Here is a 55,350-nt window from a genome sequence, read left to right on the forward strand (position 1 = left end):
ATCACCCCCCCATCCCCCCTCCCGAACTCGCGGCGTCCGTGTCTGTTCTTCTGCCGGGCGCTCTCCCCCCCGGCCCGGGCCGCCCCCCCCCCCCCCCCACGTGCCCGCCGTGCCGGTCGAGGAGATCGTGGACACCAACGGCGCCGGTGACGCCTTCTTCTCCGGCTTCCTGGTCGCCCACCTCGCGGGGGCCGACGTCGCCGAGGCGATGGCCGCCGGAACCCGGCAGGCCGCCCTCTGCCTCGGTTCAGCGGGGTTGGCGCCCGAACTGTGACTGTCAAGGGCTTGCTGAAAGCCTTTGCAAGGACTTTCCTTCGGGTGCGCGTGTCGCCGCGACGGAAAGGACCCACATGGACGGCGTGACCGCCCGGTTGAGCGACATCGCCGCGCAGGCCGGGGTCAGCGAGGCGACCGTCAGCCGGGTCTTCAACGGCAAGTCCGGCGTGTCGTCGGCCACCCGCCAGGCGGTGGTGGCCGCGATGGACCTGCTCGGCTACGAACGACCACCCCGGTTGCGGCAGCGCAGCGCCGGGCTCATCGGGCTGATCACGCCCGAGCTGGGCAACCCGATCTTCCCCGCCCTCGCGCAGGTCGTGGAACAGGTGCTGACCAGCGCGGGCTACACGCCGCTGCTGTGCACGCAGACACCGGGCGGGTCGACCGAGGACCAGCTCACCGAGATGCTGGTGGACCGGGGCGTGGCCGGGATCGTGTTCGTCTCCGGCCTGCACGCCGACTCCACCGCCGACACGGGCCGCTACACCAAGCTGGCCGGCCGCGGCATCCCGTTCGTCATGATCAACGGCTACACGGAGAAGATCTCCGCGCCGTTCATGTCGACCGACGACCGCGCGGCCATGCGGCTGGCGGTGTCGCACCTGGTGGAGCTGGGGCACGAGCGCATCGGCCTGGCCGTCGGGCCGCGGCGGTTCGTGCCCGTGCTGCGCAAGATCGAGGGATTCGTGCAGCACATGCGCACCGCGCTCCCCTACACCGCCGAGCAGGCCGAGGCGCTGGTGCAGCACTCGCTGTTCACCGTCGAGGGCGGCCAGTCCGCAGCGACGGCGCTGCTGGACAAGGGGTGCACGGCGATCATCTGCGGCAGCGACCTGATGGCGTTCGGCGCGATCCGGGCCGCCCGGCAGCGCGGGCTGGGCGTGCCGCAGGACGTGTCCGTGGTGGGGTTCGACGACTCCCCGCTGATCGTGTTCGCCGACCCGCCGCTGACCACGTTGCGCCAGCCCGTCGAGGCGATGGGCCAGGCCGCGGTCAACGCGCTGCTGGAGGAGATCGGCGGCACGCCGGCGCCGCACGCCGAGTTCGTGTTCCTGCCGGAACTCGTGGTGCGCGGCTCGACGGGCGCGGGGCCGAAGTGACCGCCGGTCGGGCGAGGGCGCTGCGCATGCGGGCGCAACGCCTGACGACCCCCGCCCGTTCGCTGCCCGAGCTGCTGCACGACGTGCTCGCGGTGCAGGCGCAGGACACCACGGCGGCGGGTCTCGCCGTGCGGGCCCGCACCACCGGCGTCTCCCCCGCCGACCTGCGCGCCGCGCTGGAGGCCGGTGACGTGGTGCGGACGTGCGCGATGCGTGGCGCGGTGCACCTGCTGCGCCGGGAGGACGTCGGCTGGCTGGTGGGGTTGCTGGGCCCGGTGAACGTGGCCCGGTCGAGGCGTCGGCGGCTGGAACTCGGCCTGACCGACGAGGTGTGCGCGCGGGCGTCGGACGCCCTGCGGGAGGTGCTGACCGAACCGCTGACCAGGCCGCAGGTCGTGGCCCGGCTCGCGGACGTGGGCGTGGCGCTCGACCCGGCCACCCCCGCGCCCGCCTACCTGCTGGCCTACGCCGCCAACAAGGGCGTGGTCGTCGCGGGCGAGTCGACCTACCGGCTGCTCCCCCGCGTCGACGCCGAGCCGCGCGGCGTCGCCGAGCTGGTCCGCCGCTACCTGCGCGCCTACGGCCCCGCGACGGTCGAGGACTTCACCGCGTGGAGCGGCCTGCCGGAGGTCGAGGTGCGCGCCGCGTTCCCGTTCGACGAGCTGGTGGAGGGCAAGCACGGCTGGCAGCTGCCGACGACCGACGCCGCCGACCTCGACGGCACGGTCCGGCTCCTCGGCCCCTTCGACACGTTCCTGCTCGGCTACGCCGACCGCACCCTGCTGCTGGATCCCCTGCACGCACCCTTGGTGCAGACCGTGGGTCCGCACGTCGTCGTGGACGGTCAGGTGCGCGGCACGTGGCGGCGGCGTGACGGCCGGGTCGTGGTGGAGCAGTTCGGCCACGTCCCGGTGTCCGAGCTCGACGTCGAGGTGGAGTCGGTGCTGGCCTGGGTCTGACCCGGTCTGCGGATCCGGCGGGCCCGGCGCTCGGGCGGGAGGTCCAGGCCCGGCGGCGTGGGGTCCGAGCGCGAGCGCACCGGACGCGGCGGCCAGGACCAGCACCGCCGACGACGTCACCCGAAGGTGTGGGGTCCGGCGGGCGGGCGGTGGGAGAGGGCACGCCCGCCCGCCGGAGGTCACTTCAGGTACGGGCCGTCGGCGCCGACCTTGCCCGGCGCCGGGTTGCCCGGCAGGTCCAGCACGTAGACCCGCGCGTTGCCCTGGCCGCCGGGGTTCGCGGTGAGGCTGCCGCCGGTGACGGTCTTCGTGTCACCCGTGACGGCGTCGCGGTAGGTGCCGTCGGGCACGCCGGTGAACGTCGCCGAACCCGAGATCGCGACCAGCGCGAAGCTGTCCACCGAGCCGGAGGTGTAGCGGCGCTTGAACGCCATCCCGCCGGACACGCCCTCCGTCGAGTACTGGCCCTTCTGCAGCGCGGGCACCGCACGGCGGATCTGGTTGAGCCGCTGCACGTGCTTGACCAGCGGTTTCTGCAACGTGGTCGCGACCTGACCGGACGCGGACGACACGACGCCGTAGTCCGACGCCGTCACCTGGCCCGCGAGGTGGTCGCCGTAGTACGCCCGACCCGTCGTCGCCAGCGGGCACGTGGGGCCGCAGTCGATCGGCTTGCCCGCCTGGAACTCGATCTCCGAGCCGTAGTAGAGCGTCGGGATGCCCCGGAACGTCCACATCAGGCTCATGTTCTCCGCCCACGCGCCCGTCCCGCCCGCGTACCGCACGCTGGACTTGTTCGGCCCGAAGTCGTGCGAGTCCACGTACGTCACGTTGTAGGTGGCGTCGTTGGTGGAGTCGTCGGAGTCCTTCGCGTTCCAGAACGCGTTGTTCGCGTCGCCGAAGTTCATGTGCATGCGCATGTCGATGATGTTCATGCCCGAGAACTTCGAGTGGTCCGGCGCGTGGTAGGCGTTGCCGTCGAGGAACGCGTTGCGGCTCGTCGGCTGCCCGCCCGTGCCCATCCCCTGCTCGTAGGAGTACTGCTCCAGCGACGCGGTGGCGTCGTCGGCGCTGTACTCGCGGCGCTCCTTCCAGGTGAAGAACTGCGCCGAGTGGTTGACCGAGCCGCGGTTCCACTTGTCGTTGACGAACGCCGCGACCTCGCCGAAGACGAAGAAGTCCCGGCCCTTCTCGCCGAACTTCGCGGTGGCGTGCTGCTGGATGGCGGGCAGGAACCGGCGGTTCCACGTCACGCGGGGGATGTGCACGGCGGTGTCCACCCGGAAGCCGTCCACGCCCATGTCGATGAACCGGTTGTAGGCGTCGATCAGGTACTTCTGCACGATCGGGTTCTCGGTGTTGAAGTCGGCCAGGTCCTCGTGCAGCCAGCACGACCGGGAGTCCTCGCCCTCCCAGTTGCCGATCCAGCACCGGTGGTAGAGCTGGGCGGGGAACATGCCCGAGGTGGGGCTCGGCCACTGGCAGCTGTAGATCCGGTAGCCCTCGGGGCTGGAGTGCTGCGTCGGCTTGCCCCAGTCGACGCACGTGTTGCCGGCGGGCTCGGTGGTCGACCACAGGTCGCCGTTGTAGTACGACTTGCCGGTGTTCGGGTCGATGGTCAGGCCGTCGTACTCGAAGCCCTGCACCGGCTGGTCGTAGTACCAGGACCACTGGTTGTCGCGGACGCCGAAGACCTTCGCCTGGAACAGGCCCTTGGCGCCCCAGCGGGAGCTGTGGTTGTAGACGACGTCCTGGTAGATCTTCAGGCCCTTGGCGTGCGCGGAGTTGATCAGATCCTGGTACGTCGCGCCGGGCGTCTCCAGGCGCGGGTCGACGCGGTGGAAGTCCCAGCCGTGGTAGCCGTGGAAGTCGTAGTCCGAGCGGTTGAGCACGACCGGCGTGATCCAGACCGCGGAGAAGCCCAGGCCCTTGATGTAGTCGAGCTTGTCGACCAGGCCCTGGAAGTCGCCGCGGAACATCGGGTCGTTGTTCGCCGCGTTGCCGGAGCGCACGTGCTGGCTGCCGCCCCGGTTGTTGGCCGCGACGCCGTCGTTGAAGCGGGCGGTCATCACGAAGTAGATGGAGTCCTCGCGCGGGTCGCCGCCCAGCGGTGTGCCGCCCGGTGGCGCGGGCGGCGCGTCGCCCGTGGTCACCGCGACCGACGCGGTGGAGCCGGACTTGTTGCCCGCCGCGTCGTAGGCCTTGAGCGCGTAGGTGTAGGTCGTGTTCGCGGTGAGCGGGCCGTCGGCGAAGCCCACCGCGCCGCTGTTGCGCACTACGGTGCCCAGCGCGCCGCCCGTGCGGGTGATCTCGTAGCCCGCGACCGCGACGTTGTCGGTGGACGCCGTCCACGTCAGCGAGACGGTGAGCGCGGACGCGGTGGCCCGCAGGCCGGTGGGCACGCTCGGCGCGACGGTGTCCTGCGGGGCAGGGGGTCCGCAGGGATCGGTCGCGTCCGGCGTGACCACGCCGTCCTTCACGGTGCTGCGCCCGGTCCGCAGCGCGTAGTCGGCGCCGTTGTTGTTGTCCCACTGGCCGGAGCCGTTGTTGAACGCGGCCTTGAGGCCGGTGGCCTGGCCGAGGTCGACCGAGGCGCGCGCCCAGTCCGGGCACACCTGCTCCATCGGCACGCCCGGCACGGCCGTCCACGTGCCGCCGGTGGGCTGGTAGTGGATCCGGGTCGCGGTCCAGTTCCGGGCCTTGGTGGAGTAGTAGACCTCCGCGTGGTTCGTCGGACCGGGGTCCGGGCCGGGGTCGGTCCCGCACGGGTTCCCGACGCCCACCACGCCGCCGGCCACGGTCACGTCGCCCGTGCCCAGGCTGTAGTTCCGCCCGTTGTTGTTGTCCCAGGTGCCCGAGCCGTTGTTGAACACCGCGACCAGGCCGGTGGCCTCGCCCAGCGACACCGTCCGGCGCACCCAGCCCGCGCACGCCGCCGGTTCCATGCGCTCGCCCGGCACGGCGGTCCACGGGCCGTTGCGCGGTTGGTAGTGCACGTTGGCGACCGGCCACCCCGAAGGCAGGCGGTAGAAGACCGTAGTGCTGTTCGCCGCCGCGGCGGCGGCCGGTGTCGTCGTCCCGGTCTGGGCGGAACTGCCCGGCGCGGTCCACGCCGCCCCGGTCAGGCCGAGGGCCACCAGTAAAGCGGTCAGTCGTCGCGATCTCGCTCGCATCACTGCTCCCGTCACGCTTCGTTGCGCAAGCTAGTGCAATTGTTTGCAGGCTAGACCTGGCCTCACACGGGTGTAAACGGCTTGACGAGCCTGAACGAGGAGCGATCTTTGCAAGGGTTTGCAAGGTGGTTCGCCCACGCGTCGCTTTGTCGATCTCACCGCACGCGCACGGCCCGATGTCGTACGGTGTCCGGATGACCGAGCGGGCAGCGGGAGGCGGTGTGGTGCCGCGGGCGCTGAGTTCGTTCGTCGGCCGCAAGGATCTGCTGGCCGAGCTGCGCCGGCGGATGGGTGTCGCGCCGCTCATCACGCTCACCGGCGTGGGCGGCGGCGGCAAGACCCGGCTGGCGCTGGAACTCGCCGCGCAGGTGCACCGCGCCTACGACGACGGCGTGCGGGTGGTCGAGCTGGCGTCCGCGCGCGGCGGCGACCCGGAATTGTTGGCACAGGTCGTGTTGAGCGCCGTCGGCGTGCCCGACCAGGCGACCACGACGCCGTTGGAGACGCTCGTCGACTACCTGCGACCGCGGCAGGTGCTGCTGGTCCTGGACAACTGCGAGCACCTCGTGGAACCGGTGGCGCGGCTGGTGCGCGCGGTGCTCGGCGCCGCGCCCGGCGTGCGGGTCCTGGCCACCAGCCGGGCCCGGCTGCGGGTACCCGGCGAGGTGCTGGTGATGGTGCCGCCGCTGGACGTCCCCGCCGAGGACGCCCCGCTGGACCTCGACTACGAGTCCGTGGCGCTGCTGGTGGACCGGGCCGAGGCGAGCGTGCCGGGCTGGCGTGTCACCCCGGAGAACTGGCCGCACGTGGTGCGCGTGCTGCGCCGCGTGTCGGGCATCCCGCTGGCCATCGAGCAGGCCGTGGTGCGGATGCGGTCCATGCCGGTGTCGTTGCTGGCCGACCGGCTCGACGACGTGATGCGCGTGCTCACCGCCAACGACACCACCGCGGTCGAGCACCACCAGACCATGGCCGCGCTCATCGACTGGAGCCACGCGCACTGCACGCCCGCCGAACGCCTGCTGTGGGCGCGGTTGTCGGTGTTCGAGGGCGGGTTCAGCCTGACCGCCGCGGAGGACGTGTGCGCGGGCGACGGGCTGGCCGCAGACCAGGTCGCCGACGCGCTGGCCGGCCTGCTGGACAAGTCGATCGCGCTGCCCTCCGCCGACCGCACCCGCTACCACCTGCTCGAACCGATCCGGCAGCACGGCGCGGCCGAGCTGCGGTCCGCCGGCGAGGTCGAGCACGTGCGGCAGCGGCACCAGGACTACTTCCGGCGCGAGGCCGCCCGGCTGGCCGCGTCGTTCGCCGGGCACAACGAGGCCGCCCTGCTCGCGGCGGTCGACGCGGACATGGCCAACCACCGCGTGGTGCTCAACGACCTGATCCGCAACCCCGACACCGCGCACGCCGGCCTGCTGATGAGCGTCGACCTGGCCCGCACCCGCTGGTACACCTACGCCGGTCGATTACCGGAAGAACGGCTGTGGCTGGGACGCGCGCTCGCCGCCACACCGCCGACCGCGGACCCGTTGCGGGCCAGCGCCATCGCCCTCGACGCGTGGATCGCGCTGTGCCTGGGCGTGGAGCGGGAACTCGTCGCGCGGCGGGTGGACGAGGCCGACGCCATGGCCCGCGAGGTGGGCGGGCCGGTGCCCGCGGTGACGTTCGTGCGCGGCGCGTACGCCGTGCTGGCGCTGGGCGCGGTCGACGGCGTCGAGCTGCTGCGGCAGGCGCACGAGGAGTTCGGCGCGCTCGGTCCCGCGTTCGCGGTGGACCACCACCTGGCGCACATCATGCTGACCGTGTCGCTGGTGCTGCTCGGTTCCCGTGAGCAGGCGGAGCCCGCGGCGGAGGAGTTCTACGCCGAGTGCGAGCGGCTCGGCGCGCTGTGGGGCATCAGCTGGGCGCACTGGTGCCGCGGTGTGGTGCAGACGCGGTGGGGCGACCCGGTCGGCGCGCTGGACGTGCTGATGGAAGGCCTGCGGGTGCAGCGGGAGATCCGCGACAAGTGGGGTCCGCTGTGGTCGATCGAGGCGTTGGGGTGGGCGCACTCCCGGGCCGGTGACGGCTCCGCCGCCGCCCGGATGCTGGGGCTGGCGCACGGGTTGCACCGGGTGACCGGTGTCCGGGTGGACGGCCTGGTGCCGTTCGCGTGGGTCACCGCGCAGGCCGTGGCCAGGGCCAAGGCGGTGCTCGGCGAGGACGAGTACGCGCGGGCGTACGCGGGACCGGCGGAGTCGGTGGAACAGGCGCTGGCGATCGTGCTCGACGAGGTGCCGACGCCGGAGCCGGACCGCCGTCCGGGCGGCCTGACCCCGGCCGAGTGGAACGTGGCCAAGCTGGTCGGCGACGGGCTGTCCAACCCGGAGGTGGCCACCAGGCTGGTGATCTCCCCCGCGACCGTCCACACGCACCTGACCCGGATCTACCGCAAGCTCGAGATCAGCAGCCGCCACCAGCTGATCTCGCTGCTGGCGAGCATGGCCGACTAGGCGGGGACGAGCCCGTCGTCGCGCCGCTCCGGCGGCGTCCGCGGGTCGGGCACGGGCGGTCAGCGGGAGTCCGTCCGTGGGATGTGGACGCCCGCGGCGCGGAGCTTGGTCTCGAAGAGCGCGGCCAGCCGTGCCGCGGCCGGCGTCCGCTCCTGGCCGTGGTGGGCGATCAGCGCGTACCGGGTCGTGGCGTCGGTGCGGGCTTGCAGGCCGGTCACGGTCTTCAGCAGCGCGGGGTCGGCGAGGTAGTGGTCGGCCGCGGCGGTGGCGAGCGCGTCGAGGCGGGGATCGTCCGGGTGCCAGGCCGCGGCCTCGGCCGCGCGCCGGGCCAGGGCGACGAGGCGGGTGTCCTCGACGGCGTGCTCGAACTGGGTGAGGTAGTCGTCGAAGCCTTCCGGGACCAGCGCCCGGGCCAGCACCCAGCCCTCCCTGGTGGCCGCCACCTCCGCCGCCGGGAACCCGAGGTCGCGCATCCGCCCCAGCAGCGCGACCGCGCGGTCGGGCAGCAGCGCCCGGTCGCCGTCGGCGAGCCGGTGCAGCGTGTCGCGCCTCGCGGTCAACTCCTCGATCCGCTCGGTGAGCTGCCGCTCCACGTCGGCGAGCGAGGCGGTGAACCTCGCGGCGTCGGCGTCGAGCAGGGGCCCGACCGCGGCCAGCGGCACACCGGCGTCGGCCAGCGTCCGGGCCTGCACCAGTCGCAACAACTCGGCCGAGGTGTACCTGCGGTAGCCGGAGCCGTCGCGCGCCGGCTCCTCGACCAGGCCGAGCTTGTGGTAGTGCCGCACCGTCTTCACCGTGACGCCGACGAAGGCCGCCGCCTGCCCGATCGTGACCCCGTTCCGCATCCGCTCAGCCTGCCTTGTGGTCCGCCGCGGCCCGCACGCCGCCGAACACCTCGTCGACGAGCCGTCGCTGGGCGTCCCGGAACGCCGTGGCGATGGACAGGCCGGCGTCGTCGACGCAGTTGAGCGCGGCGGTCAGGGTCGTGCTGCCGTCCGGGGTGCCGTACATCAGCGCCGCGTGGCCGATGGCGGCGCCGTTGTGGCAGATGACGGTGCCGTCGCCGGTGCTCAGCACGAACACCCCCAGGCCGTAGTCCATGCCCGGGATGCCCGTCGGGTGCGGCGCGCACATCTCGGCCACCAGCGACGCCGGCAGGAGCCGCCCGCCCAGCAGAGCGGAGAAGAACGCGTGCAGGTCCCGGGTCGTCGAGATCATGTCGCCTCCGCTGGAGATCCAAGACGGGTTCTGGCGGGTGACGTCGACCGTCCTGCGCTCCCCCGCGTCCTCGTACCGGTAGTACGCGCGGGCGTGCGGCTCGGGGATCTCCGGCGAGGCGTCCGGCACCACGGTGCCCGACAGCCCCAGCGGGCCGAGGACGTGCCGGCGCATCTCCTCGGCGACCGGGCGGCCGGTGACGTTCTCGACCAGCAGCCGGGCCAGCACGTAGTTGGTGTTGGAGTAGCTCCAGGCCGTGCCCGGTTCGAACCGCGCGGGCTCGGCCAGCGCCAGGGCCGCCAGGTCACGCGGCCGGTAGGTCTTGAACCGGTTGGCCGGCCACTCGTGGCCGGTGGGGCCGTACGCGATGGGGATGCCCGACGTGATCGTCCCGTCGGGATCGACCTCGCCGGTGAAGTTGAACAGCCCGCTGGTGTGCCGCAACAACATCCGCACCGTGATCCGCCGGTCCAGCCCGAACCCCGGCAGGTAGTCCGCCGCCGGGGTGTCCAGCCCGACCACGCTCTCGGCCACCAACCGCAGCACCAGGGTCGCGATGAAGGTCTTGGTGTTGCTGCCGATCCGGACGTGCCCGTTCGTCGGCGGCGCCACGGCGCCGCCCAGCTCGGCCGACCCGGCACTGCCGACCCACTCCCCGTGCTCGTCGTTCACGCGCACCGACACCCCGACGAAACCGGAATCGACGATCTCCTCGAGCGCCTTCCGCAGTTCCGGGCGGTCGTGCCCGGCGGTGCTCTCGTCCTGGCCGGAAAGGGTGATGTGCATGGTCGTCCGCTCCTGTGGTCCCGCTGTTCCCGGTCGGCGTCGTGCCGCTGCGGCGAGCCTGCACCCTGACCCTGGGTCAACCTCCGCCATGATCCAGCTCACAGCGGCGCGCGCCTTGTCCCCCGTGCGAGCTACCCGCGGATGTCCACCGCACGGTGATGATCCGACGACGCCGGATCCGTAGCGTCCGTCCGGTCCTCGGCCGAGCGGTCGCGGACCGGACGGAGGAGTCTTCATGCGCTTGCTTCTGCAGTTCTTGGCCGTCGCCGCAGTCGCCCTGGTCGGCAGCCAGGCCGCTGCCGCCGCGGGGGGCAACCCCTGGCTCATGCTGACGATCGGCGTCGCGACCGCCGTGCTCGCCGTCGTCGTCTACGCCTGGGTGGTGCGGCGCACGGAGCGCCGCGTGCCCGTGGAGCTGGCCCGGAGCGGCGCGATCGGCGCGACCGGTCGAGGGCTGCTGATCGGGGTCGCGATGTGCGGGGCCGTCATCGCCACCATCGCGTGGTTCGGCGGCTACTCGGTCGACGGCCTGGGTTCGGTGACGGGCATGGTCGCGTTGTTCGGCTTCATGGCCGCCGCCGCGGTGACCGAGGAACTGCTCTTCCGCGGCGTGCTGTTCCGGATCGTCGAAGAGCGCACCGGCACGTGGATCGCGCTGCTGCTGACCGGGGTGGTCTTCGGCCTGGCCCACATCCCCAACCCGAACGCGACCCTCTGGGGCGCGACCGCGATCGCCGTCGAAGCGGGCTTCATGCTCGCCGCCGCCTACGCCGCCACCCGCACCCTGTGGCTGCCGATCGGGCTGCACTTCGGCTGGAACTTCGCCCTCGCGGGCATCTTCGCCGCCGAGGTCTCGGGCAACGACACGACGAAGGGTCTGCTGGACTCGACGCTCTCGGGCCCGACCCTGCTCACCGGCGGCGACTTCGGCCCCGAGGCGAGCGGGTACGCCGTGGCGTCCGGCGCGCTGCTGACGGTCGCGTTCCTGTGGCTGGCCCACCGTCGCGGCCACATCGTCCCGCGCCGCCGCCGCGCGGACCGCGACCTCGCGCCCGCTACGCTCGCCGGGTGATCGACGTCCGCGCGGCGGGTGACCGGTGGCGGCGGTGCGACGTCGTGGTGCGGGACCTCCCGTTCGCCCTGCTGATCGGCGCCATGGCGTTCCTGCCAGGGCTGAACGACTACGGGACGCAGCTCGGCGCCCTGCCGCACCGCCCGTTCGACGCCCTGACCGTCGTGGTGATCGCGCTCGAATCGCTCCCGCTGGCCGTGCGGCGGCGGTGGCCGGCCGTCAGCCTCGTCCTGGTGGTGCTCGGCTTCGCCGTCGACCAACTCCGCGGTTACCACACCGTCGCGGGCACCGCGCTGCCCATCGCGCTGATCAGCGCGGGCGCCCACCTGGCCCACCACCGGTGGACCACCGCCGCGCTGCTGTCCGCGGCGTACGTGCCGCTGGCGGTCGCGATCGAGCGGCTCGCACCGGGCGAGGGGGTGGTCGGGCTCTCGACGTTCTACCTCACGCTGGCCATCGCGTGGGGCATCGGGTCGTGGCTGCGGTTGTCCCGCGCGGCCGAGGCCGAACGCCGCCGCCACGTCGCCGAGACCACCCGCGTCGCCGAACGCACGCGCATCGCCCGCGAGCTGCACGACGTCGTGACCCACCACGTGACGGCCATGGTCGTGCAGGCCGAGTCCGCGCGCTACCTGACCGCCGCACCCGAACGCCTCGACCAGGCGCTGACCGCCGTGACCGACACCGGCCGCCGCGCCATCGGCGACCTGCGGCACCTGCTCGACCTGCTGAACCCGGGCTACGAGGCGGACCCGGGCACGCAGCCCGTCGGCGAACTTCGCGCTCTCGTCGAGCAGACCCGGCTGGCGGGTCAGCCGGTCGAGTTCAGCCAGGAGGGCAGTCCGCCCGAGACCACCGGCAGCGCCGAGGTCGCGGCCTACCGGGTCGTGCAGGAGGCGCTGACGAACGCGCTCAAGCACGCGCACGGCAGCCGCACCGTGGTCCACGTCCTGCACGGCGAGGAGGAGATCACCGTGGAGGTGACGACCGAAGGTCCGGGCACCGCGTCACCGGGCGGGAGCGGGCGCGGGCTGACCGGGCTCCGCGACCGGGTCGGCGTGCTCGGCGGCCGGTTCGACGCGGGCAGGCGACCCGGTGGCGGCTTCGTCGTGCGGGCCGACATCCCCGCGGGCAGGCCGTCGTGACCGCCCCGATCCGGGTCCTGGTCTGCGACGACCAGGCGCTCATCCGCACCGGCTTCGCGACGATCATCGACGCCCAGCCCGACCTCGAAGTGGTCGGCGAGTGCGGTGACGGGCAGGCCGCGGTCGACCTCGCCGCCCACCTGCGCCCGGACGTGGTGGTGATGGACGTGCGGATGCCCGTCCTCGACGGCATCAAGGCCACCCGCCTGCTGGCCGGCGCGGGCGTCGCGGATCCCGTCAAGGTGCTCGTGGTGACGACGTTCAACCTGGACGAGTACGTGTACGAGGCGCTGCGCGCCGGCGCGGCCGGGTTCCTGCTGAAGGACGCGCCGCCCGCCCAGCTGCTGCACGGGATCCGCACCGTCGCCGCCGGCGCGGCACTGCTGGACCCGGAGGTGACGCGACAGCTCGTCGGCCGGTACGCCACGCGGATCCGGCCCGCCGAGGGCTCCCGCGACGACGTGCCGCTGGCGCCGCGCGAGCTGGAGGTGCTCCGCCTGATCGCCGACGGCCTGTCCAACAGCGAGATCGCCGCCACGCTGGTGATCAGCCACGAGACCGTCAAGACCTACGTGTCGCGCATCCTCACCAAGCTCGACCTGCGCGACCGCGTGCAGGCCGTGGTCTACGCCTACCGCCGGGGCCTGGTGACCTGAGCGGTCACGGCTCCAGCAGCGCGGGCACCGAGGCGAACGTGTTGGGCACGACCTTGTCGCCGCGCTCCAGCTCGGACGGGTCCACCGCCAGCCGGGCCCGCGGCGCCCGGGCCCGCAGAGCGGTCAGCGCGGCCCGTGCCTCGATCCGCGCCAGGTGGTGGCCCAGGCAGTAGTGCACGCCGTGCCCGAACGCCGCGTGCCCCAGCGCCGCGTTGCCGCCCACCGGCACGCGCGTCGGGTCGAACCGGTCCGCGGACGGGCCGTGCACCCGCGGGTCGCGACCGGCCGTGCCGAGGCCGATCATCACCACCGACCCCTCCGGGATCACACCGCCGGACAGCTCGATGTCGGCGGTGGCGCGGTAGTGCGGCGTGACGCGGACCGGCGGGTCCCAGCGGGCCGCCTCCTCGACCGCGGCGCCGACGGTGTCGTCGTTCACCGCGTCCCACGCGCCCGGCGTGGCCAGCAGCGCGACGGCGGCGTTGCCGATGAGGCCGGTCGTGGTCTCGTGCCCCGCCACCACGAGCAGGATCGCCGTGGTCAGCAGTTCCTCGGGCGTCAGCCGCTCGCCGTCGACCTGCGCCTGCACCAGGCCGCTGAGCAACGCGTCGTCGGGCTGGTCCCGCTTGTACTCGATCAGGCCGGCCAGGTAGCCGAACATGGCGTCGGAGGCGGGCACGACGAGCTCGGGCCGTTCGGTCATCATCGCCGCGGTCCAGTGGTGCAGCTGGTCGCGGTCCTCGACGGGCACGCCGAGCAGGTCGCAGATGACCGCGAGCGGCAGCGGGAACGCCAGGCCCTCGATCAGGTCCACGTCGTCCGGCAGCGCCGCGACCATCTCCCGCGCGGTCTGCTCCACGGCCGGTTGCAGGGCGTTGATGCGGCGGACCGTGAACGCCTGCGACACCAGCGCGCGCAGCCTGCGGTGGTGCGGCGGGTCGCTGTTGAGCATCGACGGGCCGATGATCCGCGACAGGTCGGTCGGCCTGCCCTTGCGCGCCAACTGGTCCTGCATCGCGGCGCGCAGCCCGGCGGCGTCCTTGGCCAGCCGGTCGTCGCCGAGCAGCGTCCGGGTCGCCTCCAGGCCCATGGTCGTGACCAGGACTTCCAGGCCGTTGGGCAGCTCCGCCGGGTGCACGGGGCCGCGGCGGGCCAGCGCGTCCTCGTGGGCGTGGTGTTGCCATCCGCGCAGTGGGCCGCCGACGAGGGCCTGTCGGTCCGGGGCGAACTCCGCGGTCAGCTGCACGTCGTCTCCTTGTGGTGCGATCGGGTTCTGCGGCGTCCACTTTCGTGTGAGCGCCACACGCCGCGCATCCACCGCTCTCCGTATTCCGGGTGACAGCGTACGGAGATCGGTGGACATGATCGGGCAATCGTGGATACGGAGGTGCATACGGAGGATTGCCGATGCGGACTCCCGCACGAGTGCGCGACGCTGAGGGGTGTTCGGCGACCCCGACAGCCGGACACCCGCCGGGCGGGTCAGCGGGTTGGCCGCCGTCCGGCATCCCGGGGGGCCGGGGAGGGGCCGCACCCGCGCGGCCCCTCTTCTTCTCACGCCGGGTTCCTCGGGCCTCCGCCCCCACTCGGCCGCCCACGCCCGGCCACCCAGCCCGACCATCAGCGCCCAGCCGCCCCCGCCCGACCGGCGACGTTCAGCCGCCCAGCGTTCAGCGTTCAGCCGTCAGCCGCGATCCGGTCCAGCACGCGGTGGAACACCCGGTCCAGCACCTCGGCCTCCTCCGCCGACAGCCCGTCGAACACGTACCTCCGGACGGTCTCCACGTGCCCCGGAGCGGCGGACTCGATCGCGGCACGGCCGGCGGGCGTGAGCCGCACCATCGAGCCGCGCGCGTCCTCGACGCACTCCTCCCGCGTCACCAGCCCGCGCTTCTCCATCCGCGCGACCTGGTGGGACAGCCTGCTGCGCTCCCAGCCGACCAGCGCGCCCAGCTCACGTGACCGCACGACGCCGTCCTCGGCCTCCGACAGCGGCACGAGCAGGGCGTAGTCGGCGTTGGACAGCCCCGAGTCGCGCACCAGCTGCCGCTCCAACGCGCTGTGCAGCTCGCGGTCGACCGCCAGGTACGCCTGCCACACCCGCGCCTCCCGCTCGTCCAGCCACCGCGGTTCGCCCATGGACCTCACGCTAGCAACAACATGTTGACGTGTCACCAATGTCGGGCTAGATTGTTGACGTGTCCACAAAGGGAATGCAGCTCGGCGTCTACAGCTTCGGCGACCGGCACCGCGACCCGATCACCGGTGAGCAGGTCTCGGTCGCGGACAAGCTGGCGCAGACGTTGGAGCGGATCAAGCTGGCCGACGAGCTGAGGCTCGGCTTCTACGGGCTGGGCGAGCACCACCTGGCCGACTACTCGATCTCCAGCCCCGGCACGGTGCTCGCCGCCGCCGCGAGCGTCACGTCGCGGATCACGCTGAGCAGCGCCGTCACCGTCCTCAGCACCGAGGACCCGGTGCGGGTGTACCAGCAGTTCACGACGCTCGACCAGCTCAGCCGGGGCCGGGCGGAGCTGCTGGCCGGGCGCGGGTCGTTCACCGAGTCGTTCCCGCTGTTCGGCGCGAGCCTGGAGGACTACGACGAGCTGTTCGAGGAGAAGCTGGCGCTGCTGCTGAAGCTGGACCGGGAGGACCCGATCACCTGGTCGGGGAAGTTCCGCGCACCGCTCGCGGACGCGCACGTCTTCCCGAGGCCCTACGGGTCGCGGCTGCGGATCTCGGTGGGCACCGGCGGCAACCCCGAGTCGTCGATCCGGGCGGGGCTGCTGGGGCTGCCGGTGGTGTACGCGGTCATCGGCGGTGAGCCGGAGCGGTTCGCGCCGCTGGTCGACCTGTACCGGCGCGCGGGCGAGGCCGGCGAGCAGGAACCCGGACGGCTCGACGTCACCATGAGCGCGATCGGCCTCATCGCACGCCGCTCCCAGGACGCCAAGGAGGCGTTCCACCCGTACTGGCTCGAGACGATGAAGTACGGCTCGCGGGCGCGCGGCTGGCCCGTGCCGTCGCGCGCGGAGTACGACTCGTGGACGCGGGGCGCGCGGTCGATCTTCGCTGGCAGCCCGGCGGAGGTGGCCGAACGCCTCATCTCGGTGGGCAGGCTCGTGAACGCCGACCGCTACGCGATGCAGATGGACTGGTCCGGCGTGCCGCACAAGCTCGTGATGGACGCGATCGAACTGCTCGGCACCGAGGTGATGCCGTTGGTGCACAAGGAACTGGGAACGTCCACTGTGGAGTGATCGCGCCCGACCTGGTGCCGTTACACGATGTGACACCACCCACTCGTGGTCACGACGGCGCGACGCACCCGTGAATCCCCGGTAAAGTCGCAGGTCGGCGTTTTCTTGGAGGACTTCACAGTGCGACTTCGCCCCATCGGTGCCCGTCGGTGACCATCGCCCCCGACACCGCTTTCCCCACCTCGGTCGACGCGCCCGCGCTGTTCCGCGCCGGCGCACCCGCTCCCGAGCGCACGTTGGTCGACGTGCTGGCCGACACCGCGCGTCGGCACCCGCACTCCCCCGCGCTGGACGACGGCACGACCTCGTTGACCTACCGGGAACTCCTCGACGAGGTCGACGCGCGGAGCCGCGAGCTGGCGGCGGCCGGCATCGGCGCCGGCGACCGGGTCGGCGTCCGCGTCCCGTCCGGGACCGTCGACCTGTACGTGGCGGTGCTGGCGATCCTCACCGCCGGCGCCGCGTACGTGCCCGTCGACGCCGACGACCCGGACGAGCGCGCCGAACTCGTGTTCACCGAGGCCGACGTGTGCGCGGTCATCACCGGGGAGCTGGCGCTGCGTGGCACGCCCATGGGCCTCGTCGGCGCTCCCGGTCCGGACGACGACGCGTGGATCATCTTCACGTCCGGCTCCACGGGCAAGCCGAAGGGCGTCGCGGTCTCGCACCGGGCCGCCGCCGCGTTCGTGGACGCCGAGGCCCGCCTGTTCCTCACCGACGACCCGATCGGTCCGGACGACCGCGTGCTCGCGGGTCTGTCCGTCGCCTTCGACGCCTCCTGCGAGGAGATGTGGCTCGCCTGGCGGCACGGCGCGTGCCTGGTCCCCGCGCCGCGCGCCCTGGTCCGCACGGGGTTCGACCTGGGACCGTGGCTGGTCGAGCGCGAGGTCACGGTCGTGTCCACGGTGCCGACGCTGGCCGCGCTGTGGCCGGTGGACGCGCTGGAGGACGTCCGCCTGCTCATCTTCGGCGGCGAGGCGTGCCCGCCGGAGCTGGCCGAGCGGCTCGCCGTCGACGGCCGCGAGGTGTGGAACACCTACGGCCCGACCGAGGCGACCGTCGTGGCGTGCGCGGCGCGGCTGACCGGTGACGGCCCGGTGCGGATCGGGCTGCCGCTGGACGGCTGGGAACTGGCCGTGGTGGACGCCGGCGGCACGCCGGTCCCCATGGGCGGCTCCGGTGAGCTGGTCATCGGCGGCGTCGGCCTGGCCCGCTACCTCGACCCGGCCAAGGACGCCGAGAAGTTCGCGCCGATGCCGGGGCTGGCTCCTTTCGGGCCGGGCTGGGACCGCGCCTACCGCAGCGGCGACCTCGTCCGCGCCGAGCCCGAGGGCCTGCTGTTCCTCGGTCGGGCGGACGAGCAGGTCAAGCTGGGCGGGCGGCGGATCGAGCTCGGCGAGGTGGACGCGGCGCTCCAGGCGCTGCCGTCGGTCGCGGGCGCCGCCGCGGCCGTGCGCACCACCAAGGCGGGCAACCAGGTGCTGGTCGGCTACGTGGTCGCGGGAGAGGACTTCGCCCAGGCCGACGCGCTGGCCCGGTTGCGGACCGCGCTGCCCGCCGCGCTCGTGCCGCTGCTGGCCGCCGTCGACACCCTGCCCACCCGCACGTCCGGCAAGGTGGACCGGGCCGCGTTGCCGTGGCCGCTGCCGGAGCTGGAGGTGGCGGCGCCGGCCGGGGACCTCACGGACACCGAGCGGTGGCTGGCCGAGCAGTGGTCGGAGCTGCTGGGTTCCCGGATCGCCGGGCCCGAGGCGGACTTCTTCGCCCACGGCGGCGGCAGCCTCGCCGCGGCCCAGCTGGTCTCCACGATCCGGACCCGCTACCCGAGCGGTTCGGTCAACGACGTCTACCAGCACCCCACGTTGCGCGCGCTGGCCGCGCGGCTGGACGAGCTGAGCGGCCACCAGGGCGTCACGCGCGAGGTCGCGCCGACGCCGCGGCGGACCGGCGTGCTCCAGTCGCTGCTGCTGGTGCCGTTGATGAGCCTGGTCGGCCTGCGGTGGTCGGTGGCGCTGGCCGCGGTCGGCAACGTCGTCGGCTTCACCACGCCGGTGTCGTGGTGGTGGATCGCCGCGGGGTGGCTGGCGTTCGTCAGCCCGCCCGGCAAGGTCGCGATCGCGGCGGGTGGCGCGCGGCTGCTGCTGCGCGGCCTGCGTCCCGGCACGTACCCGCGCGGCGGCGGCGTGCACCTGCGCTTGTGGACCGCCGAACGGCTCGCCGAGTTCAGCGGCGCGACGAACCTCGCCGGGTCCTGGCTCACGCACTACGCCCGCGCGTTGGGCGTGCGGGTCGGCCCGGACGTGGACCTGCACTCCGCGCCGCCGGTGACCGGCATGCTCAAGCTCGGCAAGGGCTGCGCGATCGAGCCCGAGGTGGACCTGTCCGGGCACTGGGTGGACGGCGACCGGCTGCACGTCGGCCGCCTCCGGGTCGGCGCGGGCGCGGTGGTCGGCGCCCGCAGCACCCTGTTCCCCGGCGCGAGCGTCGGCAAGCGGGCGGAGGTCGCGCCCGGTTCGGGGGTGCTCGGCTCCGTGCCGACGGGGCAGCGCTGGGCCGGTGTCCCGGCGCAGCGCCACGGCAAGGCGGCCCGTCCCGGTCCGCGTCCGCCCCGGTCGTGGTGGTGGAAGCTGGTCTACGCGGTGACGACGTCGGCGTTGGGCCTGCTCCCGGTGGCGGCGGCGGTGCTCCCGGTCTTGCTGATCGCGCGTGAGCCGCTGACGCTCGGCTCGGCGCTGCTCGCGGTGCCGTTGGCGACGGTCGCGTGGCTGGGCTCGTACGCGCTGCTGGTGCTCGGGTCCGTGCGGCTGCTCGGCATCGGGCTGCGGGCCGGCGCGTACCCCGTGCACAGCCGGATCGCCTGGCAGGCGTGGACCACCGAACGGTTGATGAACACCGCCCGGGTCGTGCTGTTCCCCCTGTACGCGAGCCTGCTCACACCGGTGTGGCTGCGGGCGCTCGGGATGAGGGTCGGCCGCCGGGTCGAGGCCTCGACCGTGCTCGCGCTGCCCAAGATGACCACGATCGGCGACGGCGCGTTCCTCGCCGACGACACCATGGTCGCCACCTACGAGCTGGGCGGCGGCTGGTTGCGCATCGCCGCCGCGCGGGTCGGCAAGCGGGCGTTCCTGGGCAACTCGGGCATGACCGCGCCGGGCCGTTCGGTGCCGAACCGGGGTCTGGTCGGCGTGCTGTCCTCGACGCCCAAGCGCGCCAAGGCGGGCAGCTCGTACCTGGGCATGCCGCCGATGAAGCTGCCGCGCGCGGCCGAGCAGGGCGACCAGAGCCGGACGTTCGACCCGCCGCGCCGGCTGGTCGTGGCACGGGCGTTGGTCGAGCTGTGCCGGATCGTGCCGGTGATGTGCCACGTGGCGCTGGTGGTGGGCGTGCTGTTCGCGCTGCGGGAGTTCGGACCGCTGTCGGCCGGGCCGGTGCTGCTCGTGGCGGGCGTGCTGGCGTGCGCGGTCTCGGCGGCGGCGAAGTGGCTGCTGGTGGGCCGGTTCCGGGCGCGGGAGCACCCCTTGTGGAGCGGGTTCGTGTGGCGCAACGAGCTGGCGGACACGTTCGTCGAGGTCCTGGCGGTGCCGTGGCTGGTCGGTCGGGCCGGCGGGTCGCCGGTGATGGCCGTGTGGCTGCGGTCGCTCGGCGCGCGGATCGGGCGCGGCACGTGGGTCGAGTCGTACTGGTTCCCGGAGTCGGACCTGGTGCGGCTGGGCGACGGCGCGACGGTGAACCGGGGGTGCGTGGTGCAGACCCACCTGTTCCATGATCGGATCCTCCGCATGGACCAGGTGGAGTTGGCGGACGGGGCGACCCTCGGTCCGCACGGGATCGTGCTGCCGGGCGCGACGGTCGGCGCGCACGCGGCGGTGGGCCCGGCGTCGTTGGTGATGCGCGGCGAGCACGTGCCCGAGGGCACGCGCTGGCTGGGCAACCCGATCTCCGCCTGGCGATGACGGGCCCGTACCTGCCCGACCACGGCGACGGCGGCTACCGGGTCGCGCACTACGACCTGGAACTGGACTACAAGCCGCACACCGGTCGGCTGGCCGGGCGGGCGACGCTGTCCGCCGTCGCGGCCGGCCCGTGCGCGCGGGTGGTGCTGGACTTCGGCACGCTGACCGTGAACCGGGTGCTGGTCGACGGCCGACCCGCCCGGCACGTGCACGGCGGCGGCAAGCTGCGCGTGCGACCCGCACGGCCGGTGGACGGACCGTTCACCGTCGAGGTGCGGTACTCGGGCGTGGCCCGCCCGGTCCGCTCGCGGCACTGGGGCGAGCTGGGCTGGGACCAGCTCACCGACGGCGCCTTGGTGGCGAGCCAGCCGATCGGCGCGCCGTCCTGGTTCCCGTGCAACGACCTGGTGCGGGACAAGGCGACCTACCGCGTCCACGTCACCGCGCCGTCGCCGTACACCGTGCTGGCGAACGGGGTGCTGGTCGACCGGCGCACGGGCGGCAGCAGCACGACGTGGGTCTACGAGCAGGCCGAGCCGATGGCGACGTACCTCGCCTCGGTGCAGATCGGCCTCTACGAGCGGCTGCCGTTGACCGAGGGCCAGGACGTGGCCGCACCCGCGCGGCTGCTGCGCGCGGCACGGCACGACTTCGCCCGCCAGCCGCGGATGATGACCGTGTTCGAGGAGCTGTTCGGCCCCTACCCGTTCCGGACCTACCAGGTCGTGGTGACCGACGACGAGCTGGAAGTGCCGGTCGAGGCGCAGGGCATGTCGGTGTTCGGCGCGAACCACGTGGACGGTCGGCGCGGCCACGAGCGGCTGGTCGCGCACGAGTTGGCGCACCAGTGGTTCGGCAACGGCGTGGGCCTGGCCGACTGGCGCGACATCTGGCTGAACGAGGGTTTCGCCTGCTACGCGGAGTGGCTGTGGTCCGAGCGGTCCGGCGGCCCCGCCGCCGACGTGCACGCCGCTCGCGCGCACGCCCGGCTGGCCCGGCTGCCGCAGGACCTCCGGATCGGCGACCCGGGCGTGGCGAACCTGTTCGACGACCGGGTCTACCAGCGGGGCGCGCTGACCGCGCACGGCCTGCGGACCCGGCTGGGCGACGCGGCGTTCTTCGGCGCGCTCCGCGAGTGGACCGCGACCCACCGGCACGGCACCGCGACGACGAGCGACTTCGTGGCACTGGCCCAACGCCACTCCCCCGAGCCGCTGACGGCGTACTTCCGCACCTGGCTCGCCGAGCCGCGGCTGCCCCCGATGTGACGCAGGACGTGCGGCACCCGTCGCCCGGTGGCCTCATCCCTGGCACGACCGAAGCCACGACGGAGTCGGGACCTGCTGCTACTGCCGAACCGTGATTCGATCAACGGCAGAGCGGGTAGGTGTCCGTTATGCCCGGTCGAGTAGCGGTGTTCGCGCCCTCCCCAGAGTTGACCGTCACGGTGGAAGACCTGGACGGCACGCCCGACATCCACATCCACGCCGGAGGGCAGGGGGTGTGGATGTCGCGCATGATCGAGTCCCTCGGCGCCGAGGTGGTGCTGTGCTCGGCGTTGGGCGGCGAGACCGGGCACGTGCTGCGGCACCTGATCGACGTCGAGCTGAAGGCGCGCGACGTCGCCGCCCGCAACGGCGGTTACGTGCACGACCGGCGTGACGGCGGGCGCGACCAGCTGGTCCGGATGCCCGCCGACGCGCTGTCGCGCCACGAGCTCGACGACCTGTACGAGATGACCCTGATCGAGGCGCTGAACGCGGGCGTCGCCGTGCTCAGCGGTCCTGCCGAGGCCGACACCCCCGTGCCCGACTCCGTGTACGAACGGCTCGCCAAGGACCTCCGCGGCAACGGCTGCGACGTGGTCGTGGACCTCTCCGGCGAACGGCTGGCCGCCGCCCTCGCGGGCGGGCCGACCGTGGTCAAGGTCAGCCACGAGGAGCTGGTGTCGGACGGGCTCGCCGAGTCCGACTCGCTGCCCGACCTGGCCGAGGGCTGCCGCCGGGTCGCCGAGTCCGGCGCGAGCGCGGTCGTGGTGTCGCGGGCCGCCGAGGAGACGCTGGCGTGGCTCGACGGCACGCTCCACCTCGTGGAGACGCCCGACCTGAGCCCGGTCGACACGCGTGGCGGCGGCGACTCGATGACCGCCGGGCTGGCCGCGGGCCTCGCCCTGGGCCGGTCCGTGGAGGAGTCGCTGAAGCTGGGCGCGGCGGCGGGCGCGGTCAACGTGACCAGGCACGGGCTCGGCACCGGCAGCGGCGACGTGGTGCGCGCGCTGGTCGACCGGGTGCGGCTGCGGTTGTGGGAGGACGCATGAGGGTGCTCATCACCAACGACGACGGCATCGACTCGCCGGGGCTCGCCGCCCTGGCGCGCGGCGCGGTGGCGCACGGCTGGACGACCGTGGTCGCCGCGCCCGCGCGCGAGTCCAGCGGCACGAGCGCGGGCCTGACCGCCGCCGAGGACGACCGGCACGTCCAGGTCGAGCGGCGTGAGCTGCCCGGGCTGCCGGACGTGCCCGGCTACGCCGTCGCCGCACACCCCGCGTTCATCGCGCTGGTCGCGTCCCAGGGCGCGTTCGGCGACCCGCCCGACATCGTGCTCTCCGGCGTCAACCGCGGCGCGAACGTCGGCCGCGCGGTGCTGCACTCCGGCACCGTCGGCGCGGCGCTGACCGCCGCCATCAACGGCGCGCGCGCCATGGCGGTGTCCCTCGACGTGGGGCTGGACCCGGAACTCCCGCACCACTGGGAGACCGCCGTCGCGGTGGCGTCGACCCTGTTCGACCGGGTCGCGGCCCTGCCGGTCGGCGCCGTGCTCAACCTGAACGTGCCCAACCGGCCCGAGGTCGGCGAGCCCGAACGGGCGGCGCTGGCCGAGTTCGGCACGGTGCGCACCAGGATCAAGGACAGCGACGACGGCACGATCGGCCTGGCCGCGGTCCTGGTCGAGGACGGCCTGGAGCCCGGCACCGACGCGGCGCTGCTGGCCGAGGGACGGCCGACCGTCACCCCGCTGCGCTCGGTCGCGGAGGACCCGGACGTCGAGGTGTCGTTCTAGTCGTCCTCCACGCCGTCCGCCGCGGGCTGCTCGGACTGCTCGCCGTCCGACCGGCCCAGCGCGTCCTCCGCGCCGTTGACCAGGTCGGGACCGCCCCACTGACGTCCCTCGGACTGGCCCAGTCTGTGCTTGCCCATGGTGTGACCTCCCTCGATCCCCGGATTGATACCCCCTGACCGTGGAATCCACACCCGGAAATGCCGGTGGCCTACCCCGAGTGAGGTAGGCCACGGCAGTGGAGCGTGATCAGCGGGGAGTCGTCAGCCGGCGTAGTGCACGTCCGGCCACGGCGGGGTGACCATGCCGTTCCCGATGTGGAAGCTCGGGTGCGGCGGCTGGTTGTAGGCCGTGTTCTGCCACGCGATGGCGACGCGGTACATGGTGTCGTGCATCAGCGTGGGGATGCGGCGGTCCGTCTGGTTGGGCGTCGAGTAGATCCGCAGCGCCGAGTTGTCCGAGGTGCGCCAGACGACCTCCTCGCGCCAGTCGCCGAACAGGTCGGCGCTCAGCGCGGGCGTGGCCTTGGTGCCGTTGTTCGAGGCCACGCCGGAACCGGTGAGCAGGCGGGTGTCGCCGCCGGTGCCGTACTTGTCGATCCTGGTCTGGTCGAGCAGTTCGCGGGACGGGTCGCCGTCCCACCAGATCACGAAGTTCGCCGACGACGGCTTGCGGCCGACGTTCGTGCCGCTCGGGCTGCGCAGGCTGCCGTCGGCGTTGGACCACGACTCCGCGCCGGGGCTGCCCGGGTGGATGTCCGCGGACACGCCGCGGCCGTTGTCGCTGCCCGAGGCGGTGGTCCACCTCCGCTCGCCGGTGCGGGCGTCGGCGAACCACGAACCCGGCTTCGACGAGTCCTCGGAGACCTTGAAGTACTCCAGGCCCGGTCGGGACGGGTCGAGGTCGCCCACGTGCCCGGCGTCACCGTGGCCGAGGCCCGTGGTCCACAGGCCGCGCCCGGTGTCGTCGATGGTGGCCGCGCCGTAGACGATCTCGTCGCGGCCGTCGGCGTCCACGTCGGCGATGCTCAGCGAGTGGTTGCCCTGACCCGCGTACCCCGACTGGTTGTTGGAGTCGAACGTCCACCGCTTGGTCAGCGCGCCGTTGCGGAAGTCCCAGGCCGCGATCACCGCACGCGTGTAGTAGCCGCGCGCCATGATCAACGACGGTCGCGCGCCGTCCAGGTAGGCGGTGCCGGCCAGGAACCGGTCGACCCGGTTGCCGTACGTGTCGCCCCAGGAGCCGACGTTGCCGCGCGGCGGGTCGTAGTTCACCGTCGACATCGCCGCGCCGGTCTGACCGTTGAACATGGTCAGGAACTCCGGCCCGCTCAGGATGTAGCCCGACGAGTTGCGGTAGTCGGCGCTCGCGCTGCCGATCACCGTGCCCCGGCCGTCCCGCGTGCCGTCCGCGGTCTTCATCGCGACCTCGGCCTTGCCGTCGCCGTCGTAGTCGTAGACCTGGAACTGGGTGTAGTGCGCGCCCGCCCGGATGTTGCGCCCGAGGTCGATGCGCCACAACCGCGTGCCCTGCAGGGTGTAGGCGTCGATGAAGACGTTGCCGGTGACGCCCGACTGCGAGTTGTCCTTCGCGTTGTCCGGGTCCCACTTCAGCACGAACTCGTAGTCACCGTCGCCGTCCAGGTCGCCCACGCTCGCGTCGTTGGCGACGTAGCCGGAGCCCGGCGACTGGATCGGCACGTCCCGGTAGCCGGCACCGAACCCGAGCGACGCCGGTGACGCGGCCTGCTCGGTCCCGTTCACCACCGCGCGGACGGTGTAGGAGGAGTCCGCCGCCGCGCCGCTGTCCAGGTAGTTGGTGGACGCGGTGATGGGCGAGGCGTTGACCTTCGTCGCACCCCGGTACACGTTGAACGCCACGTTCTGCGGGTCGCCCCCGAGCAGGCGCCAGCTGACCAGGTTGCCGCTGCCGGACCGCACGCTGATCACGCCGCGGTCCAGGCGCTCGACCTGCTTGCGGCCGGTCGGGTCCGACGGTCCCGGCCCGGGGGTCGTCGTGGTCGTGGTTGTGGTGGTGGTCGTCGTGGTGCTTGTCGTGGTCGACGTGGTGGTCGTGGTGGTGGGGTCGACACCGCCCGTGCACGTGGTGCCGTTGAGCGTGAACGTCGTCGGCACGCCGACCACGTCGCCGGTCATCGAGCCGTTGAAGCCGAACGACGCCGTGCCCCCGGTCGGGATCGACCGGTTCCAGTCCACGTTGGTCGCCGTCACGCTCGCGCCGGAGGCGGCGAACGTCGCGTTCCACCCCTGGCCGAAGCGCTCCGAGCCGGGGAACGACCAGGCCAGCGTCCACCCGTCGACCGGGTCGCCCAGGTTCTTGATCGTGACGTTCGCGGAGAACCCGCCCTGCCACTTGTTCTGCACCACGTAGTCGACCCCGCAGCCGGGGGCTGCCGAAGCCACGCCGGCGACCAGCAGGCCTCCGGTCAGTGCGCTGATCGCCGTGACGGCGGCGATCGCCCGCACTCTGAACGAGTTGGTGAGCACCGTTGCTCCTTCGTCGCTGTGTCTGGGAGCGCTCCCAGGTGTGACCCGGGCAACGCCCCTCGCCCGGCACATGACAACACCTCCACCGAGCCGCCGTCAAGTGATGAAACGATTCACGCCCACCCGTCCCAACTGGTCCGAACGGGCCGGCCCACCTGCCCAGAGCAGCTCTGAAAAGGTTCAACAACCGCCGCTCACCAGGCGCGACGAGCAGCACCACGTGCAGGGGGAAGGGCGTCAGCGACCGGACCCGCGTTCACGCACCCCAGCCCGCCTGCTCCCCGCCGACCCGCTCGGCCACGATCCGCTCGCCGTAGCCGGACCGGGCGTAGGCCGCCATCGGGTCCGGGTCCAGCCCCAGGTCCTCGCGCACCGACGCCACCAGCGGCCGGACGTCGGTGTTGTAGGCGTCCATCAGCACGGCGTTCGCGCCGAGCACGTCACCGGCCCGCTGCGCCGCGGCCAGCGCGTCCCGGTCGACCAGCAGCGCCTTGGCGGTGGCCTCCTGCACGTTCATCACCGACCGGATCTGGCCGGGGATCTTCGGCTCGATGTTGTGGCACTGGTCGAGCATGAACGCCACCCCGGACCCGACCGCGAGGGCACCGCCGCGCACCACCTCGAACATGATCCGGAACAGCTGGAACGGGTCCGCCGAGCCGACCATCAGGTCGTCGTCGGCGTAGAAGCGGGAGTTGAAGTCGAACCCGCCGAGCTTGCCCGCGCGCAGCAGCACCGCGACGATGAACTCGATGTTGGTGCCCGGCGCGTGGTGGCCGGTGTCGACCACGACCTGCGCCCGCTCGCCCAGTTCCAGGCAGTGCGCGTACGCCGTGCCCCAGTCCGGCACGTCGGTGGTGTAGAAGGCGGGCTCGAACAGCTTGTACTCCAACAGGATCCGCTGGTGCGGCCCGATCCGCCCGTACGTCTCCCGCAGCGCCTCGGCGAGCCGGTCCTGGCGGGCCCGGATGTCGTCCTGGCCGGGGTAGTTGGTGCCGTCGGCGAACCACAGCTTCAGGTCGCGCGACCCCGTGGCGTCCATGATGTCGACGCACCGCATCAGGTGGTCGAGCGCCTTGCGGCGGACGGCCGGGTCGGGCGAGCACACGCTGCCGAGCACGTACGCGTCGTCCTGGAAGACGTTGGCGTTGATCGTGCCGATCGACACGCCGTGGCCGCGGGCGAACCCGGCCAGCTCGTCGTAGTCGTCCACCGCGTCCCACGGGATGTGCAGCGCGACCGACGGCGCCACGCCGGTGAACCGGTGCACGGTGGCCGCGTCGGCGACCTTCTCGTGCGGCGTGCGCGGCACCCCGCGCTGGGCGAACACCTTGAACCGGGTGCCGGAGTTGCCGAACGCCCAGGACGGCAGCTCGATCCGCTGCCCGGCCAAGGCCTCCCGCGCGGCGCCCGTTCCGGGTGCTCCTGTGGTGGTGTCCACGTCGGACTCCTTACCTGCTCAGTCGAGGTGGAAGACCTCGGTCAAGGGCCTCATGGCCTCGTCGGGGTGCCCGCCGTCCAGCGCGGTGAAGAACTCGGCCATCTCGGCCTGCCACCGGTCGTTCACCTCGCGGTCGCGCATGCCCCGCTGGGCGGCGTCCCAGTCCGGGGTCTCCAGGTAGCCGACGAGCAGACCGTCGTCGGCCAGGAAGAGGCTGTAGTTGCCCCAACCGGTCTCCCGCAACGCCTCCCGCATCTCCGGCCACACCTCGCGGTGCCGCTCCCGGTACTCCTCCATCCGCTCCGGGCGCACCCGGAGCAGGAAGCAGACACGTCGCACGCCGACCTCCGAGACTGAAACGTTTCACAAGTACGCTATTGTTGCGGCACAAGGCTTGTCAATGGTCTGGACGAATTCACGGTGGCCGCACGCCGTCGTAGAACGCCACCCGCACGGTGATCTCCCGTTCCTGCCCCGGTCCGAGCACCACCGGCCGGTCCCAGGCGAGCGCCGAGCCGATGCCCTGGTACTGGCCCACCCGCACGAACCACGGGTCGGTCGGACCGGACACCACGGCCGTCCACGCCGGTGCTCCCGGGTCCCGCTCGGGATCGCCGACCACGACCGCCAGCCACGGCGAGGTCCGGCCGTTGACCTCCTCCTCGCCCTCGCCGTCGGGGCCGTGGACCCGCACCGACCGCGGGTCGAGGTCGGGCAGCCGCCAGAACCAGCCGCCGTAGCCCGCGCCCTCCCGGCCCTTGCTGCCCGGGCTGTGCAGCACCACGTGGTCCGGCGCGGTCAGCACGCTGGTCCACTCCAGCTCCCAGCCGCCGGCGACGACCCGGCGGCGGACGCGACGGCGTTCGCGCAGCAGGACCGCGCCCGCCGAGTCGCACCAGGCCAGCTCGCCCGGCCCGGTCTCCTCGACCCGGCCGAGCTCGCCCGGCACGTACCCCTGGCCGGGCACGTAGTTGCGCCCGCCCCACAGGTTGACCCCGTTGACGTCGGGCAGCGCGAGGCCGATCCCCCGGTGCCACGGGTGGTCGTCCGGGTGCTCGCCGGTGACCACGACCCCGCCGAGCGTGCGCACCGGGTGCAGCGCCGGCCGCGGCACGACCAGGGGCAGCCGCACGCCGTCCCAGCCGTACCGGGCGACACCGCCCAGCGGCGACCACGGCACCTCCAGCTCGGCGAACGTGCGCAGGTGCTCGGCGGCCTTGGCCACCACGTGGTCCACGCCGTCGACGTCCACCCGCTTGCCGTTGCGGCGCAACCACGCGGGGTCGATCGGCACGGGGTCCGGCGCGGTCCGGACGGCCTCCAGCACGCGCATGAACGCGCCGGTCGCGGCCAGCGGCGCCTGCAGCGGCACGTCCGGGTCCGCCAGGTGGTCCAGCAGGTTGCGCAGCGGCGAGTCGTGCCGGTGGCGCTCCTCGATGCCGTCGATCACCAGCCGGTGCTCGGTGTAGTGCAGCTCGGCGCGGCGGCGGCTGCCGTGCACGACGAGCACCGGTTCCCGGACCACCTCGGCGCACAGCGTCACCGCGACCACGACGACCGTGCCGTTGTGGGTGCGCAGCCGCAGGCACGAGGTGTCGTCGGCTTCGATGTCACGGGCGCGCAGCAGCTCCAGCTCGATATCGTGCACGTCGTCCACGCCCGTGCTGCCGTCCAGCGCCAACGCGGTCGCGATGCCGTGCGCGAACGGGTTGGTCAGCGCGCCGTCCACCACCGGCACGCCGTCGAGCGCGCGTCGGCCCGCCCACGGCGCGCGGGTGTAGTAGCTGTCGTCGCGCGACCAGGTGCCGCGCACGCCGATGCCCCGGATCTCGCCCAGCGCGCCGGAGCGCATCAGCCCGGCCAGCCGGTGCACAGCGTGCGAGCCGAGGCTCTGGAACCCGACCTGGACCAGGCGGTCCCCGGACCGGTCGACCAGGTCCCGCCAGTCGGCCAGCGTGGGCGTGGGCGGCTTCTCCAGCACGAGGTGCGCACCGGCGGCCAGCACCTGCCGCGCCAACCGCACGTGCGTGTGCATGGGGGTGGACACGATGCCGATGTCCGCGTCACGCATCAGCTCCGCCAGGTCGGCGGCCACCGGCCGGTCGCCGACGAGCCGGCGCGCCTCGGCATCGAGCGGGTCCACCTCGCACACGCCGGTGAGCCGCACCCGTCCCTCGGCCTCCAGCGCGGCGATCTCGCGCAGGTACAGCCGCCCGTAGCCGGCCGCGCCGGCGAGCACCACCCGGGGCGTCACCGGCGCTCCACCGCGACCGCGGCGAACACCAGCAGGCCGGGCACGACGACGGCGAACGCGGGCGCCTGCGCGACCACCAGCCCGGTCACGGCCAGCGCGACCACCAGGTAGGCGTAGCCGCCCCAGTCACGCGACGGTTCGGCCATCAGCACGGCCCACCGGTCGCCCGGGTTCCACCGGGCCGCCGTCCGCAGCAGCACCAGCACCACCGCGGCCAGCGCCGACCCGATCACCGGACCCAGCACGTTCGCGCCCGGCAGCCCGCCCATCAACGCCAGCACGTCCAGCGCGCCGACCACCAGCACCCCGAGCGGGACGGCGACCGCGAACGGGTCGCGCACCGCCCGCCCCAGCAGCACGGCGAACCGCCGCGCGGTCGGCGTGCGGCCGTCGTCCACCAGCTCGCGCAGCAGCACCGCGCCCGCCGCCGCGGCGGGCAGCGCGGTCACCACCGGCAGCGCCGCGACGGTCACCAGCACCCCGATCAGCAGCACCTCGGCCACCAGCGCCAACGGGCGCGCCCAGGCACTCACCCCTTGAGCCCGGAGGTCGCCACGCCGTCCACCAGGAACCGCTGGAAGGCCAGGAAGAACAGGCCGATCGGCAGCAGCGCGAGCACCGACATGGCGAACATCGGGCCGAACGCGGACTGGGTGGCCTGGTCGATGAACAGCTGGAGCGCCAGCGGCAGGGTGAACTTCTCCGCGTCGTTGAGGTAGATCAGCTGCGAGAAGAAGTCGTTCCACGTCCAGATGAACGTGAAGATCGCCGTGGTGATCAGCGCCGGCCGCAGCAGCGGCAGGATCACGTGCCGGAACACGCCCACCGGGCCGCAGCCGTCCAGCGTCGCGGCCTCGTCCAGCTCGCGCGGCAGGCCGCGGATGAACTGCACCATCAGGAAGATGAAGAACGCGTCCGTGGCGAGGAACTTCGGCAGCACCAGCGGCCAGAACGTGTTCACCATGTCCATCTGCTGGAAGATGACGTACTGCGGGATGAGCACCACGTGCTGCGGCAGCATGATCGTGATCATCATGAACCCGAACATCGGGCCGCGACCGCGGAAGTGCAGCCGCCCGAACGCGTAGGCGGCGAGCGAGCACGACAGCACGTTGCCGACCACCGCGCCGACCGAGATCACCAGCGAGTTCCAGAAGTAGTGCAGCACGCCGAACTCGCCGACGCCGTCGAACACCTCGGCGTAGTTGTCGCCGGTGGGCTCGCGCGGCAGCAGGGCGAGCGTGGAGATCACCTCCGTCGCGGGCTTGAACGACGTGGAGACCAGCCAGACCACCGGGTAGAGCAGCACCAGCAGCACGGCCACCACGAGCCCGTGCCACCCGAGGCGTTTCGTAAGCGTCACCGGTTCTCCCCCGCGTAGAACACCCAGCGCCGGGCGCTGCGGAACACCAGGGCGGTCAGCACCGCGACCACCACGAGCAGCACCCAGGCCATCGCGGAGGCGTAACCCATCCGGAAGTCGGTGAACCCGCGCTGGTACAGGTACAGCGGGTAGAGCAGGGTGGAGTCGCTGGGACCGCCCCGCCCGCCGCTGACCACGAACGCGCCGGTGAACGCCTGGAACGCGCGGATGGTCTCCAGCACCAGGTTGAACAGGATCACCGGGGACAGCATGGGCAGCGTGACGCCGAGGAACCGGCGCGCCGGTCCCGCGCCGTCGATCGCCGCGGCCTCGTAGAGCTCCTTGGGCACCTGCTTGAGGCCCGCCAGGAAGATCACCATCGGCGCGCCGAACTGCCACGCGGCCAGCGCGACGAGCGTGAGCAGCGCGTACTGGGGCTGGTCGACCCAGCCACCGGTGTCGAGGCCGACCGAGGACAGGACCCCGTCGACGGTGCCGTCGGTGGAGAACAGCGCCCGCCAGGCCAGCGCCACGCTGACGCTCGCGCCGAGCAGCGACGGCGCGTAGAACGCCGAGCGGTACAGCCCGACGCCCCGGCGGGGCCGGTTGAGCAGCAGCGCCACCGCGAGGGCGAGGCCGAGCTTGAGCGGCACCGAGATCAGCACGTACTCGGTGGTCACCCACGCGGCGTGCCAGAACCGCTCGTCGCCGGTGAACATCGTGACGTAGTTGTCCAGGCCGATCCAGTTCGGCGCGGTGAACAGGTCGTAGTCGGTGAACGACAGGTACAGCGAGGCGACCATCGGGCCGATGGTCAGCAGCGCGGCGCCGACGATCCACGGCGACAGGAACAGGTAGGCCACGCCCTGGCCCCGCCGCCTGCCGCGCGCGGCGGACGTCGGCGGCGGGCCGTCCAGGACCGGGGGCTCGGTGGCGCCCGACGTGCCGGTGAGCACGGACTGGGTCATGCTCAGGACCCCAGCGACTGCTCGGCGTCCTGCACCACGCGCTTGGCGGCGTCCGCGGCGCTCACCCGGTTGAAGATCACGTCGTCGTAGGTGCGCTGGAAGTCCCGCTTGATGGCCGAGGAGCCGGTGGGCCAGGCGCCGAACGCCGGGCCGATCTTGTCCTGCTGGGCGGCCTCGTAGTCGCACACGGCCTTGCTGCCGCCCTCGGCCGACGAGCACACCTGCGCGCGGATCTCCTCGTTCGGCGGCACGCCGCGCGACGCGCCGAGCAGCTTGCCCGCCTCGGGGTCGTTGAGCAGGAAGTCGAGCAGCTTCACCGCCGCGGCCTTGTGCTTGGACCGCTGGGACACCGCGAACGACACCGGCGGCATGGCCGCCATGCCGCTCTCCGCCACGTCGCTGGGCAGCGGCGCGAGCGCGAGGTTCGGCCCGAACGCGCCGAAGTAGCCGGTGACGGCCGAGTCGTAGCCGATCTCGGAGGCGGCCTGCTTGGTCACGATGCCGGAGTTCTGCACCGAGCCGTCCATCTTCGTCGTCACCTCGGCCGGCGAGACGCCCTTGCCCGCCCGCATCGTGCCGATCACCTCCCAGTACTCGGCCAGCTCGTCGGCGGTGAAACCGAGCTTGCCGTCGGCGGTGTAGAGCGACTTGCCGTGCTGGTGCAGCCACACCTCGAACCAGTCGACGGCCCAGCCGAAGTCGGTGGTGCCCGCGACCTGCCCGGCCGCGCCGACCTTCGCCATCGCCTCGGCGAACTGCGCCCAGGTCCACTTCTCCCCCGGCGCGGTCGGCACCCGGACGCCCGCGGCCTCGAAGTGCGAGGGGTCGAAGATCAGCATCTGGGTGGTCGCGCCGCCCGCCACGGCGTACTGCCTGCCGTCGACCTTGCCGCCCTCCAGCAGGTTCGGCGGGATCTTGTCGAGCCGGAGCTCCTTGCCGGTGTACTCGGCGAGGTCGGCCAGCACGTTGCGGCCCGCGTACTCGCCGACCGTGGCCCGGTCCAGCTGCAGCAGGTCCGGTCCCGCGCCGCCCGCGACCTGGGTGGACAGCTTCTGGAAGTACGCGTCGTAGCCGCTGTACTCGGTCTCGACCTTGATGTCCGGGTTGCGCCGCTGGAACTCGTCGACCGCCGCCCTGGTGACCTTGGCGCGGTCCTCGTTGCCCCACCAGACGAACCGCAGCGTCACCGGGCCGTCGGCCGACTCGGCGCCGCAGCCCGACAGCGCGGTGGTCAGCGACAACAGCCCGACCAGCAGGCCCCCCGCGCCGCGGCGAGACATTCGTCCCATCACCCTCACCCTTCGATTGAATCGGTTCAACCAAGCTAGGTGAGCCCCATCATGGCGTCAAGACTGATTTTTCAGCGCTGCAACGCCCGCGAACCCAGGTCTTGCCTTTCTCGTTGAAACGGTTCATCGTGTGGCGGCGTCACGCACCCCGCGCAACGTCGCGCCCTTGGGAGGCCGCAGATGACCCGCGTCAGAGCCCTGCCCGCCGTGCTGGCGGCCCTAGCGCTAGTCCTGAGCACGTCCGCCGTCCACTCCCCCGCCTCGGCCACGCCCGACGGCCCGCGGCTCGAACGCCTCGACCGCGGCCTGGTCGCCGCGCGCACCGCCGGCGGGGTGTTCCTGAGCTGGCGGCTGCTGCGCCACGAGGTCACCGGCCACACCGCCACCGGCCTGGCCGGTCCGGCGTTCGCGGTCTACCGCGACGGCCGCCGCATCGCCACCGTCACCGACAGCACCAACTACCTCGACGCCGAGGGCGGCGGCTCGGAGTACCGGGTGGCGCCGGTGGTCCGCGGTCGGCAGGGCGAGGCGAGCGACCCCGTGTCGCCGTGGGCGGGCGGGTCCTACGACCTGCCGCTGCGCAAGCCCGCCGACGGCGTGACCCCGGCCGGTGAGGCCTACACGTACTCGGCCAACGACGTCAGCGTCGGCGACGTGGACGGCGACGGCGGCTACGAGTACGTGGTGAAGTGGGACCCGTCGAACAGCAAGGACGTCTCGCAGGTCGGCTACACCGGGCCGACCTACGTCGACACCTACCGGTTCGACGGCACGTTGCTGCACCGCGTGGACCTGGGCGTGAACATCCGCTCCGGCGCGCACTACACGCAGTTCCTGGTCTACGACTTCGACGGCGACGGCCGTTCGGAGATGATGATGAAGACCGCGCCGGGAACGAAGGTGACGACGTACGACCGGCGCGGCAACGCGGTCTCGGAGCGGTACGTGACGATGCCGCGCGAGGACGTGCGCGCGGGCTACTCGCACAGCGACGACTACCGGCTCAGCGCCGCGGGCTACTACGAGCACGTGGTGGAGATGTTCAAGGGCTGGCACGCGCATCCCGAGGTGGTGGCCGGGCGCTGGCCCGCCACCCTGGAGGAGGCGTTCGGCATCCCGGTCCGGCACGCCTACCCGTTGTCCGACGCGGACGCGCGGTCGCTGGCCGACCACTTCGTCGACGTGTACGCGCCGGGCCGCAGCACCCGCAACAACCTCCGGGCGTTCGCCGGGTTCGTCGTCGACGGCCCGGAGTACCTGACCGTGTTCGACGGCAAGTCCGGCCGCGAGCTGGAGACCGTGCGCTACGAGCCGGGTCGGCACGACGACGGGCTCATGTGGGGCGACTACGCGTACTCCCGCATCGAGCCGGGCAACCGGGTGGACCGGTTCCTCGCCGGGGTGGCCTACCTGGACGGCAAGCGCCCGTCGGCGGTGTTCGCGCGTGGCTACTACACGCGCACGACGCTGGTGGCGTACCGGTGGAACGGCCGCAAGCTGGTCAAGGACTGGTTCATCGACAGCGGTTGGGTGCCGATGACCAACCCGTTCAACTTCCCGGCGCACGGCAAGGACGGCACGTCGCCGGAGCACGGCGGCCTCACCACGCAGGGCGCGCACTCGTTGAGCGCGGCGGACGTGGACGGCGACGGCAAGCAGGAGATCGTCTACGGGGCGTCCACCGTCGACCACGACGGCAAGGTGCTCTACCACTCCGCGGACGTGATGCCGCCGGGCAGCGCGAACCCCGGCGCGGTGGCGCGGCTCGGGCACGGCGACGCGCTGCACGTGACCGACGTCGACCCGGCCCGGCCGGGGATGGAGATCTACATGGTGCACGAGGGCGGGACCTCGGCGCCTTACGGCTACGCGCTGCGCGACGCGGCCACGGGCGAGGTGATCTACGGCGGCTACACCGGCCGGGACACCGGGCGCGGCATGGTCGGTGACGTGCTCCCGGACGAGCCGGGGCTGGAGACGTGGGCGTCGCTGCCGGGCGGCACGGACGCGGCCGGGCTGTGGTCGGCCGACGGGCGTCCGCTGTCGACGGCGATCCCCGGCACGAACGCGAGCATCCGCTGGGCGGCGGACCTGACCACGCAGGTCGTGGACGGCGCGCTGGACGTCACGCCGACGATCAAGGACTGGCGGCGCGGCACCCTGCTGACCGCCGAGGGCACGCGGACCAACAACCACACAAAGGGCAACCCGTCCCTGGTCGCGGACGTGCTGGGCGACTGGCGCGAGGAGCTGGTGGTGCGCACGGCGGACAGCTCGGCGCTGCGGGTCTACGTGAGCACGGAGGTCACCGGCCACAAGCTCTACACGCTGATGCACGACCCGCAGTACCGGGTCGACGTGGCCAGGCAGCAGACCGCCTACAACCAGCCCGCCTACACCGGCTTCTACCTGGCCTCCGACGTCGATTGGGCGAAGGTGCCGCGGCCGGGTCGGTGAGGTCGTTAGGGTCGTCGGGTGATCACGATCGCCGTCGTCCAGCCGCGTTGCGCCCCTTACGACGTGACCGCCAACGTGGCGGCCCACGCGGAGGCGGTGCGCGCGGCTGGGGCGCGGGTGGTGGTGTTCCCGGAGCTGTCGTTGACGGGTTACCACCTCGACGCGCCGGTGGTGCCGTTCGACCTGGTGGAGCCGTTGGTGCGGGCGTGCGCCGAGACGGGGACCGTGGCGTTCGCGGGCGCGCCGGTCGGCGGGTCGTTCGGCGGGGCGGGCGGCACGTGGGCCGGCGGGCCCGTCGGCGGGCCGAACATCGGCGTGCTGGAGGTGTCCGCCGCCGGGGTGCGGGTGGCGTACCGGAAGATGTGGCTGGGCGGTCGGGAGTCGGTGCGCTTCCGCCCCGGTGACGCGCCCGCGGTCGTCGAGGTGGACGGGGTGCGGCTCGGGTTGGCGGTGTGCAAGGACACCGGCGTGCGGCGGCACGCGGCGGACACGGTGGCGTTGGGCGTGGACGTGTACGTGGCCGGTGTGCTGGAGCACGCCTGGGATTCACGGGTGGTGCAAGAGCGGGCGCGGCGGATCGCGGTCGGGCACGACGTGTGGGTGGCGATCGCGAGCTTCGCGGGCTCGACGGGTGAAGGGTACGAGTCGGCGGCGGGTCGTTCCGGGGTGTGGGAGCCGTCCGGTGGGATGATCGCCGCCGCCGGCACCGGGGTGGACGCCGTGGTGCGGGCGGTGATCCCGGGCCGCGTCACGGATGGAGGGCCATGACCGATGCCGACCTACCCGGCTTCTTCCACGACGCCGAGCGCACGTCGCGGCGCGGGCAGCGGCTGACGCTGACGTGGAGCCGGACCCGCCTGGTCAGCGCGGTCGTGGCGGCCGTCGGCGGCGCGTTGGAGTGGGAGCGCCAGACCGCCGTCCACCCGTGGGGGCTGTTGGCGCTGGTGGCGTTCTCGGTGGCGTTGGTGGTGGAGATCCTGCTGTGGACGCAGCAGCCGGAGCGCGATTGGTACGCCGGGCGCGCGGTCGCCGAGTCGATCAAGACGCTGTCCTGGCGGTACGCCGTGGCCGGTGCGCCGTTCTCGGCCGACGTGGCGCGGCCGAGGGCGTTGTTCCAGGAACGGGTGGGCGAGGTGGTCGCGCAGAGCGAGCAGCGGCTGCCGCTGGACAGCGACGACCCGTCGGCCACGTCCGCGATGACGGCGTTGCGGGAGGCGCCGTTCGAGCGGCGGCGGACGGCGTACGTGAAGAACCGGCTCCAGGAGCAGAAGAAGTGGTACACGGCCAAGGCGCAGGCCGACCGCCGGCGGGCGATGCAGTGGCGGATCGCGCTGATCGTCGGCGAGGTGCTCGCCATCGTGCTCGCGGGTGGCCGCGCGTTCGGCGTGTGGGACGTCGACGCCTCCGGCATCCTCGCCGCGGCCGTCGCCAGTGGCGCGGCGTGGCTCGCGACGCGGCGGCACTCGTCGCAGGCGACCGGGTACTCGCTGGCGGCGCGCGAACTGGTGCTGGTGCGGGCGAAGTTGCTGGACGCGGACGAGGCGTCGTGGGCCGAGGCGGTGGCGGAGGCCGAGGAGGCGATCAGCCGGGAGCACCAGCTGTGGTTGGCGTCGCGTCCGGTGGAGAGTTGAGCACGCCGGGAGGTCACCACCGACGCGGACGCCGGTGCTCCGGTCAGCGGGCGAGCCAGGACAGGAGCTTCCCGGAGTTGGCCACGTACGCCGCGGTGCTGATGACCAGCGGGCGCTCGGTGGGCGTGTACGGGGGTTCGAGTGGCGGGGTGCGCGGGTCGTAGGGCGAGGTGTCGTGGACGTCGCCCACGTGCTTGCTCGTGTACGCGGTGCCGTCGTACGGGTGGGCGGGCGCCGGGCCCCGGTAGGGGTTGGTCACGGCGTCGGCCGGGGTGAGCCAGTGGTCCTTGGCGCCCAGGTCGGTGACCAGGGCCTGCACCTGGGCGTCCGTGACGGTGGGAAGTGGTTGGGGCGCATCGAGGAACAGGTCGGTCAGGGCCAGGTCGCGCAGGGAGAAGTAGCGCGGCGGCGGGATGGGCCGGCCGCTGAGCGGGGACCTGGACCTGAGGTCGGCGACCTGCGCCGGGGTGAGCGACCTGAGCTCGTCGTAGGTGGCGCGCAGGGCTTCGGTGTCGACGACCCGGCCGGCGGAGTAGTGGCTGAGCGTCGAACGGTGGTCGTAGTCGTAGTAGTAGGCGCCGTTGCGGACGTTCGAGCCGAAGCGGTGGACGAAGCGGGCGCGGTTCGTGGCCGGTTCGACGAACGTCGGGTGCGTGCGGCCGGCCAGCAGCGGGTTCTCGCCGACCTGCCGGTCGGTGAGGCGGCAGCTGTCCAGCCAGGCGAGGGCTTCCGGCACGCGCGCCAGGTAGCTCTGGTCGCCGGTCAGGCGGAAGTAGTGGAACAGCTGGGTGACGTTGGTCTGCGTGGTGTGGGTGGCCAGCGCCCTCGGCTCGTAGGACCGGGCGCCCGCGGGTGCGCCGGCGGGCCGGCCGGCCGTGGCGCGGGTCAGGTGCTGCAGGCCCCAGCCCGCCTGGGGACCCGGCTGCTGGAGGCGGTGCAGGCAGCGCATGGCGCGGTGGACCGGTTCCAGCAGGTCGCGCCTGCCCAACGTGGACGCGCACAGGAGGAGGAACTTGACGTTCTCGCCCAGCACGTCGTCGTTGAAGGTGACGTGGCCGGTGTAGTCGCCGTCCTCCATGCCGTGGCCGACGTCGTCGGGCAGCCACGGCGGGCGCGTGTCGGGCCACGGTGTGGTCTCGGGCGCGCCGGGGTGGTGCGGGAAGCGTTGGGGCCAGCCGCCGTCCGCGACCCCTCCCCGGAACTGCGCCTTGAGCACGAACCGGATCGCGCGCTCGACCGCCGTGCGGAACCGGTGGTCACGGCGCTCCAGGTACAGCCGCAGCAGCAGTTGGGCTGCGGACGCCGTGCCGCCGTCGTCGAACGTCGCGTTGCCGTGGTGGTGCTGGAACTCCTCCAGCCGCCAGCCGTTCGCGCCGATCGTCGCGTACCAGCGGCGCAGTGACGCTGGGCCGGCGAAGTCGTGGACGTAGTTCCAGCCGCCGACCGGGAGCTGCGCCCGGGCAAGTGCCAGCCCGGTCCGTTCGGCGGCGCGCAGGAACGTCTCGTCGCCGGTGGCGTGGTAGGCGTCGAGCATGCCGTGGCCGACGGACGGCGTGCCGGGTGGCTGGACCCAGCACATGGTGCGGTTGGCCTCCATCTCGCCCCACGTGCGGGACAGGTCGGGCAGGTAGCTCCAGACGTAGCCGCCGCGGTAGGAGAGGCGTTCGTCCAGGAACGTGGCGGCCCGGCGCAGGGCGTCGGCCACGTCGGGGCGCGCGGGAGCGGGGCTGCCCGCCGGCGCGGAGATCGCGGGAGCCGTCACGAGCAGGCCGAACCGACGTCGACTGAAGGCCATCGACCAGCAGTACCGAGGCGGGGGTCGGCCGGTCAACGGTGGATCACAGGTGTGAAATCGAGCAGCCCTCACGTTGCCCACAGTGGGCGTTCGGTCGGCGGGCGCGGTGGGGCGGAGGTCAGCGGGCGCGGTGCGGCGGGCGGTCGTCGGGGTGGACGAGCCCGCACTTGTAGGCCGTGGCGACCGCCTGCGACCGGTCGCGCAGGTCCAGCTTGGTCAGCACCCTGGAGACGTGGGTCTTGACCGTCGCCTCGCTGATCACGAGGTGGGCGGCGATCTCGGCGTTGGGCAGCCCGTGCGCCGCGAGGATCAGCACCTCGGTTTCCCGGAGGGTCAGTCGCGCCAGCTCGGCGGGCACGGGCAGCGCGCAGTCCGGCCGGGACGCGAACTCCGCGAGCAGCCGGCGTGCCACCACGGGGTCGAGCCACGCGTGCCCGGCGGCGACGTGGCGCACGGCTTCGCACAGCGCGCTCGGCGCGGTGTTCTTGAGCAAGAACCCGGAGGCCCCCGCCCGCAGCGCGTCGTGCACGGCCGTGTCGTCGTTGAACGTCGTGAGCATGAGCACGGCGGTGGTGAAGGCCTGATCGACCACGAACTCCTCGGAGACCAGGTGCCGGGTCGCGTACACGCCGTCGCTGCCGGGCATGCGGACGTCCATCACCACGACGTCGGGTCGCGCGGTGCGGGCCAGTTCCACCGCGTCGAACCCGTTGCCGGCCTGGCCGACGACGACCAGGTCCTCCTCGGCGTCGATGAGCATGGCCAGTCCGGCGCGCACGAGCGGCTCGTCGTCGGCGACGAGCACCCGGATCGGCTCGTGGTCACCCACCGAGGCCTCCGGCGGTCGCGGGTGAGCCGACGGCGAGCCGGCCTCCGGTGGGCAGCGTGGCGCGCACCGCGAAGGTCCCGTCGGCTTCGACGCCCGCGGTGAGGCAGCCACCGATCGCCCGCGCCCGTTCCCGCATCCCGAGCACCCCGTGCCCGGTCGCCAGGGCCCGGGAGGGTCGCCCCGCCACGTGGTTGACGACGGCCAGCTCGACGGTCGTGGGCCGCCACTCGACCGTCACGTGGACGGTGGTGCCCGGTCGGGCGTAGCGGGTGGCGTTGGTCAGCGCCTCCTGCACGATCCGGTAACCGCACAGGTCCACCCCCGGTTCCAGCGGGTACTCCTCACCCGTCCGGGTCAGTTCGACCCGCAGGTCGTCGGTCTGCGTGCTCGCCACCAGGTCGTCGAGCCGGCCCAAGCCACCCAGCGACGACGGCCCGCCGGGTGCGCCCCCGAGTTCGGGACGCATGAGGCCCAACATGCGCCGCAGCTCGACTATCGCCTGCTGACCCAACGCGTCCACGTGCCCGAGCGCCTGCCGCGCGCGCTCGGGGTCGGCCCGGATGAACCGCGCCGCTCCCCCGGCCTGCAACAGCATCAGGGTGACCGCGTGCGCGACCACGTCGTGCAGGTCGCGCGCGATCCGCGACCGCTCGTCGGCCACCGCGTCCGCCGCGGCGCGCTCCGCCTCGATCCGGCGCTGCCGCAGGCTCCACCCCACCCACCGGCCGATGCCGAACGCGGCGCCGTTGAACACGACGAGCGCCGAGGTCACACCGATCAGCGCGTCCACCCGGTTCGTGGGCGGTTGTCGGCTGACCGTGTGGACCACGTTGACCGCCGCCGGGACCGCCGCGGCGAACAGGCAGGCGAGCGCGCTCCTCGACTCGCACCGCTGCGCGACCGTGTAGAGGGCCACCCAGACGCCGAGGTTGGGGATGTAGGCGTGGAAGATCAGTGCGGCGGTCACGCTGTGCAGCGCCATGACGCAGAACACCGGGATCGGGTGGCGTCGACGCACGGCCAGCGCGAGGTAGCCGACCGCGGCGTACACGGGTGCGACCCAGGTGCCGAACTCGGCGTCGCGGCCGGGGCTCCAGGACATGAGCAGGTCGAGCCCGCACACGAGCAGCGCGACCACCCCGTCCACCAGGACGACCCGGCCGGGCAGGCGGAGCGCGGCCATCACGACCAACTCCCGACGCAGTCGTCACAGCACTTGAACACGCAGCACCACGAGCCGACCAGCTCACGCGGCGAAGAGAGGCGCTCGTGGACCGAGCCCGCCCGGCGTGCCCGCTCCCAGGAGGCCACCGCACCGAGGACCGGCACCACCTCCCGGTCGAGCAGGTCTCCCGGCACGGCGCCCACCGCGACCAGCGCCCGCCAGATGTCGACCTCGCCGGTCTCCCCGGCGAGGACGGCCTCGAACTCGTCGCGCTCGAACTCGCCGGCGTGCGGTCGGTGGCGCGAGCGGTGCGCCAACCGCAGGATGGCGGCGGCTCCGCCCGGTGCCCCGTCGAGCCCGACGACGTCCGCTCGCCGCACCCGGATTCGCTCCACCACGCCCGGTCCGGCGCGCCGGGCCGAGGCGACGAGCACCTCGAAGTCGACCTCCGGGTCGCGCAACCAGTCGAGCGGCGCGGGTGCGACGACGAGGTCGTTGGTGACCAGGACCGCCCATGACAGGTGCCGGTCGACCGCGTCGCCGGCGGCGATCCGCTGGATCGACACCACTCCGGGACAGGACCAGTCCACGGCTTACCCCTTCCCTGTACCTGATGTGGGCCATGTGGCGGTATGCATTACCCGGTTCAGTCCACATCGATCATTCACCGTAGTTGTCCCATCTCGGAGGGTGAACGTTACGACCGGATTCCCGTCACCTCGCTACTGCCGAGACGGCCGACGCGAGGCCGGCGGGCACGGACCTCAGCTCGGCGGTGACCGCCATCCCCACGGACAACAGCACCAACACGCCGCCGACCGCGAGGCACGGCTTCCTCGACGCCTTGTCGACCCGCGGCATCGATCCGCCCGAAAAGGTGAATCCCCCGCCCACGAGTCCGACCATGAGCAGGACCACGCCCGCACTGCCGATGATTGTCGCTACCGCGATCACGGCGCTCCCTCCCCGAACGACCGATGTGACGACACCAAGGTTGGCCGTCCGGGCGGTCGCGGTCATCGCCTCGGGTATGCGCTTTTCGCCTACCGCTACCGGGTCAGTCCCGCCGCGCGCGTACCCCGCCGGGCCCATGCTCCCGGCACGTCGTGCGGACGGCCCCGCGCGTGCGCGATCTTCTCCGTCACCCAACCGATGTTTCCGCATCAATGCGGCCTCATCGTGGGTCCATCGCACCGACGCCCGCACAACGACGTGTGCGGCCTCACCGGAAGGTGCACCCCGATGATCCACTCCGTACCCGCCGAGCACGCGGACGAGGCAGGCGCCCGGGCCGAGACCATGGCCAGGTTCCTGCGCGACGTACCCGTCCCCTTCACCCGCGTGCTGTCCCTGTGGGTGGGCTACCGCCTGCGCCGCGACCCCCGGCAACCCGACACCCGGCACCACCTCACCCCCCGACAGGCCCACCTGCTCGGCTTACCGCCGCACGCGGTGGTGACCAGGCGCGAGGGCTACCTCGTGCCCCACCTCGGCGACCACGGCCCGCGCCTCGCCGCGATCACCGCGCTGGTGCACCAGCGCGGCCTCGAACTGGACGAGCCCGCCCGCGACGAGCTCGCCCGCGGCTACACCCCGCTCGGCGTGCTGGTCACCGGCGCCCACCGGGCCACCCACTACGCCACCACCACCCGTGCGCCCGACGACCCCGACTTCGCCGACCCGTTGCCCGACGACCCCGACGACGTGCCCGCCCTGTGGTGCCAGGCCACCCTGCTCAGCGCGGGCAGACCCGTGGCCCTCGTGCGGGAGACCGTCTACCGGGTGGCGTTCACCGGCCGCCGCCCACCCGACCTGACCACCCACCTGACCCCGGCGCCGCCCCGACTGGTGTCCTGATGCGCGCCCGGACCGCCGCGCTCGCCGCGACGACCGTGGCGGCGGGTTCCAGCGGGTACGTGGTCGCGGCGGTGTTGACCGAGGTGGCCGCCGACCACGGCGTCACCACGGCCGCGGCGGGCGGGACGATCACCGCGTTCGCCCTCGCCTACGCGGTCGGTTCACCCGTGCTGGCGATGCTCACCGCGCGGTTCGAACGGCGTGGCCTGCTGGTGACCGCGCTGCTGGTCGCCGCGCTGGGCAACGTCGGCGCGGCGCTGGCGCCGACGTTGGACCTGCTGCTGGCGGCCCGCGTGCTCACTGCGTGCGGCGCGGCGCTGGCCACCCCGGCGGCCACGGCGGTCGCCGCCCAGCTCAACCCCGGCCACAGGGCCAAGGCGATGGCGGTGGTGACGGCGGGCCTGACCGCGGCCACGCTGCTGGGCGTGCCCGCCGGGCGGTTCGTCGCCGACCGGCACGGCTACCGGGCGGCGTTCGTGCTGGTGGCAGTGTTGTGCGTGGTCGCGGCGCTGGTGGTGCGGTCGGCCGTGCCGCCGGTGCGCCCGGGACCGGCGGTCGGGTTCCGCCAACGGCTCGCGCCGCTGGCCGACCCGCCCGTGCAACGGCTGCTGGCCGTGTCGCTGCTGGCCTGCCTGGCCACGTTCAGCGTCTACGGCTACCTGGGCCCGATCACCGGCCACCCGCCCGACGGCGGTCACCTGCTCGCCTACGGCGTCGGGGGTGTGCTGGGCAACGCGATCGGCGGGGTCGCGGCGGACCGCCACGGGCCGCGCACGCCGTTGCTGGTGGCGCTGGGCGGCTGCGCGGCGGTGCTCGTGGTGCTGCCGACGATGCTGACCGGGCTGACGGCGTTCGTCGTGATGGCCGCGTGGGGCGCGTTGTTCTGGGCGTTCAACCCGCCCCTGTTCGCGGCCCTGGTGGCGGTGGACCCGGACCGGGCGAACCTCCTGCTCGCCCTGAACGCGTCCGCCATCTACACGGGCATCGCGGGCTCCGGTGTGCTCGGCGGGGCGGTGGCCGCGCCGGTCGTGCCCCTCGTCGGCGCCGCCGTCGCCGTCGCGGCCGCCGTGATCGCCGCCACGAACGTCGGAAGGAGGCTGGTGACGCGCTGATCGACGCGATCCGGGTTAGGTTGGCCCGCATGGCCGGAAAGGTGCCTTCGGTGGAGCTGGAGGTCGGGGACCGCGTCGTGCGGATCTCGAACCCGGATCGCGTCTACTTCCCCGCGCGAGGGGAGACCAAGCTCGACCTCGCCCACTACTACCTGTCGGTCGGCGACGGCATCGTGCGCGCGCTGCGCGAGCGGCCGTGCATGATGCACCGCTTCCCGTCCGGGGTGGCCGGCGAGAAGGTGCACCAGAAGCGGCTGCCCGGCGGCGCGCCGCCGTGGGTGCGGACCGTGCGCGTGCACTTCCCGCGGTACAACCGGCACGCCGACGAGCTGTGCGTGACCGACGTGGCCGACGTGGTGTGGGCCGTGCAGATGTCGACGGTGGAGTTCCACCCGTGGAACTCGCGCAGCGCCGACACGGAGAAGCCGGACGAGTGGCGCATCGACCTCGACCCGATGCCGGACTGCCCGTTCGACCGGGTGCGGCGGGTCGCGCACGTGGCGCAGGAGGTGCTGGCCGATTTGGGCGCGGTGGGCTGGCCGAAGACCTCGGGCGGGTCCGGGCTGCACATCTACGTGCGGATCAAGCCGGAGTGGGGTTTCGCCGACGTGCGGCGGGCGGCGCTGGCGTTCGCCCGCGAGGTGGAGCGGCGCGCGCCCGACGACGTGACCACGGCCTGGTGGCGGCGCGACCGCGACCCGCGCAGCCTGTTCGTCGACTACAACCAGAACGCCCGCGACCACACGATCGCCAGCGCGTACTCGGTGCGCGGCGTGCCGGAGGCGACCGTGTCCACGCCCGTGCGGTGGGACGAGATCGACTCGCTGGACCCGCGTGACTTCACCATCGCCACGGTGCCCGCCCGGTTCGCGGAGCTGGGCGACCTGCACGCCGGGATCGACGACGCGGTGTTCTCGCTGGAGCCGTTGCTGGAGTGGGCCGACCGCGACGGGCTCGACGTGCCGGAGTGACCTCCGCGCCGGCCCGGTGGTCGGGCGTCACCGCAGCACGCGAGGCCGCCGGCGACCCAGCGCGATGCCGTTCTCCACGTGGTGCAGCGCTTCGCGCTCGGTCCAGCCCTCGATGCCGTTGTGCCTCGCGGCGGCGGCCAGCAGCACCGCCATCGCGGTGGTCTCGTCCAACCAGCCCGCGCCGACCAGCTCGCCGAGCCGGCACGCCGCGGTGAACACGATGTGCGCGCGTGCGCCGGGGCGGGCTTCGCGCACGCGTTCGGCCTCGCCTTCCACCACCGCGGCGCGGTAGGCGTCGACCCGGCGCGGCGAGGACCGCTGGGTCGGGATCGGCAGGTCCTCGCGCGGCGGCGGGGTCAGCACGGCGACCAGCCACCCGGGCGCGGGCGCGACCGGCGCGTCGCGCAGCACCCGGTACCGGTGGTGGCAGAGCAGGGAACCGGCGGCGACCACGTACCCGCCGACGCCCCGCGTGTCGACGTGCGGCGCGATCCGGCCGGCGGTGTTGCCCAGCGGCACGTCCGGCGCCTGGAAGTAGCGGTGCTCTCCCCCGCTGGGCGTCGCCACCGTGTAGGTGTCGCGCGGGTCCTCGTCGCCGTGCTGCCAGGCGCGGCGGGCGAACGCCTCGCGGCCGTGCGGCACGTCGAGGTCGACCACCAGCAACCCGGCCGGGCCGCACGAGATGCCGACGTTGTAGGCCCGGCGCGACCACCAGTGCCGGATCCGGTCGCGGTCCAGGGTCGCCTCGTCGTCCCAGCCGCGCAGCGCGGGCGTCTTCCCGTGCGGGCGCAGCGGCATCACGGGCCAGCCTCGCGCGGCGGCGGCCAGCGCCGCCCGGTACCTGGTCATGCTCGTCCCCCCTTGTGTCGGGCAACGGGGGAAGCGCCGCCGATCTCCAGTCTGCCGGGGTCGACGCGCCCGGTACAGGGCCACCAGGACGCCGTGCACGGCTTCGTCACCTCCCGCGTCCTCGGCCTGGTCCCCCACTTGTCGCAAGGTCGCACCGCTACTTCCGCGATGACCTGCGCGGCGCGGTCGACGGCCGGGTGGCGGCCCGCGGCACGCCGGCAAGAAGGCGATAAGACGACGGACAACCCCCGCGTGCAGGACGGCGTTCATCCCATCGGGTAGTGATAATGACCTCCCGGTCCCATAACATGGTTCTAGGGGGCGCTATGAATCGCAATGAGGTCATGGAAGACGGTGACCTCGTCGAAAGATTTGCGCGCCGACTCCGGTTGTTCGATTCCAATGCCGATGGCATCGTGCGCCGCCGCGACGTGGCGGCGGTCGCCGAACGGCTGATCCGGGCATTCCGCGTCGACACCCAGTCGATCGGCGCCGAACGGATCCGCAGCGCGTACGAGATGCTGTCGCTGGCCTTGCTCGCGGACTTCGGCGACTTGGCGCGGGACGAGGTCGCGGTGCCCGGGTTCACTCAGGCGCTGGCGGCCGACCACGCCCGGATGGCCGGCCTCGGCCGCCGGATCGCCCGCACCGACGCCTGCGCGGTGCGCGAGTGCCTCGCGCCGATCGGCGCGGCCGTGAAGGCGGAGCAGGTCGCCGAGGTGATCGTGGTGCTCGGCGCGCACCCGGGCCACCAGCCGGTGATCCAGCAGGCGCTGGAACGCGACGGCGAGCTGATCCGGTTGGCGGCCGCGATCCGCCCGTTCTCCGACCACTTCACCGGTTGTGGCTACCCCGGGCTCTACGGTCGGCCATAAGGTCGCGGACATGGCGGAATCGGACGACCAGTACGACGCGCTCGGCGAGCTCTACGAGCGCACCAAGCACATCCCGACCGGGTTGGCCGAACGCGCCACGCTCCTGGCCGCGCTGCCCGACCTGCGCGGGAAATCGGTGCTCGACGTCGCCTGCGGCACCGGCTTCCACCCGCGCGAGTTCCGCCGCCTCGGCGCGGACCCGGTGGTCGGCGTCGACTCGGCGAACGAGATGCTCGCCCACGCGCGAGAGGCGGAGCGCCGCGCGCCGCTCGGCATCACCTACCACCGGCACGACGCCGACGCGTTGCCGGTGCTGGGCGTCTTCGACGTGGTGACCGCGATCTGGCTGCTCGGGTACGCCGAGGACGAGGCCGCGCTCGACCGGATGATCGGCAACCTGCGCGCGAACCTCGCACCCGGCGGCACGCTCGCCGTGCTGGTGCCCAACCCCGACCCGGACTGGGACGTGCTCGCCGACTACGCCCGCTACGGCTACGAGGTGGTCCGCACCGGGCCGTCCGGCGCGCGGCAGCCGGTGGTGGTGCGCGTGCTCGGCGAGCCGCCGTTCGACTTCGACTCGTTCTACTGGCTCGGCGGCGTGGTCGAGGCCGCGCTGACCCGCGCCGGGCTGCACGACGTCACCCGGCACGCCACCGTGATCCCCGAGGACGGGCGCGGTGAGGAGTTCTGGGGTCCGCTGCGCCGCAGCCCGAGCTTCGCGGTCTTCACCGCTCGCGCCTGATCCCGGTCCCGCTGTCGGACCCGGATGGCAGGATTTCCCCGTGACCGTTCCCGCAGTGCTGCGCACGCTGGCCCGGCTCAGCGCGTCCGAGCAGCCGCAGCGGGTGCAGCTCGACCTGACCAAGACGGCCGGGCTGGTGTGGATGGGCGCCGACGAGTCCGCGTGGCGCACCCTCGCCGAAGGTGGGCAGCTGCCGAGGTGGACGCCGGTGCCGTGGACCGCGCGGCCCGACCAGCACGCGACCGTCGACCGGCTGGCGTCGTTCGACGCGCTGCACCAGGAAGACCGGCTGCTGCGGCTGGGGTGGGCGTTCCTGTGCGGACCGACGACGATCAACGGCCAGCGCAGGCGCGTGTGCCTGCCGTTGGTGTCGCGGCCGGTCCGGCTGCACCCGGCGGGGTGGCGCGCCTACGTGTTCCAGGTCGCCGGTGACCTCGGGATGTTCCCGTTGCTGGACGACTGGTCCAAGGCGGCGGAGCTGGAGACGCGGCTGGCGAAGGGCACCGAGTGGATCAAGGCGACGTTGGCCGCGAGCGGGTTCGACGACGTCCCGGTGCTCGGGCCGAAGCACGACCCGCGCGGGCTGATCGGCGGTGACCGGTTGGTCGTCGTGGCCGGGGCCGGGCTGCACGCCGGCGAGCCGGTCGTCAGCACCGAGCGTGGCGCCGCGCTCTACACGTGGGCGCGCCGCAGCGGCGTGGAGCAGACCGCGCTGGCGGGGCTGTACTCGTCGGCCGAGGACGTCGCGGTCGACCACGACGACGTGGTGCACGGCGCGTTGCCGTTGAGCCCGAGCCAGCGGGCGGCGGTGGTGGCGGCCCGCACCGCGCCGGTGACCGTGATCGGCGGGCCGCCCGGCAGCGGCAAGACCCACACGCTGGCCGCGATCGCGCTGGACGCGGTGGCGTCGGGCCGTTCGGTGCTGCTGGCCAGCCGGACCCGCAACGCCGCCGACGTGCTCGGCGAGGCGCTGCGGCGCGCGGGCGGGCCGGTGCCGGTGCTGTTCGGCGACTCCGAGCTGCGGCAGGAGATGGCGCGCGACCTGAGCGCCGGGCTGGCCGCCACCACCGTGAAGGGCGAGCTGGACCAGCTCGACCGGAGCAGGCAGAGCGCCGTCGCGGCGGTCGCGCGGATCGAGCGCGCGGTGCGCGAGGCGTTGCGGGACGAGGAGCTGGTCGAGGCGGCGGTGCGGTTCGAGGCGTTGATGCCGGGGCATCGGACCGTGACGCCTCGCGCGTTCGACGAGGGTGTGGACTTCGAGCGGCTGCACGGGCTGCTGCGCCCGCGGCACGGGCTGTTCGGCGGGTGGCGGACGCGGTGGGCGCTCCGGTCGGCGCGGCGGCTGACGGGCGCGGCGGACGACGTGGACCTGGCGGACCTGGAAGCGGCGGTGCGGGCCGCGGAGCAGTCCGCCGCGCAGGTCCGGGTCGCCGCGAACGGCGGCACGTCGCTCGACGCGCTGCGCGGGCTGCTGGCCGAGGAGGACGCGCGCGGGCACACCGCGATCGCCGCGTGGCTGGCCACCCTGGCGGTGAGCCGTCGTGGCGCGGGGCCGCGGCGGGCGGTGGCGGCGTTGGCGACGGCGTTGCGGTCGGGCCGGGCGGCGCGGCGGCGGGCGTTGGCGGACGTCTCGACCTCGGACCTGGTGCAGGCCCTGCCGCTGTGGGTGGGCACGTTGGCCGACGTGGAGGACATCCTGCCCGCCGTGCCCGGCGCGTTCGACCTGGTCGTGATCGACGAGGCGAGCCACGTGGACCAGCCGCTCGCGGCGCCCGCGCTGCTGCGCGGCAGACGGGTGGTGATCGGCGGCGACCCGCGTCAGCTGCGGCACGTGTCGTTCGTCGGCGAGCAGGCCGTGCGCGAGGCGTTGACCGCGGAGGGCACGGAGTCGTTGGCGGACCGGCTGGACGTGCCGAAGGTCAGCCTGTTCGACGCGGGCGCGGCGGCGGCCGGCGTGCACTGGCTGACCGAGCACCACCGCTGCGCGCCGCACCTGATCGGGTTCGCCGCGACCCGGTTCTACGAGGGCCGGATCGCGCTGCTCACCACGCACCCTTCGATCGCGGACGTGGACTGCATCGACGTCGAGCACGTGGCGGGCGTCCGCGACGACAAGGGCGTGAACGAGGTCGAGGTGGACGCGGTGCTCGCGCACCTGCGTCGCCGCATCGCCGCCGGCGTCCGCTCGATCGGCGTCGTGACGCCGTTCCGGGCGCAGGCGGACGCGCTGGAACAGGCCCTGCTCGACCGGCTCAGCCTGGAGGAGATCACCACGGGTGGGGTGCGGGTCGGCACCGTGCACGGCGTGCAGGGCTCGGAGTTCGACGAGGTCGTGATCAGCCTGGCGTTGACCGACGCCGACCGGCCGGCGGCCTGGCGGTTCGCCAACGACCGCAACCTGCTGGCCGTGCTCACCACGCGGGCGCGACGGCTGGTGCACGTCATCACGTCGGCCGCCGAGCCGGTCGGGCTCCTCGGCGAGTACCTGCGGCACGCCGAGGTCCCGCCGACCGAGACCGAGGGCGTCGCGCCGTCCGACGAGTGGACCGCGCGGTTGGCGGCGGAGCTGACCGGGCTCGGCCTGGCGGCGCGCACCGGCTACCCGGTCGGCCAGTGGCGGGTCGACCTCGTGGTGGGCGAACGCGGGTCGGCCGTGGCCCTGGACACCCGGCCGCACCCGGACGGCGCCGCGGCGCACCTCGCCCGCTGGCGTGCCCTGCGCGGCGCGGGCTGGCGGGTGCACGACGCGTTCCCCAGCCGCTTCGGCGGCGACCCGGCGCGGGCCGCGGTGGAGTTGGCGCAGGAACTCGCGCCGGCGTCGACTACGCCCGCTCGCGCAGCCAGTCCAACGCCGACGGAGCGGACGTGACGATCGAGACGTGGCCGTCCTCCGGCGAGAGCCGCAGTTCGGCCGCGGGGCACCGGCGGGCCAGCCACTCGGCGTGCGAGCTGGGCACGACGCGGTCACGCAGACCGTGCAGCAGGAGCACCGGCGCGGTCACGTCGGCGGGGTCGAACCCCCACGGGTTGACGTAGGCCAGGTCGTCGTCGATCCACGCGTCCGGCCGTCCCGCCCGCACGGCCGGGCCCACGACCTCGTCGAACCACGACCACTCGCCGGCGAGGGCGGCGAAGTCCGCCTCGGTGAACTCGGGGTCGTACCCGACGCCCGACGCCTCGAACCGCTCCTTCACCGCACGCCCGGCCTCCGCCGCGCGCAAGGACGCCACGCCCGAGGCCGCCATGCCCGCGAACCAGTCGAGCCCGTCCGCGCGGAAGGGCGCGAGCCCGGCCAGGCTGACCACGCCGAGCACCCGGTGCGGAAGCAGCGCGGCACACGCCAGGGCGTGCGGCCCGCCGCCGGAGTACCCCACCACGGCGAACCGGTCGAGGCCCAACGCGTCGGCGACGGCGGCGGTGCAGGTCGCGGCTGAGGCGATGTCCCGACCGGGGTTCGGCGTCGACCCGCCGTAGCCGGGGCGGTCGTAGGACACCCAGCGGAGGCCGAGCCGTTCGGCGGCGGGGAAGAGCGGCGCGGGAGGCGCGCCGATGTTCGGCGTGCCGTGGTGCCAGATGACGGCGAGATCGCCCGCGCCGGTGTCGTACGCGTGCAGCGTGCGGCCGTCGTCCAGGGCGATGTCGATCTCCGTCAGCACGGGCGGAGCCTAACAGCGGATAAGATCGCGCCTCGTGTTCGACGAGCGGTGGACGGTGGTCCCGGATCGGCCGGTCACCACCAGGTGGGCCACCCGTCGGGCGGAGAAGCTCGTGCTGGGCGTCGTGCACAACGTGACCTCGGCGACGCGCCTGTTCGACGTGCTGCCGCTGATCGCCACCGACCCGAGGGTCCAGGTGCTGTTCGCCTGCACGGGGTCGTCCGCGTTCACGCCCGGCACGGCCGAGCACCTGGCCGACCTCGGCGTGCTGACGATCGACTGGGCGCAGGCTGAGCGGACGCGGTTCGACCTGGCCATCGCGTCCAGCTACGGCGGCCCGCTGGAACGGCTGCGCGCACCGCTCGCGGTGTTGCCGCACGGCATGGGCTACAACAAGTACTTGGAAGTCGGGGATCGGAAACCGGTTTTCGGGTTGTCTCCCGAATGGCTGACCCACCGCGGTCGGCTGATCCCGTCGAGCGTGATCCTCTCGCACACCGAACAGCTGGACCGGCTGCGGTCGAGCTGCCCGCAGGCCGTTCCGGCGGCGGTCGTCGCGGGCGATCCGTGCTTCGACCGGATGCTGGCCAGCACGCCGCTGCGCGAGACGTACCGGGCGGCGCTGGGCGTCGGGCGCGGTCAACGCCTGGTGGTCGTGTCCTCGACGTGGGGCCCGGGCAGCCTGTACGACCAGGCGTCGGACGTGGTGCGCCGGCTGCGGCTGGAGCTCCCGCTGGACGAGTACCGGATCGCGCTGGCGCTGCACCCGAACACCTGGTTCGGCCACTCGCCGTGGCAGATCCGGATGTGGCTGGACGAGTGCGAACGGGCCGGGGTCGTGGTGCTGCCGCCGGAAGAGGGGTGGCGTGCCGCTCTCGTCGCGGCGGACGTGGTGGTCGGCGACCACGGCTCCGTCACGTTCTACGGCGCGGCCCTGGGTGTGCCGGTTCTGCTGGCAGCCGCTGCTCACAACGCCGTGGACCCCGCGTCGGCCGTGGGTCGCTTCATCGACAAAGCCGACCGGCTCACCCTCGACCGACCGCTGCGCGTCCAACTCGACTCGGCCGGGGTGAGCGACGACCTCGCGGCGATCGCCGCCCTGGTCAGCTCGGCGCCGGGGCGGGCCGCGACGTTGCTGCGCACCGAGTTCTACCGCCGGCTGCGCCTCGCCGAACCGCTCGACGAGCCGGGAGTCCGCACGATTCCCGTCGCACGGGTGGACGCACCACCGGTGGTGCACCAGTGGGTCGCGGTCGAGCTGGACGCGCCCGACCGGGCCCGGGTGGTCCGCTTCCCCGTCGACCTGCGTCGTGCTTCGCCGCCGCACAGCCACCTGGTGGTCGGTGTCGACACCCCGGACGCCGCGGTGCTGGAGAGCGCGGAGATCGTGATCCAGGACGATGCCGGCGACGCGGAGCGGTGGATCGCGGCGATGTTCGACGCGTTGCCGGGTCTCGGGTCGGCGTCCATGCCCGACCACTCCGGGCGGTGGCTCGTCGGCACGCGCGACGGCGCGCTCCTGGGCTTCACCGGTCCCGCACCGGCCGGACGGGTGTGGGCGTCGGTCGTGCACGCCTGGCACCTCGCGGCCACCGCGGTCCCCGCACGCGTCACCGTGGTGCTGGGCGGTGAGGAGCACACCGCCGAGGTGCGTCAGCTCAAGGCGGCCAGCCGCTGAGCGGTGGCGGCCATGGCGGTGACGAACCCGTGCTCGGCGTACAACGCCATCGCCTGCTCGTAGTACGCCTTCGCGGCCTCACCGCGCTCCAGGTCACCGAGCGCGTCGAGCACCTGGGCCTGGTCGAACGACCAGTTCTGCTCGACCGTGATCGCCCTGGCCCGCTCCAGGAGTTCTCGCGCCCGCCCGGTCGACCCCGACTCGCCGAGCTTGCGCCCCTGCCACAGCATGATCTTGGCGACGTTGCGCGGCTCCGGCGCGGCCAACCCGCGGAACCCCGCCAACGCCTGGTCCAGCAGCTCGACGGCCGCCTCCGGCGGCTCGGCCTTGGCCAGGTGGAACCGCGCGAGCGCGAGCCGACGCGGGTCGCCGACCGACTCGGCCAGCTCCAGGTTCCGCCGCAGCACCGCCCGCGCCTCGTCCGACTCACCGCGAGCCAGTCGGGCCAACCCGGCGCACTCCAGCGCGGTCGCCTCGGCCTCGACGTCTCCGACCCGCCGGGCGAGGTCGATCGCCGACGAACACCGGGTGATCGCCGCGTCGGTGTCGCCGAGGTGCAGGTAGGCGAACCCCAGCTGGGTCAGCAACACCGCCCGCGCCACGTCGGCGGCCGAGTGCTCCGCCGCGCGCACGCCGAGTTCGTTCGTGGCCAGCAGGTCGTCGTAGTACTTGCCCGGCTCGTACAACGCCCACAGCACCAGGCTCAGCACCACGACCGCGTCGAGCGCGCCGTCCTCGTAGCACGCGGTCGTCACGGCGCGCAGGTTCGCCCGCTCGCGTTCCAGCCACCCGCGCGGGTCGGCCTCGGCGGTGTGGCCCGCCGACGGCCGGACGTCGGGGAACAGCTTGCGCCGCCACACCCGCTGCCCCATCACGGCGGCTTCGGCGGTGACCGCGCCGGTGACGTACCAGTCGGCCAACCGCCGCCGGACGGCGTCGCGCTCGGCCCGGTCGAGGACCTCGCCGACCCGCGCCGCGTGCCCGCGCAGGAGGTTGTGCACCACCAGCCGACCGGCGACCGGGTCCTCCGCCACCCTCAGCGACACCAGCTCGTGCGCCGCGCGGCGGGCCTTCACCTCGCCGACGCCCATACCCGCCGCCAAGGCCGCGACCGACACGTCACCGGTGCCCGGATGCGCGCCCAGCACCCGGTACGCGGTCCGGGCGAGCGGGCTCAGGCGGGCGTAGGTGGCGTCGAACAGCGAGCCGAGCGTCGGCTCGTCGCCGACCGCCACCGAGGTGAGGCCGGCTTCCGGGTCGGCCAGCTCCTCGAGCAGGTCGGCGACCGACGACGTCGGCCGCTCCGCGAGCATCCCGCCGATCAGGCACAGCGCCACGGGCAGGCCCGAGCACAGCTCCAGCACCTCGTGCAGCGCGTCCGCGTCGTCGCGCACCCGGTCGCCGGCGAACTGGCGCAGCAGCTCCACCGCCATGTCCGGTTCGAGCGGATCGATGTCGATCAACGTGGCCCGTTGCCGGGCCAGCACCCCGAACGCGCCGTGACCGGTGACGAGCACGACCGAGCCGCCGGGGCCGGGCAGCAGGGAACGGACCTGGGCGGGCGAGACGACGTCGTCGAGGAACACCGCCAGCGACAGCCCGTGCGTGACCGAGCGGAACATCGCCGCCCGCGACGCCAGGTCCGCGGGCAGGTTCTCGCGGCGCACGCCGAGCGACACCAGGAACTCGCCCAGCACCTCGCGCGGCGCGACCTGCTGATCGCTCCACGCGCCGAGCGTCGCGTACAGCTGGCCGTCGGGGAACCGGTCGCGGACGTCGTGCAGCCAGGCGGTGGCCACGGTCGACTTGCCGCTGCCCCGCGGCCCGAGCACGACCTTGACCACCGGCTCGTCCAACGGCGGCCGGTCGGCGATGCCCCGCTCCAGCTCGGCCAGCACGCGCACCTGGTTGACCAGGTCGACGGGCGGCGGCAGCTGGTGCGGAACGTTCGTGGGCGGCCAGGGGACGCCGTGGAAGTGCACCCCGCCGTTGATCTCGCCGGCCTGCACCACCGCGTGGGCCGACCCGCCGAACTCGTTGCGCGCCGCCCGCTCTTCGCCGACCACCCGTGGACCTCCCGCGTCGGGGGCAAGATCGTCGGGCCAGCCTACCGGGCAGGACCGGTTCGCCACGGAGCGTCAACACGGGTGGTCGTCGGAACGTGATGGAGATCGTGGTTTGACCCGGCCGGCGAACGGTTACCTCGTGCGTGCGCCTTGAGCAGACAGGGTGCCGGAGGAGCGTGCGATGAACATGGTGGACCTGCCTGACGACGGGCTCGACCTGGAGCTGGGCGGCGTCCAAACACCCGACGGCATCGCCGGTTGGGTGCGACAGGTCGCTTATGAGGTGAACGGGCACCGCGTCGCCGAGCTCGCGTCGATCGCCACCGAACTGGTGGGCAACGCGCGGCGGCACGCCGAGGGGCCCTGGCGGGTGCGGTTGCTGCGGGTCGACGAACGGCAGGTCGTGCGGGTCGAGGTGGAGGACCGCAGTCCCAGCCTGCTGCCGGTGCTGGGCAGACCGGACGACCCGACCGCGGGCGCCGGGCTGCTGCTGGTCAACCGGCTGTCCGTGCGCTGGGGGTTCGACCACCACGAGGACCGCAAGGTGGTGTGGGCGGAGGTGCCCACCGGGTGACGGCGCGGTGGTGCGGGGTCCGCGGCGCGTGCGCCCGACCGTCACGCCAGCGCCGCCAGGTCCGCCGCCACGCGCGACCGCACGTGCCCGATCAGCCGCACGAGGTCCGGGCAGTACACCG

General features: G+C 73.3%; 45 protein-coding genes. 23 read left to right on the forward strand and 22 right to left on the reverse strand.

All coding sequences use genetic code 11. The annotated features are described in order from the left end of the window. Positions 1-109: 109 nt before the first annotated feature. The 3 genes from AB0I91_RS38140 to AB0I91_RS38150 all read left to right on the forward strand — a co-directional run bounded on the left by AB0I91_RS38140 (position 110) and on the right by AB0I91_RS38150 (position 2,335). Positions 110-274: a PfkB family carbohydrate kinase gene (locus AB0I91_RS38140; RefSeq protein ID WP_499641212.1), complete on the forward strand. Its 165-nt coding sequence runs from the start codon at positions 110-112 to the stop codon at positions 272-274. 76 nt (positions 275-350) lie between these two features. Beyond that, entirely contained in the window at positions 351-1,376 is a 1,026-nt protein-coding gene (locus AB0I91_RS38145; RefSeq protein WP_498781519.1) for a LacI family DNA-binding transcriptional regulator, read from the forward strand. After that, positions 1,373-2,335 (forward strand): winged helix DNA-binding domain-containing protein, encoded by a 963-nt coding sequence (locus AB0I91_RS38150; RefSeq protein WP_499616231.1) that lies wholly within the window; start codon positions 1,373-1,375, stop codon positions 2,333-2,335. The genes AB0I91_RS38145 and AB0I91_RS38150 overlap by 4 nt, the downstream gene beginning before the upstream one ends. Positions 2,336-2,514: 179 nt before the next feature. Here AB0I91_RS38150 and AB0I91_RS38155 read toward each other — a convergent pair whose 3' ends face one another. Continuing rightward, a complete protein-coding gene (locus AB0I91_RS38155; RefSeq protein WP_499641214.1) occupies positions 2,515-5,508 on the reverse strand; it encodes a carbohydrate binding domain-containing protein in 2,994 nt (997 codons plus the stop codon). 194 nt (positions 5,509-5,702) lie between these two features. Between AB0I91_RS38155 and AB0I91_RS38160 the strand changes: the two genes are divergently transcribed. After that, positions 5,703-8,003: a helix-turn-helix transcriptional regulator gene (locus tag AB0I91_RS38160; RefSeq protein ID WP_498781522.1), complete on the forward strand. Its 2,301-nt coding sequence runs from the start codon at positions 5,703-5,705 to the stop codon at positions 8,001-8,003. Positions 8,004-8,062: 59 nt separating this feature from the next. Here AB0I91_RS38160 and AB0I91_RS38165 read toward each other — a convergent pair whose 3' ends face one another. Next, positions 8,063-8,848 (reverse strand): MerR family transcriptional regulator, encoded by a 786-nt coding sequence (locus AB0I91_RS38165; RefSeq protein WP_499641216.1) that lies wholly within the window; start codon positions 8,846-8,848, stop codon positions 8,063-8,065. A 4-nt stretch (positions 8,849-8,852) separates the two neighbouring features. Further along, positions 8,853-10,007 (reverse strand): serine hydrolase domain-containing protein, encoded by a 1,155-nt coding sequence (locus tag AB0I91_RS38170; RefSeq protein ID WP_499641218.1) that lies wholly within the window; start codon positions 10,005-10,007, stop codon positions 8,853-8,855. 235 nt (positions 10,008-10,242) lie between these two features. Between AB0I91_RS38170 and AB0I91_RS38175 the strand changes: the two genes are divergently transcribed. The 3 genes from AB0I91_RS38175 to AB0I91_RS38185 are packed head-to-tail and all read left to right on the forward strand — an operon-like array spanning position 10,243 to position 12,880. After that, positions 10,243-11,079 (forward strand): CPBP family intramembrane glutamic endopeptidase, encoded by an 837-nt coding sequence (locus tag AB0I91_RS38175; protein WP_499616243.1) that lies wholly within the window; start codon positions 10,243-10,245, stop codon positions 11,077-11,079. After that, a complete protein-coding gene (locus AB0I91_RS38180; protein ID WP_498781528.1) occupies positions 11,076-12,224 on the forward strand; it encodes a sensor histidine kinase in 1,149 nt (382 codons plus the stop codon). Before AB0I91_RS38175 ends, AB0I91_RS38180 begins: the two co-directional genes overlap by 4 nt. Next, positions 12,221-12,880, forward strand: coding sequence for a response regulator (locus AB0I91_RS38185; protein WP_499616246.1), 660 nt, complete (start codon positions 12,221-12,223; stop codon positions 12,878-12,880). The genes AB0I91_RS38180 and AB0I91_RS38185 overlap by 4 nt, the downstream gene beginning before the upstream one ends. Before the next feature lie 4 nt (positions 12,881-12,884). Here AB0I91_RS38185 and AB0I91_RS38190 read toward each other — a convergent pair whose 3' ends face one another. Together AB0I91_RS38190 and AB0I91_RS38195 are read right to left on the reverse strand one after the other, a co-directional pair. After that, complete coding sequence (locus AB0I91_RS38190; protein WP_499616248.1) at positions 12,885-14,126, reverse strand: cytochrome P450; 1,242 nt, start codon at positions 14,124-14,126, stop codon at positions 12,885-12,887. Positions 14,127-14,557: 431 nt separating this feature from the next. Then, positions 14,558-15,019, reverse strand: coding sequence for a MarR family winged helix-turn-helix transcriptional regulator (locus AB0I91_RS38195; protein WP_498781533.1), 462 nt, complete (start codon positions 15,017-15,019; stop codon positions 14,558-14,560). Positions 15,020-15,093: 74 nt separating this feature from the next. On the opposite strand from AB0I91_RS38195, the gene AB0I91_RS38200 reads away from it, so the two are divergent. The 5 genes from AB0I91_RS38200 to surE all read left to right on the forward strand — a co-directional run bounded on the left by AB0I91_RS38200 (position 15,094) and on the right by surE (position 23,153). After that, positions 15,094-16,140, forward strand: coding sequence for an LLM class flavin-dependent oxidoreductase (locus AB0I91_RS38200; RefSeq protein WP_499641248.1), 1,047 nt, complete (start codon positions 15,094-15,096; stop codon positions 16,138-16,140). Between the two features lie 149 nt (positions 16,141-16,289). After that, entirely contained in the window at positions 16,290-20,093 is a 3,804-nt protein-coding gene (locus tag AB0I91_RS38205) for a Pls/PosA family non-ribosomal peptide synthetase (protein ID WP_499616252.1), read from the forward strand. After that, complete coding sequence (locus tag AB0I91_RS38210) at positions 20,090-21,361, forward strand: M1 family metallopeptidase (protein ID WP_498781536.1); 1,272 nt, start codon at positions 20,090-20,092, stop codon at positions 21,359-21,361. The genes AB0I91_RS38205 and AB0I91_RS38210 overlap by 4 nt, the downstream gene beginning before the upstream one ends. Positions 21,362-21,489: 128 nt before the next feature. Further along, positions 21,490-22,410, forward strand: coding sequence for a PfkB family carbohydrate kinase (locus AB0I91_RS38215; RefSeq protein ID WP_498781537.1), 921 nt, complete (start codon positions 21,490-21,492; stop codon positions 22,408-22,410). Further along, positions 22,407-23,153 (forward strand): 5'/3'-nucleotidase SurE, encoded by a 747-nt coding sequence (gene surE / locus AB0I91_RS38220; RefSeq protein ID WP_499641220.1) that lies wholly within the window; start codon positions 22,407-22,409, stop codon positions 23,151-23,153. Before AB0I91_RS38215 ends, surE begins: the two co-directional genes overlap by 4 nt. Here the strand turns inward: surE and AB0I91_RS38225 are convergent. From AB0I91_RS38225 to AB0I91_RS38265, 9 genes are all read right to left on the reverse strand, one after another. Further along, the gene (locus AB0I91_RS38225) at positions 23,150-23,290 is read right to left on the reverse strand and encodes a hypothetical protein (RefSeq protein ID WP_498781541.1); all 141 of its coding nucleotides are present in this window, start codon (positions 23,288-23,290) and stop codon (positions 23,150-23,152) included. The genes surE and AB0I91_RS38225 overlap by 4 nt on opposite strands. 123 nt (positions 23,291-23,413) lie before the next feature. Next, positions 23,414-25,657 carry a rhamnogalacturonan lyase family protein gene (locus AB0I91_RS38230; protein ID WP_498781542.1) on the reverse strand — a complete coding sequence of 748 codons (2,244 nt, stop codon included), beginning with the start codon at positions 25,655-25,657 and terminating at the stop codon, positions 23,414-23,416. Between the two features lie 256 nt (positions 25,658-25,913). Continuing rightward, positions 25,914-27,098, reverse strand: a complete 1,185-nt coding sequence (gene rhaI / locus AB0I91_RS38235) for an L-rhamnose isomerase (RefSeq protein WP_499616258.1) — start codon at positions 27,096-27,098, stop codon at positions 25,914-25,916. An 18-nt stretch (positions 27,099-27,116) separates the two neighbouring features. Continuing rightward, positions 27,117-27,437 (reverse strand): L-rhamnose mutarotase, encoded by a 321-nt coding sequence (locus AB0I91_RS38240; RefSeq protein ID WP_498781544.1) that lies wholly within the window; start codon positions 27,435-27,437, stop codon positions 27,117-27,119. A gap of 76 nt (positions 27,438-27,513) precedes the next feature. After that, a complete protein-coding gene (locus AB0I91_RS38245) occupies positions 27,514-29,352 on the reverse strand; it encodes a DUF6807 family protein (protein WP_499641222.1) in 1,839 nt (612 codons plus the stop codon). After that, positions 29,349-29,885 carry a hypothetical protein gene (locus AB0I91_RS38250; protein WP_498781546.1) on the reverse strand — a complete coding sequence of 179 codons (537 nt, stop codon included), beginning with the start codon at positions 29,883-29,885 and terminating at the stop codon, positions 29,349-29,351. Before AB0I91_RS38250 ends, AB0I91_RS38245 begins: the two co-directional genes overlap by 4 nt. Continuing rightward, complete coding sequence (locus AB0I91_RS38255; protein WP_498781547.1) at positions 29,882-30,715, reverse strand: carbohydrate ABC transporter permease; 834 nt, start codon at positions 30,713-30,715, stop codon at positions 29,882-29,884. The genes AB0I91_RS38250 and AB0I91_RS38255 overlap by 4 nt, the downstream gene beginning before the upstream one ends. After that, positions 30,712-31,683 carry a carbohydrate ABC transporter permease gene (locus AB0I91_RS38260; protein WP_499641224.1) on the reverse strand — a complete coding sequence of 324 codons (972 nt, stop codon included), beginning with the start codon at positions 31,681-31,683 and terminating at the stop codon, positions 30,712-30,714. The genes AB0I91_RS38255 and AB0I91_RS38260 overlap by 4 nt, the downstream gene beginning before the upstream one ends. A 2-nt stretch (positions 31,684-31,685) precedes the next feature. Further along, a complete protein-coding gene (locus AB0I91_RS38265) occupies positions 31,686-32,972 on the reverse strand; it encodes an ABC transporter substrate-binding protein (RefSeq protein WP_499616267.1) in 1,287 nt (428 codons plus the stop codon). A 180-nt stretch (positions 32,973-33,152) separates the two neighbouring features. Between AB0I91_RS38265 and AB0I91_RS38270 the strand changes: the two genes are divergently transcribed. From AB0I91_RS38270 to AB0I91_RS38280, 3 genes are read left to right on the forward strand one after another with little or no spacing between them, the layout of a single operon-like run. Further along, positions 33,153-35,429 carry a rhamnogalacturonan lyase gene (locus AB0I91_RS38270; RefSeq protein ID WP_499641226.1) on the forward strand — a complete coding sequence of 759 codons (2,277 nt, stop codon included), beginning with the start codon at positions 33,153-33,155 and terminating at the stop codon, positions 35,427-35,429. An 18-nt stretch (positions 35,430-35,447) separates the two neighbouring features. Continuing rightward, positions 35,448-36,197: a carbon-nitrogen hydrolase family protein gene (locus AB0I91_RS38275; protein ID WP_499641228.1), complete on the forward strand. Its 750-nt coding sequence runs from the start codon at positions 35,448-35,450 to the stop codon at positions 36,195-36,197. Then, positions 36,194-37,060: a DUF4231 domain-containing protein gene (locus tag AB0I91_RS38280; protein ID WP_498781554.1), complete on the forward strand. Its 867-nt coding sequence runs from the start codon at positions 36,194-36,196 to the stop codon at positions 37,058-37,060. Before AB0I91_RS38275 ends, AB0I91_RS38280 begins: the two co-directional genes overlap by 4 nt. Before the next feature lie 43 nt (positions 37,061-37,103). Here AB0I91_RS38280 and AB0I91_RS38285 read toward each other — a convergent pair whose 3' ends face one another. From AB0I91_RS38285 to AB0I91_RS38305, 5 genes are all read right to left on the reverse strand, one after another. Further along, positions 37,104-38,855, reverse strand: a complete 1,752-nt coding sequence (locus tag AB0I91_RS38285) for a pectate lyase (protein WP_499641230.1) — start codon at positions 38,853-38,855, stop codon at positions 37,104-37,106. Positions 38,856-38,973: 118 nt separating this feature from the next. After that, the gene (locus AB0I91_RS38290) at positions 38,974-39,684 is read right to left on the reverse strand and encodes a response regulator (protein WP_498781557.1); all 711 of its coding nucleotides are present in this window, start codon (positions 39,682-39,684) and stop codon (positions 38,974-38,976) included. Continuing rightward, positions 39,677-40,867 carry a sensor histidine kinase gene (locus tag AB0I91_RS38295; RefSeq protein WP_499641232.1) on the reverse strand — a complete coding sequence of 397 codons (1,191 nt, stop codon included), beginning with the start codon at positions 40,865-40,867 and terminating at the stop codon, positions 39,677-39,679. Before AB0I91_RS38295 ends, AB0I91_RS38290 begins: the two co-directional genes overlap by 8 nt. Beyond that, positions 40,867-41,439, reverse strand: coding sequence for a hypothetical protein (locus AB0I91_RS38300; protein WP_498781559.1), 573 nt, complete (start codon positions 41,437-41,439; stop codon positions 40,867-40,869). The genes AB0I91_RS38295 and AB0I91_RS38300 overlap by 1 nt, the downstream gene beginning before the upstream one ends. 124 nt (positions 41,440-41,563) lie before the next feature. Then, a complete protein-coding gene (locus tag AB0I91_RS38305) occupies positions 41,564-41,869 on the reverse strand; it encodes a hypothetical protein (RefSeq protein WP_499641234.1) in 306 nt (101 codons plus the stop codon). A gap of 222 nt (positions 41,870-42,091) precedes the next feature. Between AB0I91_RS38305 and AB0I91_RS38310 the strand changes: the two genes are divergently transcribed. Genes AB0I91_RS38310 through ligD form a run of 3 tightly spaced genes read left to right on the forward strand, consistent with a single transcriptional unit; the run spans position 42,092 to position 44,789 of the window. Continuing rightward, positions 42,092-42,706: a hypothetical protein gene (locus AB0I91_RS38310; protein ID WP_498781563.1), complete on the forward strand. Its 615-nt coding sequence runs from the start codon at positions 42,092-42,094 to the stop codon at positions 42,704-42,706. Further along, entirely contained in the window at positions 42,706-43,818 is a 1,113-nt protein-coding gene (locus AB0I91_RS38315) for an MFS transporter (RefSeq protein WP_499641236.1), read from the forward strand. Before AB0I91_RS38310 ends, AB0I91_RS38315 begins: the two co-directional genes overlap by 1 nt. A 29-nt stretch (positions 43,819-43,847) precedes the next feature. Further along, a complete protein-coding gene (gene ligD, locus AB0I91_RS38320; RefSeq protein WP_499616289.1) occupies positions 43,848-44,789 on the forward strand; it encodes a non-homologous end-joining DNA ligase in 942 nt (313 codons plus the stop codon). Positions 44,790-44,816: 27 nt separating this feature from the next. Here ligD and AB0I91_RS38325 read toward each other — a convergent pair whose 3' ends face one another. Further along, entirely contained in the window at positions 44,817-45,638 is an 822-nt protein-coding gene (locus AB0I91_RS38325; RefSeq protein ID WP_499641238.1) for a bifunctional DNA primase/polymerase, read from the reverse strand. 326 nt (positions 45,639-45,964) lie between these two features. Between AB0I91_RS38325 and AB0I91_RS38330 the strand changes: the two genes are divergently transcribed. Genes AB0I91_RS38330 through AB0I91_RS38340 form a run of 3 tightly spaced genes read left to right on the forward strand, consistent with a single transcriptional unit; the run spans position 45,965 to position 50,124 of the window. Next, entirely contained in the window at positions 45,965-46,513 is a 549-nt protein-coding gene (locus tag AB0I91_RS38330) for a hypothetical protein (RefSeq protein ID WP_499616292.1), read from the forward strand. A 10-nt stretch (positions 46,514-46,523) separates the two neighbouring features. Next, positions 46,524-47,255, forward strand: a complete 732-nt coding sequence (locus AB0I91_RS38335) for a class I SAM-dependent methyltransferase (RefSeq protein ID WP_499641240.1) — start codon at positions 46,524-46,526, stop codon at positions 47,253-47,255. Between the two features lie 40 nt (positions 47,256-47,295). Continuing rightward, positions 47,296-50,124, forward strand: a complete 2,829-nt coding sequence (locus AB0I91_RS38340) for a DEAD/DEAH box helicase (protein ID WP_499641242.1) — start codon at positions 47,296-47,298, stop codon at positions 50,122-50,124. Here the strand turns inward: AB0I91_RS38340 and AB0I91_RS38345 are convergent. Further along, positions 50,078-50,911 (reverse strand): alpha/beta fold hydrolase, encoded by an 834-nt coding sequence (locus AB0I91_RS38345; RefSeq protein WP_499641244.1) that lies wholly within the window; start codon positions 50,909-50,911, stop codon positions 50,078-50,080. The two genes, AB0I91_RS38340 and AB0I91_RS38345, sit on opposite strands and share 47 nt — an antisense overlap. Before the next feature lie 34 nt (positions 50,912-50,945). On the opposite strand from AB0I91_RS38345, the gene AB0I91_RS38350 reads away from it, so the two are divergent. Continuing rightward, the gene (locus AB0I91_RS38350; RefSeq protein ID WP_499641246.1) at positions 50,946-52,589 is read left to right on the forward strand and encodes a hypothetical protein; all 1,644 of its coding nucleotides are present in this window, start codon (positions 50,946-50,948) and stop codon (positions 52,587-52,589) included. Here the strand turns inward: AB0I91_RS38350 and AB0I91_RS38355 are convergent. Beyond that, entirely contained in the window at positions 52,565-54,655 is a 2,091-nt protein-coding gene (locus tag AB0I91_RS38355; protein WP_499616306.1) for a tetratricopeptide repeat protein, read from the reverse strand. The two genes, AB0I91_RS38350 and AB0I91_RS38355, sit on opposite strands and share 25 nt — an antisense overlap. Positions 54,656-54,836: 181 nt before the next feature. Here AB0I91_RS38355 and AB0I91_RS38360 point away from each other — a divergent pair, with 181 nt between their 5' ends. Then, complete coding sequence (locus AB0I91_RS38360) at positions 54,837-55,229, forward strand: ATP-binding protein (protein WP_498781577.1); 393 nt, start codon at positions 54,837-54,839, stop codon at positions 55,227-55,229. The last annotated feature ends 121 nt before the right edge of the window (positions 55,230-55,350 follow it).

Source organism: Actinosynnema sp. NPDC049800, from assembly GCF_040656635.1.
Classification (GTDB): Bacteria; Actinomycetota; Actinomycetes; order Mycobacteriales; family Pseudonocardiaceae; genus Actinosynnema.

Excerpts from the sequence above, each read along its gene's own strand:
- AB0I91_RS38145 (WP_498781519.1), top strand. The coding sequence starts at position 351 with ATGGACGGCGTGACCGCCCGGTTGAGCGACATCGCCGCGCAGGCCGGG.
- AB0I91_RS38155 (WP_499641214.1), bottom strand. The coding sequence starts at position 5,508 with ATGCGAGCGAGATCGCGACGACTGACCGCTTTACTGGTGGCCCTCGGC.
- AB0I91_RS38160 (WP_498781522.1), top strand. The coding sequence starts at position 5,703 with ATGACCGAGCGGGCAGCGGGAGGCGGTGTGGTGCCGCGGGCGCTGAGT.
- AB0I91_RS38165 (WP_499641216.1), bottom strand. The coding sequence starts at position 8,848 with ATGCGGAACGGGGTCACGATCGGGCAGGCGGCGGCCTTCGTCGGCGTC.
- AB0I91_RS38170 (WP_499641218.1), bottom strand. The coding sequence starts at position 10,007 with ATGCACATCACCCTTTCCGGCCAGGACGAGAGCACCGCCGGGCACGAC.
- AB0I91_RS38175 (WP_499616243.1), top strand. The coding sequence starts at position 10,243 with ATGCGCTTGCTTCTGCAGTTCTTGGCCGTCGCCGCAGTCGCCCTGGTC.
- AB0I91_RS38195 (WP_498781533.1), bottom strand. The coding sequence starts at position 15,019 with ATGGGCGAACCGCGGTGGCTGGACGAGCGGGAGGCGCGGGTGTGGCAG.
- AB0I91_RS38200 (WP_499641248.1), top strand. The coding sequence starts at position 15,094 with ATGCAGCTCGGCGTCTACAGCTTCGGCGACCGGCACCGCGACCCGATC.
- AB0I91_RS38210 (WP_498781536.1), top strand. The coding sequence starts at position 20,090 with ATGACGGGCCCGTACCTGCCCGACCACGGCGACGGCGGCTACCGGGTC.
- AB0I91_RS38215 (WP_498781537.1), top strand. The coding sequence starts at position 21,490 with ATGCCCGGTCGAGTAGCGGTGTTCGCGCCCTCCCCAGAGTTGACCGTC.
- surE (WP_499641220.1), top strand. The coding sequence starts at position 22,407 with ATGAGGGTGCTCATCACCAACGACGACGGCATCGACTCGCCGGGGCTC.
- AB0I91_RS38225 (WP_498781541.1), bottom strand. The coding sequence starts at position 23,290 with ATGGGCAAGCACAGACTGGGCCAGTCCGAGGGACGTCAGTGGGGCGGT.
- AB0I91_RS38260 (WP_499641224.1), bottom strand. The coding sequence starts at position 31,683 with ATGACCCAGTCCGTGCTCACCGGCACGTCGGGCGCCACCGAGCCCCCG.
- AB0I91_RS38265 (WP_499616267.1), bottom strand. The coding sequence starts at position 32,972 with ATGGGACGAATGTCTCGCCGCGGCGCGGGGGGCCTGCTGGTCGGGCTG.
- AB0I91_RS38270 (WP_499641226.1), top strand. The coding sequence starts at position 33,153 with ATGACCCGCGTCAGAGCCCTGCCCGCCGTGCTGGCGGCCCTAGCGCTA.
- AB0I91_RS38280 (WP_498781554.1), top strand. The coding sequence starts at position 36,194 with ATGACCGATGCCGACCTACCCGGCTTCTTCCACGACGCCGAGCGCACG.
- AB0I91_RS38285 (WP_499641230.1), bottom strand. The coding sequence starts at position 38,855 with ATGGCCTTCAGTCGACGTCGGTTCGGCCTGCTCGTGACGGCTCCCGCG.
- AB0I91_RS38295 (WP_499641232.1), bottom strand. The coding sequence starts at position 40,867 with ATGGCCGCGCTCCGCCTGCCCGGCCGGGTCGTCCTGGTGGACGGGGTG.
- AB0I91_RS38305 (WP_499641234.1), bottom strand. The coding sequence starts at position 41,869 with ATGACCGCGACCGCCCGGACGGCCAACCTTGGTGTCGTCACATCGGTC.
- AB0I91_RS38310 (WP_498781563.1), top strand. The coding sequence starts at position 42,092 with ATGATCCACTCCGTACCCGCCGAGCACGCGGACGAGGCAGGCGCCCGG.
- AB0I91_RS38315 (WP_499641236.1), top strand. The coding sequence starts at position 42,706 with ATGCGCGCCCGGACCGCCGCGCTCGCCGCGACGACCGTGGCGGCGGGT.
- ligD (WP_499616289.1), top strand. The coding sequence starts at position 43,848 with ATGGCCGGAAAGGTGCCTTCGGTGGAGCTGGAGGTCGGGGACCGCGTC.
- AB0I91_RS38325 (WP_499641238.1), bottom strand. The coding sequence starts at position 45,638 with ATGACCAGGTACCGGGCGGCGCTGGCCGCCGCCGCGCGAGGCTGGCCC.
- AB0I91_RS38330 (WP_499616292.1), top strand. The coding sequence starts at position 45,965 with ATGAATCGCAATGAGGTCATGGAAGACGGTGACCTCGTCGAAAGATTT.
- AB0I91_RS38335 (WP_499641240.1), top strand. The coding sequence starts at position 46,524 with ATGGCGGAATCGGACGACCAGTACGACGCGCTCGGCGAGCTCTACGAG.
- AB0I91_RS38360 (WP_498781577.1), top strand. The coding sequence starts at position 54,837 with ATGAACATGGTGGACCTGCCTGACGACGGGCTCGACCTGGAGCTGGGC.